The sequence below is a fragment of the Marmoricola sp. URHB0036 genome (genome assembly GCF_000426045.1).
Taxonomy (GTDB): domain Bacteria; phylum Actinomycetota; class Actinomycetes; order Propionibacteriales; family Nocardioidaceae; genus Marmoricola.
Genome location: NZ_AUEP01000009.1, coordinates 1 through 55436, shown reverse-complemented (window position 1 = coordinate 55436; position 55436 = coordinate 1). Strand labels below are relative to the sequence as shown.

Annotated in this window: 58 protein-coding genes (1 of these 58 running past the window's edge); 34 read left to right on the top strand and 24 right to left on the bottom strand. The window is 69.6% G+C overall.

Annotation, left to right across the window (positions count from 1 at the left end; all coding sequences use genetic code 11):
• The 3 genes in view from H976_RS0111135 to H976_RS0111125 are tightly spaced (at most 36 nt apart) and all read left to right on the top strand, a layout consistent with a single transcriptional unit that may run on beyond the window.
• On the top strand, nucleotides 1–1470 hold the 3' portion of the coding sequence (locus H976_RS0111135; RefSeq protein WP_027861612.1) for an alpha/beta hydrolase. 147 nt of this gene lie to the left of the window's left edge; only the last 1470 of its 1617 coding nucleotides appear in the window; its start codon lies off the left edge, out of view; the stop codon is at nucleotides 1468–1470.
• A 36-nt stretch (nucleotides 1471–1506) separates the two neighbouring features.
• The gene (locus tag H976_RS0111130) at nucleotides 1507–1959 is read left to right on the top strand and encodes a helix-turn-helix domain-containing protein (protein ID WP_027861611.1); all 453 of its coding nucleotides are present in this window, start codon (nucleotides 1507–1509) and stop codon (nucleotides 1957–1959) included.
• A 9-nt stretch (nucleotides 1960–1968) separates the two neighbouring features.
• Nucleotides 1969–2400 carry a VOC family protein gene (locus H976_RS0111125; protein ID WP_027861610.1) on the top strand — a complete coding sequence of 144 codons (432 nt, stop codon included), beginning with the start codon at nucleotides 1969–1971 and terminating at the stop codon, nucleotides 2398–2400.
• A 13-nt stretch (nucleotides 2401–2413) separates the two neighbouring features.
• Here H976_RS0111125 and purU read toward each other — a convergent pair whose 3' ends face one another.
• Together purU and H976_RS0111115 are read right to left on the bottom strand one after the other, a co-directional pair.
• A complete protein-coding gene (gene purU, locus H976_RS0111120; RefSeq protein WP_051276701.1) occupies nucleotides 2414–3313 on the bottom strand; it encodes a formyltetrahydrofolate deformylase in 900 nt (299 codons plus the stop codon).
• On the bottom strand, nucleotides 3313–4848 hold the full coding sequence (locus H976_RS0111115) for a trimethylamine methyltransferase family protein (protein ID WP_255337303.1): 1536 nt from the start codon (nucleotides 4846–4848) through the stop codon (nucleotides 3313–3315). Before H976_RS0111115 ends, purU begins: the two co-directional genes overlap by 1 nt.
• Nucleotides 4849–4920: 72 nt before the next feature.
• On the opposite strand from H976_RS0111115, the gene H976_RS25780 reads away from it, so the two are divergent.
• The 5 genes from H976_RS25780 to H976_RS0111090 are packed head-to-tail and all read left to right on the top strand — an operon-like array spanning nucleotide 4921 to nucleotide 9838.
• Nucleotides 4921–5748 (top strand): IclR family transcriptional regulator, encoded by an 828-nt coding sequence (locus H976_RS25780; RefSeq protein WP_051276700.1) that lies wholly within the window; start codon nucleotides 4921–4923, stop codon nucleotides 5746–5748.
• Nucleotides 5745–6413, top strand: coding sequence for a corrinoid protein (locus H976_RS0111105; protein WP_036225939.1), 669 nt, complete (start codon nucleotides 5745–5747; stop codon nucleotides 6411–6413). Before H976_RS25780 ends, H976_RS0111105 begins: the two co-directional genes overlap by 4 nt.
• Nucleotides 6413–7309 carry a methyltetrahydrofolate--corrinoid methyltransferase gene (locus tag H976_RS0111100; protein WP_027861606.1) on the top strand — a complete coding sequence of 299 codons (897 nt, stop codon included), beginning with the start codon at nucleotides 6413–6415 and terminating at the stop codon, nucleotides 7307–7309. The genes H976_RS0111105 and H976_RS0111100 overlap by 1 nt, the downstream gene beginning before the upstream one ends.
• Nucleotides 7306–9258, top strand: a complete 1953-nt coding sequence (locus H976_RS0111095) for an ASKHA domain-containing protein (RefSeq protein WP_081682834.1) — start codon at nucleotides 7306–7308, stop codon at nucleotides 9256–9258. Before H976_RS0111100 ends, H976_RS0111095 begins: the two co-directional genes overlap by 4 nt.
• On the top strand, nucleotides 9194–9838 hold the full coding sequence (locus H976_RS0111090) for a DUF1638 domain-containing protein (RefSeq protein ID WP_081682833.1): 645 nt from the start codon (nucleotides 9194–9196) through the stop codon (nucleotides 9836–9838). Before H976_RS0111095 ends, H976_RS0111090 begins: the two co-directional genes overlap by 65 nt.
• Nucleotides 9839–9943: 105 nt before the next feature.
• Here the strand turns inward: H976_RS0111090 and H976_RS0111085 are convergent, their stop codons facing one another.
• The gene (locus H976_RS0111085; protein WP_051276699.1) at nucleotides 9944–10804 is read right to left on the bottom strand and encodes a methylenetetrahydrofolate reductase; all 861 of its coding nucleotides are present in this window, start codon (nucleotides 10802–10804) and stop codon (nucleotides 9944–9946) included.
• A 386-nt stretch (nucleotides 10805–11190) separates the two neighbouring features.
• Nucleotides 11191–13143 carry a M13 family metallopeptidase gene (locus tag H976_RS0111080; protein ID WP_027861602.1) on the bottom strand — a complete coding sequence of 651 codons (1953 nt, stop codon included), beginning with the start codon at nucleotides 13141–13143 and terminating at the stop codon, nucleotides 11191–11193.
• Nucleotides 13144–13180: 37 nt separating this feature from the next.
• Between H976_RS0111080 and H976_RS25775 the strand changes: the two genes are divergently transcribed.
• Entirely contained in the window at nucleotides 13181–14506 is a 1326-nt protein-coding gene (locus tag H976_RS25775) for an NAD(P)/FAD-dependent oxidoreductase (RefSeq protein ID WP_036225937.1), read from the top strand.
• A gap of 3 nt (nucleotides 14507–14509) precedes the next feature.
• Here the strand turns inward: H976_RS25775 and H976_RS0111070 are convergent, their stop codons facing one another.
• Nucleotides 14510–15052 (bottom strand): PaaI family thioesterase, encoded by a 543-nt coding sequence (locus tag H976_RS0111070; protein WP_027861601.1) that lies wholly within the window; start codon nucleotides 15050–15052, stop codon nucleotides 14510–14512.
• The gene (locus tag H976_RS0111065) at nucleotides 15049–15441 is read right to left on the bottom strand and encodes a helix-turn-helix domain-containing protein (protein WP_027861600.1); all 393 of its coding nucleotides are present in this window, start codon (nucleotides 15439–15441) and stop codon (nucleotides 15049–15051) included. Before H976_RS0111065 ends, H976_RS0111070 begins: the two co-directional genes overlap by 4 nt.
• Before the next feature lie 19 nt (nucleotides 15442–15460).
• On the opposite strand from H976_RS0111065, the gene H976_RS29940 reads away from it, so the two are divergent.
• The 13 genes from H976_RS29940 to H976_RS0111005 all read left to right on the top strand — a co-directional run bounded on the left by H976_RS29940 (nucleotide 15461) and on the right by H976_RS0111005 (nucleotide 29445).
• Nucleotides 15461–15607, top strand: a complete 147-nt coding sequence (locus H976_RS29940) for a hypothetical protein (RefSeq protein ID WP_155918168.1) — start codon at nucleotides 15461–15463, stop codon at nucleotides 15605–15607.
• Nucleotides 15608–15625: 18 nt separating this feature from the next.
• Entirely contained in the window at nucleotides 15626–16885 is a 1260-nt protein-coding gene (locus tag H976_RS25770; protein ID WP_369759027.1) for an MFS transporter, read from the top strand.
• A gap of 150 nt (nucleotides 16886–17035) precedes the next feature.
• A complete protein-coding gene (locus H976_RS31000) occupies nucleotides 17036–17623 on the top strand; it encodes a TasA family protein (protein WP_027861599.1) in 588 nt (195 codons plus the stop codon).
• A gap of 42 nt (nucleotides 17624–17665) precedes the next feature.
• The gene (locus H976_RS0111050; protein WP_027861598.1) at nucleotides 17666–19078 is read left to right on the top strand and encodes a signal peptidase I; all 1413 of its coding nucleotides are present in this window, start codon (nucleotides 17666–17668) and stop codon (nucleotides 19076–19078) included.
• A 57-nt stretch (nucleotides 19079–19135) separates the two neighbouring features.
• Nucleotides 19136–19750 carry a TetR family transcriptional regulator gene (locus tag H976_RS0111045; RefSeq protein WP_027861597.1) on the top strand — a complete coding sequence of 205 codons (615 nt, stop codon included), beginning with the start codon at nucleotides 19136–19138 and terminating at the stop codon, nucleotides 19748–19750.
• Nucleotides 19747–20532 (top strand): TIGR03084 family metal-binding protein, encoded by a 786-nt coding sequence (locus tag H976_RS0111040; RefSeq protein WP_027861596.1) that lies wholly within the window; start codon nucleotides 19747–19749, stop codon nucleotides 20530–20532. Before H976_RS0111045 ends, H976_RS0111040 begins: the two co-directional genes overlap by 4 nt.
• Nucleotides 20529–22247, top strand: coding sequence for an acyclic terpene utilization AtuA family protein (locus H976_RS0111035; RefSeq protein WP_027861595.1), 1719 nt, complete (start codon nucleotides 20529–20531; stop codon nucleotides 22245–22247). Before H976_RS0111040 ends, H976_RS0111035 begins: the two co-directional genes overlap by 4 nt.
• A 97-nt stretch (nucleotides 22248–22344) precedes the next feature.
• Nucleotides 22345–23496 carry an acyl-CoA dehydrogenase family protein gene (locus H976_RS0111030; protein WP_027861594.1) on the top strand — a complete coding sequence of 384 codons (1152 nt, stop codon included), beginning with the start codon at nucleotides 22345–22347 and terminating at the stop codon, nucleotides 23494–23496.
• Nucleotides 23493–23945 carry an SRPBCC family protein gene (locus tag H976_RS0111025; protein WP_027861593.1) on the top strand — a complete coding sequence of 151 codons (453 nt, stop codon included), beginning with the start codon at nucleotides 23493–23495 and terminating at the stop codon, nucleotides 23943–23945. The genes H976_RS0111030 and H976_RS0111025 overlap by 4 nt, the downstream gene beginning before the upstream one ends.
• Nucleotides 23942–25555 carry an acyl-CoA carboxylase subunit beta gene (locus tag H976_RS0111020; RefSeq protein ID WP_027861592.1) on the top strand — a complete coding sequence of 538 codons (1614 nt, stop codon included), beginning with the start codon at nucleotides 23942–23944 and terminating at the stop codon, nucleotides 25553–25555. Before H976_RS0111025 ends, H976_RS0111020 begins: the two co-directional genes overlap by 4 nt.
• Nucleotides 25556–25557: 2 nt before the next feature.
• Nucleotides 25558–27519: a biotin carboxylase N-terminal domain-containing protein gene (locus tag H976_RS0111015; protein ID WP_027861591.1), complete on the top strand. Its 1962-nt coding sequence runs from the start codon at nucleotides 25558–25560 to the stop codon at nucleotides 27517–27519.
• Complete coding sequence (locus H976_RS0111010; protein ID WP_027861590.1) at nucleotides 27516–28676, top strand: acyl-CoA dehydrogenase family protein; 1161 nt, start codon at nucleotides 27516–27518, stop codon at nucleotides 28674–28676. The genes H976_RS0111015 and H976_RS0111010 overlap by 4 nt, the downstream gene beginning before the upstream one ends.
• A gap of 22 nt (nucleotides 28677–28698) precedes the next feature.
• Nucleotides 28699–29445 (top strand): enoyl-CoA hydratase-related protein, encoded by a 747-nt coding sequence (locus H976_RS0111005; protein ID WP_027861589.1) that lies wholly within the window; start codon nucleotides 28699–28701, stop codon nucleotides 29443–29445.
• A 128-nt stretch (nucleotides 29446–29573) separates the two neighbouring features.
• Here the strand turns inward: H976_RS0111005 and H976_RS0111000 are convergent, their stop codons facing one another.
• From H976_RS0111000 to H976_RS25765, 3 genes are all read right to left on the bottom strand, one after another.
• Entirely contained in the window at nucleotides 29574–30461 is an 888-nt protein-coding gene (locus tag H976_RS0111000) for an RNA polymerase sigma-70 factor (RefSeq protein WP_369759021.1), read from the bottom strand.
• Nucleotides 30458–31042, bottom strand: coding sequence for a carboxymuconolactone decarboxylase family protein (locus H976_RS0110995; protein ID WP_027861587.1), 585 nt, complete (start codon nucleotides 31040–31042; stop codon nucleotides 30458–30460). Before H976_RS0110995 ends, H976_RS0111000 begins: the two co-directional genes overlap by 4 nt.
• A 270-nt stretch (nucleotides 31043–31312) precedes the next feature.
• A complete protein-coding gene (locus tag H976_RS25765; RefSeq protein WP_036226000.1) occupies nucleotides 31313–31717 on the bottom strand; it encodes a response regulator transcription factor in 405 nt (134 codons plus the stop codon).
• A gap of 269 nt (nucleotides 31718–31986) precedes the next feature.
• On the opposite strand from H976_RS25765, the gene H976_RS0110980 reads away from it, so the two are divergent.
• Nucleotides 31987–32754 (top strand): class I SAM-dependent methyltransferase, encoded by a 768-nt coding sequence (locus H976_RS0110980; RefSeq protein WP_027861586.1) that lies wholly within the window; start codon nucleotides 31987–31989, stop codon nucleotides 32752–32754.
• Nucleotides 32755–32787: 33 nt separating this feature from the next.
• Here the strand turns inward: H976_RS0110980 and H976_RS0110975 are convergent, their stop codons facing one another.
• Complete coding sequence (locus H976_RS0110975; protein WP_027861585.1) at nucleotides 32788–34038, bottom strand: cytochrome P450; 1251 nt, start codon at nucleotides 34036–34038, stop codon at nucleotides 32788–32790.
• A gap of 52 nt (nucleotides 34039–34090) precedes the next feature.
• Here H976_RS0110975 and H976_RS25760 point away from each other — a divergent pair, with 52 nt between their 5' ends.
• Entirely contained in the window at nucleotides 34091–34714 is a 624-nt protein-coding gene (locus H976_RS25760; protein WP_051276695.1) for a TetR/AcrR family transcriptional regulator, read from the top strand.
• Here H976_RS25760 and H976_RS0110965 read toward each other — a convergent pair.
• A complete protein-coding gene (locus tag H976_RS0110965) occupies nucleotides 34680–35252 on the bottom strand; it encodes a GNAT family N-acetyltransferase (protein WP_036225934.1) in 573 nt (190 codons plus the stop codon). The genes H976_RS25760 and H976_RS0110965 overlap by 35 nt on opposite strands.
• A complete protein-coding gene (locus H976_RS0110960) occupies nucleotides 35252–36412 on the bottom strand; it encodes a pyridoxal phosphate-dependent aminotransferase (RefSeq protein ID WP_027861583.1) in 1161 nt (386 codons plus the stop codon). The genes H976_RS0110965 and H976_RS0110960 overlap by 1 nt, the downstream gene beginning before the upstream one ends.
• A 119-nt stretch (nucleotides 36413–36531) precedes the next feature.
• Between H976_RS0110960 and H976_RS0110955 the strand changes: the two genes are divergently transcribed.
• Complete coding sequence (locus H976_RS0110955; protein WP_027861582.1) at nucleotides 36532–36951, top strand: YciI family protein; 420 nt, start codon at nucleotides 36532–36534, stop codon at nucleotides 36949–36951.
• Between the two features lie 2 nt (nucleotides 36952–36953).
• The gene (locus H976_RS0110950; RefSeq protein ID WP_027861581.1) at nucleotides 36954–38087 is read left to right on the top strand and encodes an RNA polymerase sigma factor; all 1134 of its coding nucleotides are present in this window, start codon (nucleotides 36954–36956) and stop codon (nucleotides 38085–38087) included.
• On the opposite strand, the gene H976_RS0110945 is transcribed toward H976_RS0110950, so the two are convergent.
• The 3 genes from H976_RS0110945 to H976_RS0110935 all read right to left on the bottom strand — a co-directional run bounded on the left by H976_RS0110945 (nucleotide 38084) and on the right by H976_RS0110935 (nucleotide 41790).
• Nucleotides 38084–39319, bottom strand: a complete 1236-nt coding sequence (locus H976_RS0110945) for an alpha/beta fold hydrolase (protein ID WP_027861580.1) — start codon at nucleotides 39317–39319, stop codon at nucleotides 38084–38086. The genes H976_RS0110950 and H976_RS0110945 overlap by 4 nt on opposite strands.
• A complete protein-coding gene (locus tag H976_RS25755; protein ID WP_196804039.1) occupies nucleotides 39316–40113 on the bottom strand; it encodes a hypothetical protein in 798 nt (265 codons plus the stop codon). The genes H976_RS0110945 and H976_RS25755 overlap by 4 nt, the downstream gene beginning before the upstream one ends.
• Before the next feature lie 249 nt (nucleotides 40114–40362).
• Complete coding sequence (locus H976_RS0110935; protein ID WP_027861579.1) at nucleotides 40363–41790, bottom strand: lactate racemase domain-containing protein; 1428 nt, start codon at nucleotides 41788–41790, stop codon at nucleotides 40363–40365.
• A gap of 63 nt (nucleotides 41791–41853) precedes the next feature.
• Here H976_RS0110935 and H976_RS0110930 point away from each other — a divergent pair, with 63 nt between their 5' ends.
• From H976_RS0110930 to H976_RS0110910, 5 genes are read left to right on the top strand one after another with little or no spacing between them, the layout of a single operon-like run.
• Nucleotides 41854–42612 carry an ABC transporter permease gene (locus H976_RS0110930; RefSeq protein ID WP_051276691.1) on the top strand — a complete coding sequence of 253 codons (759 nt, stop codon included), beginning with the start codon at nucleotides 41854–41856 and terminating at the stop codon, nucleotides 42610–42612.
• A complete protein-coding gene (locus H976_RS25750) occupies nucleotides 42609–43409 on the top strand; it encodes an ABC transporter ATP-binding protein (protein WP_036225931.1) in 801 nt (266 codons plus the stop codon). Before H976_RS0110930 ends, H976_RS25750 begins: the two co-directional genes overlap by 4 nt.
• A gap of 14 nt (nucleotides 43410–43423) precedes the next feature.
• On the top strand, nucleotides 43424–44506 hold the full coding sequence (locus tag H976_RS0110920; RefSeq protein ID WP_196804038.1) for an ABC transporter substrate-binding protein: 1083 nt from the start codon (nucleotides 43424–43426) through the stop codon (nucleotides 44504–44506).
• Nucleotides 44503–45402, top strand: a complete 900-nt coding sequence (locus tag H976_RS0110915) for an NAD(P)-dependent oxidoreductase (protein WP_027861576.1) — start codon at nucleotides 44503–44505, stop codon at nucleotides 45400–45402. The genes H976_RS0110920 and H976_RS0110915 overlap by 4 nt, the downstream gene beginning before the upstream one ends.
• A 27-nt stretch (nucleotides 45403–45429) precedes the next feature.
• Complete coding sequence (locus tag H976_RS0110910) at nucleotides 45430–45642, top strand: PLD nuclease N-terminal domain-containing protein (protein WP_027861575.1); 213 nt, start codon at nucleotides 45430–45432, stop codon at nucleotides 45640–45642.
• Here the strand turns inward: H976_RS0110910 and H976_RS30900 are convergent.
• Nucleotides 45639–45767, bottom strand: a complete 129-nt coding sequence (locus H976_RS30900) for a hypothetical protein (protein ID WP_255337302.1) — start codon at nucleotides 45765–45767, stop codon at nucleotides 45639–45641. The two genes, H976_RS0110910 and H976_RS30900, sit on opposite strands and share 4 nt — an antisense overlap.
• A 97-nt stretch (nucleotides 45768–45864) precedes the next feature.
• Entirely contained in the window at nucleotides 45865–46497 is a 633-nt protein-coding gene (locus H976_RS0110900) for a hypothetical protein (protein ID WP_027861574.1), read from the bottom strand.
• Nucleotides 46498–46661: 164 nt separating this feature from the next.
• Between H976_RS0110900 and H976_RS0110895 the strand changes: the two genes are divergently transcribed.
• Nucleotides 46662–47888, top strand: a complete 1227-nt coding sequence (locus tag H976_RS0110895) for a sensor histidine kinase (RefSeq protein WP_196804037.1) — start codon at nucleotides 46662–46664, stop codon at nucleotides 47886–47888.
• Nucleotides 47885–48544 carry a response regulator transcription factor gene (locus tag H976_RS0110890; RefSeq protein WP_027861572.1) on the top strand — a complete coding sequence of 220 codons (660 nt, stop codon included), beginning with the start codon at nucleotides 47885–47887 and terminating at the stop codon, nucleotides 48542–48544. The genes H976_RS0110895 and H976_RS0110890 overlap by 4 nt, the downstream gene beginning before the upstream one ends.
• Nucleotides 48545–49032: 488 nt before the next feature.
• Here the strand turns inward: H976_RS0110890 and H976_RS0110885 are convergent, their stop codons facing one another.
• The 3 genes from H976_RS0110885 to H976_RS25740 are packed head-to-tail and all read right to left on the bottom strand — an operon-like array spanning nucleotide 49033 to nucleotide 51362.
• Nucleotides 49033–49578: a dihydrofolate reductase family protein gene (locus H976_RS0110885; protein WP_027861571.1), complete on the bottom strand. Its 546-nt coding sequence runs from the start codon at nucleotides 49576–49578 to the stop codon at nucleotides 49033–49035.
• Complete coding sequence (locus H976_RS25745) at nucleotides 49578–50150, bottom strand: dihydrofolate reductase family protein (protein ID WP_036225928.1); 573 nt, start codon at nucleotides 50148–50150, stop codon at nucleotides 49578–49580. The genes H976_RS0110885 and H976_RS25745 overlap by 1 nt, the downstream gene beginning before the upstream one ends.
• A 27-nt stretch (nucleotides 50151–50177) precedes the next feature.
• Nucleotides 50178–51362: an MFS transporter gene (locus H976_RS25740; protein WP_051276686.1), complete on the bottom strand. Its 1185-nt coding sequence runs from the start codon at nucleotides 51360–51362 to the stop codon at nucleotides 50178–50180.
• A gap of 47 nt (nucleotides 51363–51409) precedes the next feature.
• On the opposite strand from H976_RS25740, the gene H976_RS0110870 reads away from it, so the two are divergent.
• On the top strand, nucleotides 51410–52858 hold the full coding sequence (locus tag H976_RS0110870; protein ID WP_027861570.1) for a PLP-dependent aminotransferase family protein: 1449 nt from the start codon (nucleotides 51410–51412) through the stop codon (nucleotides 52856–52858).
• An 80-nt stretch (nucleotides 52859–52938) separates the two neighbouring features.
• On the opposite strand, the gene H976_RS30895 is transcribed toward H976_RS0110870, so the two are convergent.
• From H976_RS30895 to H976_RS30630, 4 genes are all read right to left on the bottom strand, one after another.
• Nucleotides 52939–53061, bottom strand: coding sequence for a hypothetical protein (locus tag H976_RS30895; RefSeq protein WP_255337300.1), 123 nt, complete (start codon nucleotides 53059–53061; stop codon nucleotides 52939–52941).
• 85 nt (nucleotides 53062–53146) lie between these two features.
• The gene (locus H976_RS0110860) at nucleotides 53147–53422 is read right to left on the bottom strand and encodes a hypothetical protein (protein WP_027861568.1); all 276 of its coding nucleotides are present in this window, start codon (nucleotides 53420–53422) and stop codon (nucleotides 53147–53149) included.
• 191 nt (nucleotides 53423–53613) lie between these two features.
• The gene (locus tag H976_RS30995; RefSeq protein WP_051276684.1) at nucleotides 53614–54423 is read right to left on the bottom strand and encodes a DUF1524 domain-containing protein; all 810 of its coding nucleotides are present in this window, start codon (nucleotides 54421–54423) and stop codon (nucleotides 53614–53616) included.
• A gap of 614 nt (nucleotides 54424–55037) precedes the next feature.
• Nucleotides 55038–55436, bottom strand: a 399-nt coding sequence (locus H976_RS30630; protein ID WP_231388870.1) for a hypothetical protein, incomplete at its 5' end; no start/stop codon positions are given.

The window sequence follows — 55436 nt, the reverse complement described above, 5'->3', positions numbered from 1 at the left end:
ACCCTCGTGTCACGCGGAGCCCAGTGCGGGTTCCTCGTCGTCCCACGTGACTACGGGCACCCGCGCGGCGCCAAGATCAAGCTGGCCGTCTCGCGCGTGCTGCACAAGACCCCCACGTCGCAGGGCGTGATGCTGGTCAACCCCGGCGGCCCGGGCGGATCCGGCCTGATCTACTCCGTCCTGCAGACCGCGATCCCCAACGGCGCGGGACTCGGCTACGACTGGATCGGGTTCGACCCTCGTGGTGTCGGCTCCAGCAAGCCGGCCGTGAGCTGCAACTCGACGTTCTTCCACGGCGACCGACCGCCGTACCGGCCGACCACGCGCAAGATCCACCGGCAGTGGGTGGCTCGCTCCAAGGCTTACGCCCGTCAGTGCTCCGGACGCGCCCTGCTCCAGCACGTCAAGACGACCGACTCGGTCAAGGACATGGAGAGCCTGCGCATCGCGCTCGGCCAGCAGAAGATCAACTTCTACGGCTTCTCCTACGGCACCTACCTCGGCCAGGTCTACGCCACCCAGCACCCCAACCGGGTGCGGCGGTTCGTCTTCGACGGCACCGTCAACCCGCGACGGGTCTTCTACAAGAGCAACCAGGACCAGGACCGTGCCTTCCAGCGGACGTTCAACATCTACTTCCGCTGGCTGGCGAAGTACCGCTCGACGTACCACGTCGGGGCGACCTTCAACGCCGTCCGCAGCACCTTCCTGCGCACGCAGTCCCGGCTCGACCGCAAGGCGGCCGGTGGGGTGCTCGGCGGTGACGAGCTGCTCGATGTGTTCACCTCGGCCGGCTACTACGTCTACGGGTGGGAGGACATCGCCAAGGCGTACTCCGACTACCTCAACAAGGGCGACGCCTCGGAGCTGATCGGGCTCTACAAGGACGCCAACCCGACCACGCCGGGTGCCGACAACGGCTATGCGATGTACCTCGGCACCCAGTGCACCGACGCTCCGTGGCCGCGCAGCCAGAAGCGTCTCGACCGGGACAACCGTCGTCTGGACCGCACGTACAACTACTTCACGTGGGCCAACGCGTGGTTCAACGGACCGTGCGCCTACTGGAAGTACAGCGCGGCCCACCCGGTCAACGTGCACGGCCAACAGGTGCGCGTGCCGATCCTGATGATCGGTGAGACCTTCGACGCGGCCACGCCGTTCAGCGGCAGCCTCGTCGTACGCAAGCTGTTCCCGAGGGCCCGGTTGATCGAGGGCAAGAACGGCTCGACGCACGCAGGCTCGCTGTCCGGGGTCGCGTGCACCGACAACGCGATCGCGGCGTACCTCCAGAACGGCACCGTGCCGGCTCGCAGGAGCGGCAACCGCGCCGACAAGGTGTGCCCGCCGGTCCCGCAGCCGGACCCGACGGCCACGCCCGCGAACGCCCGCACCATCGCTCCGGGTACCACGGACCGCTTGCCGGCGGCGCTGCGCGCGGGGCTTCAGGCGGCGCAGCTGCACCGCTGACGTGGGAGGACCGGCGCGCTCGGGGAGGATGACTCCATGAGCGCGCCGGTCACCCGAGTCCCCGGCGACGTGCTCGTGCACCTGCGACGGGCGCGCGACCAGATCGACCGCGACTTCGCCGAGCCCCTCGACCTCGACGCGCTCGCGCGGACGGCCGGGATCAGCAAGTACCACTTCCACCGTCTCTTCCGCGCGGCCTACCACCGCACCCCGGCCGTCTACCTCTCCGAACGACGGGTCGAGCGGGCCCAGGACCTGCTGCGCTCGGCCAACCTGACGGTGACCGAGGTGTGCCACGCCGTCGGGTTCAGCAGCCTGGGGTCGTTCAGCAGCCGGTTCAAGGACGTCGTCGGCGAGACGCCGCGGGCGTTCCAGCAGCGGTGGGGTGCGAATGCGCCGCGGATCCCGGGCTGCTTCGTGTTGATGTGGGGCCTCGCCGAGCGGAAGCCCGCAAGCGAGGAGAAGCACGGTGGGACGGCCTCGCCCTAGCGTCGTCCCATGATCACGAACATTTCCCTGGCCAGCGTCTTCGTCAAGGACGTCGATGCATCGAAGAGGTTCTACGTCGACGTGCTCGGCTTCGAGGAGGGTGAGGACATCCTGCTCGGCGACTACCGCTGGTGCACCGTGCGGCACCCGAACCAGCCCGAGCTGCAGGTCCATCTCGCCCAACCCGGCCCGCCGCACACCCCCGAGATGATCGAGTCGATCAACCGCGCGATGGACGAGGGCGGCATGCACGGTCTCGGGCTGGCCACCGACGACTGCCGCAAGACCGCCGAGGAGCTGAAGTCCAAGGGAGTGCAGTTCCTGCAGGACCCGGAGGAGAGGCCGTACGGCGTGGAGGCGGTGCTTCGCGACAACTCGGGCAACTGGATGGTGCTGGTGGAGACCAAGCCCTTCACCGCGGCCGACTTCGACCAGGGCTGATCACCAGCTCTGCCTACCTGAACACCACGGTGCGGTGGCCGTCGAGGAGCACCCTCGACTCGGAGTGCCAGCGGACGGCGCGCGAGAGCACCTGGGCCTCGACGTCGCGGCCGGCGGCGACGAGCTGGTCCTGGTCGTGGTTGTGATCGACGCGGATCACGTCCTGCTCGATGATCGGACCCTCGTCGAGGTCGGCCGTGACGTAGTGCGCGGTCGCCCCGATCAGCTTCACACCGCGGTCGAAGGCCTGGTGGTAGGGCTTGGCGCCCTTGAAGCTCGGCAGGAACGAGTGGTGGATGTTGATCGCCTGGCCTGACAGTGCGCGGCACGCGTCGTCGGAGAGCACCTGCATGTAGCGGGCGAGTACGACGAGGTGGATGCCCAGGTCCTCGTGGAGCTTCAGCAGCTCGGCCTCGGCGTCCGGCTTGGACTCGGCGGTGACCGGGATGTGCCGGAAGTCGATGCCGTAGCTGCGCACCAGCGGCTCCGCGTCGAGGTGGTTGGACACCACGACCGGGATCTCGATCTGCAGGCTGCCGGTGCTGGCCCGGAAGAGCAGGTCGTTGAGGCAGTGCAGCTGCTTGCTGACCATGATCAGGGTGCGGTACGGCGCTGCCGTCTCCCACAGCTCGAAGGACATCTCGAACCGCTGCGCCACCTCGGTGAAGGCGGCTCGCAACGTCTCGACGGTCGCGCTCTCGTCGTCCATCGAGAAGTCGATGCGCATGAAGAACCGACCGTTGAGCCGGTCACCGAACTGCTGGCTCTCCACGATGTTGCCGCCGTGCTCGACCAGGAAGCCGGAGACGGCGTGCACGATCCCGGGCCGGTCGGGGCAGTCGATCACGAGCACGAAGTCGCCGGACGGGTTGCCGGCATTGGCCGTCCCGCGGCTGAGGGTGAGCGGGGCCATCAGTCGCCGAGCTCCTTCCTGCGACGGATCACGTACTCCTCCATCTCCTGGCGGATCGCCTCGTCGAGCGGCGGCTGCTCGTAGGCCTCGAGCTTCTCGGTGTAGATCTTCGTGGCGCGGGCGGCCGCGTCGTTGCCGCCGGTGCGCATCCACTTCTCGTAGTTGTCCGAGGACGACAGCATCGGCCGGTAGAAGCAGGTGCGGAACCTCTCCATCGTGTGCATGGCGCCGAGGAAGTGACCACCCGAGCCGACCTCCTCGTGGGCCCCGAAGGCCAGCGACTCCTCGTCGATCTCCAGCGGGGTGAACTCGACCTGCATCATCTGGAGCAGCTCGATGTCGACGATGAACTTCTCGTATCCAGCCACCAGGCCGCCCTCGAGCCAGCCGGCCGAGTGCATCACCCAGTTGGTGCCGGCCAGGAAGGTCGGCATCAGCGTCATCAGCGCCTCGTAGCCGGCCTGCGCGTCGGGCACCTGCGAGGAGGTGAGGGTGCCGCCCGAACGGAACGGGAGCCCGAAGTGGCGGGCGATCTGGCCGGTGCAGAGCAGCCCGATGCCGGACTCGGGAGTGCCGAACGTGGGCGAGCCCGACTGCATGTCGATGTTGGACAGGAACGAGCCGAAGATGACCGGGCAGCCGGGGTTGATCGTCTGGGCGAGGGCGATGCCGGTCAGCGCCTCGGCGATCTGCTGCACCAACGCGGCCGGGATCGTGACCGGCGACATCGCGCCCATCAGGATGAACGGGGTGAGCACGACGGCCTGGTTGGCCTCGGCGTACTCGAAGAGCGCGTCGAGCATCCGGTCGTCCCAGCGCAGCGGGGAGTTGCAGTTGATCAGGGAGATCGTCGCCGGCGTCTGGGTGATGCTCTCGCGGCCGAACTCACGACCCTTGCCGTTGCCGAACAGGATCGAGGCCAGCTCGATGGTGTCCTTGGCGTTGGGTCCGGAGACCACGTTGCCCATGAAGATCTTGTCGGTCAGCGTGGCCAGCGCGTAGGTCATGTCGAGGTGGCGGCTGTCGAGCGGGGTGTCGTTGGGCTCGCAGATCACTCCGCCGGCCGAGTCGAGGATCGGGAACGACTGGGCGAGCTTGGTGAAGTTCTCGTAGTCGGCCATGGTCGCGTCGCGGCGTACGTCGCCCTGGCGGACGAACGGTGGCCCGTAGACGGCACCGAAGGCCATCGAGTCGCCGCCGATGTGGATGGTGTTGGCGGGGTTGCGGGCCTGTACGTCGAACTCGCGTGGCGCCTTGGCCACCTGCTCGAGGATCCACTCGGGGTCGAAGAACACCTTGTTCTCCTCGACCCGCTGGCCGGCCGCGGCGAGCAGGTCGAGGGCCCGCTGGCTCATGAACTCCACGCCGAGCTCGGTGACGAGTCGACGCCAGCCCTTGTCGAGCGTGGCCATCGCGTCCGCCGAGAGGATCTCGTAGCGCGGCATCTGGTTGCGGAACATCTGACTCCCTGCACTTCCCTGCTCGTTTCGGCTCGGTGCTTGACCCGGGCCCGTCTCCAAACCTAGCCTCACCATGTGGGCATGTCGTTCCACATCGTGGGAGTGTCGTAGTGACACCTTGGACCGGAGAGGGAAGGGTGGTCAAGAGTGACCAGCAGTTCGCTCGCCGAGTCGAGCACCGAGACGACCAGCACCCAGGGCGGGACCCAGGCGGTCGACCGTGCTGCTGCGCTGCTCACCTACGTCGTCGAGGCCGACCACCCGGTCACCTTCGCCGAGGCCACCGAGGCCCTGGGCCTGGCCCGCTCCACCACGTCCCGGCTGCTCGCGGCGCTGGAGAACAACCGGTTGCTCGAGCGCTGCGCCCCGGGGGAGTACGTCGGCGGGCCGCTGTTCGTGCTCTACGCCGCCCGCCACGACCGCAACGCCCAGCTGGCCAGGCTCACCCGGCCGACGCTGGAGCGGATCGGTGACCTCACCGGCGAGGACGTCCACCTCGCGGTCGCCAACGGCAACCAGGTCGCCCACATCGCCAACGTCGACTCCACCTACCTGCTCGGCGCCCGCGACTGGAGCGACATCGAGATCCCGCCACACAGCTCGGCCCTCGGCAAGGTGCTGCTGGCGTGGGGCGCCATGCCCCGGCCCGCCGGTCGACTCGAGACTCCGACCGTGCACACCCTCGGCACCCGCGACGAGCTCGACGCCGATCTCGCGCAGGCCCGCTCCCGCGGCTTCGCCGTCACCCATGACGAGCTCGAGGTCGGCCTGGCCGGCCTCGCCGCACCGGTCTTCGGACCTGACAACGACGTAGTCGCCGCCGTGGGGGTTTCCGGCCCCACGGCGCGGCTCGAGCACCGGCTCGACGAGCTCGGTCGGCTGCTCAAGACCCACACGGAGGAGCTCTCCGAGCTGCTCCGTCGCGGGAGGCACACAGACTTGCAAGCAGGGGGCCCAGAAAGGGACACGGCATGACCACACCAGATGAAATCCTCAAGGGGCTCTACGACGAGACCCTCGTCGGCAACGCGCCCAAAGTGCTCGACCTCACCCACGAGGCGCTCACCATGGACATGGAGCCGCAGAGCCTGCTGTTCGATGCGCTCATCCCCTCCCTCGAAGAGGTGGGTGCCCGCTTCGAGCGCGGCGACTTCTTCGTCCCCGAGATGCTCATCGCCGGGCGGGCGATGGCCGGCGCCATGGAGGTCCTGCGACCCCTGCTGGCCGAGACCGGCGTCGAGACCATCGGCAAGTTCCTGATGGGCACGGTCAAGGGCGACGTCCACGACATCGGCAAGAACCTCGTCAACATCATGCTCGAGGGTGCCGGTTTCGAGGTGATCGACCTCGGCGTGCAGGTGGCGCCGGAGACGTTCGTGGCCAAGATCGAGGAGCACCAGCCCGACATCGTGGGGTTCTCGGCCTTCCTCACCACGACCATGCCGATGTTCAAGGCCAACATCAACGCGCTCCAGAAGGCCGGCATGCGCGACGACGTGATCGTGATGGTCGGCGGCGCCCCCGTCACCCAGGAGTACGCCGACGCGGTCGGTGCCGACGGCTACGCCGCCGACGCGTCGGGCTGCGTGCGCAAGGCCAAGGACCTCCTCCAGACCAAGCGCGCGAAGGTCCTCGCCTGATGAGCGCCCCTCTTCAGGAGACGAAGATCCGGTCGGCCTCCAAGGAGGTTGTGCTCGGCGGCATGCACCGCTTCTGCATCATCGGCGAGCGGATCAACCCCACCGGCCGCCGCATCTTCCAGGACCAGCTCCGCGCCGGCGACCTGTCGGCGATCGAGCGCGACGTCAAGGCACAGGTCGAGGGTGGCGCCGACGTGCTCGACGTCAACATGGGCGTGCCGCTGACCGACGAGGCCGAGCTGCTCGCCAAGGCGGTGACGATGATCCAGTCGCTGACCGACCTGCCCATCTGCATCGACAGCTCGGTGGTCGAGGCGCTGGAGGCCGGCCTCTCGGCGTACGAGGGGCGCGCGCTGGTCAACTCGATCACCGCCGAGGACGAGCGGATGGAGCAGATCCTGCCGCTGGTCAAGAAGTACGACGCCGCGGTGATCGCGCTGCCCAACGACGTCGACGAGATCCCGATGGAGCCCGACAAGCGGCTGATGCTGGTGGAGAAGATCGTGCGCGTCGCGACGCAGGAGTACGGCATCGCGCTCGAGGACATCGTCATCGACCCGCTGGCCATGCCTATCGGGGCCGACACCACCAACGGACTCGCGACCCTGGAGACGATGCGCCGAATCCGCGACACCTACGGTCTGAACATGACCTGTGGCTCCTCCAACGTCTCCTTCGGCATGCCCGGTCGCCACACGCTCAACGGCACCTTCCTGTCGATGGCGATGACCGCCGGGCTCACGAGCGCCATCATGGACGCGCGCACGCCCGAGGTGGTCTCCACCGTCAAGGCGACCGACCTGCTGCTCGGCCACGACGAGTGGGGTTCCGAGTGGATCATGCGGCACCGCCAGGCGCAGAAAGCGGCCCAGGAGGCAGCGGCCGCCGTCACGTGAGCTCCCCCGTCCAGGGCCAGCCGCCCGAGGAGCTCGCCACCTCGCTCGAGCAGGTCGGCCGCGAAGGTCTGCTGGCTCCGCCCGGCGCGGCCGTGGAGGCGCACGACGGCACCGGCCGCGTGCAGCTGTCCTTCACCGTCGCCGAGGGACAGGACCGCGAGGTCCGGGTACCGCCCGGTGTCAGCGTCTTCGACTCGGCGTCGTGGAACGGCATCGCGATCGACTCCACCTGCGGTGGCCACGGCACCTGTCACAAGTGCAAGGTGCGGCTCGACGTACGCACCCCGATCTCGCGGCACGACCGTCGTACCTTCTCCGACACCGAGCTCGGCAACGGCTGGCGGCTGGCCTGCCTCGCCACGGCGACCCAGGACCTCAAGGTCGAGGTGCCGCCGCTGACCACCCGGCCCAAGGCCGCGACCGTCGGTGTGGGCCGGCAGGTCATCCTGCGACCGGCCGTGCAGAAGAGGTACGTCGAGCTCGCCGACCCGAGCCTCCAGGACCAACGCACCGACCTGGTCCGGCTGACCGACGCCATCGACGACCTCGAGCTGACCGTCGACCTGCCGGTGCTGCGCCGGCTGCCGAAGGTGCTGCGCGAGGCCGACTTCAAGGTGACCGCCGTGGTCGTCGACGAGGCGCTCATCGACGTCGAGCCCGGCGACACCAGCGACCGCCGCTACGCGATCGCCTTCGACCTCGGCACGACCACGGTCGTCGCGACGCTGCTCGACCTCGGCCTCGGCACCCCGGTCGCCGTGGCCTCCCGGCTGAACAAGCAGCAGCCCTTCGGCGGCGACGTGATCACGCGGATCAGCGCCACGATGATGGATCCCGAGGCACTCGGCCGGCTCCAGTCGCTGGCCGGGGAGACCCTCGACGAGCTCGCGCTCCAGGTCTGCAAGGAGGGCGGTGTCGATCCGGCCTTCGTCTACGAGGTCGCGATCGCCGGCAACGCCACCATGACCGCGCTGGTGCTGGGCATCGACCCCGAGCCGCTCGGGGTGGCGCCGTTCGTGCAGACCACGTCGCAACCGCCCGTCGTGCTCGCCGACGACATCGGACTGCACCTCCATCCACGGGCTCGCGCGGCCTTCTTCCCGGCACTCGGCGCCTACGTCGGCGGTGACATCGTCGCCGGCATGCTGGCCACCGGCATGGACCGCGACAAGCGCACCCGCCTGTTCATCGACGTCGGCACCAACTGCGAGATCGTGCTCAGCAACGGCGACACCATCGTCTCCACCGCTGCCCCCGCCGGTCCTGCCTTCGAGGGTGGTGCGATCCGGTGCGGCATGCGCGCTGCCGACGGCGCCATCGAGGTGATCAAGCTCGACACGGCCGGCACCGTGGAGCTCTCGGTGATCGGCGACGTCGAGCCGCGCGGACTGTGCGGGTCGGGACTGGTCGACGCCGTGGCGGAGCTGGCCAAGGTCGGCCTCCTCGACCACAGCGGTCGCTTCGTCCCCGACGAGACCGCTGCCGAGATCGCTCCCGGTCTGTCCCACCGGCTCGTGAAGATCGGCGAGGAGCGGGTCTTTGTGCTGCACCAGCCGACGCCGGAGACCGAGGTGGCCGAGACGGTCTACCTCTCCCAGCGCGACGTCCGTGAGCTGCAGTTCGCCAAGGCCGCGATCTCGACCGGCTGGACGTTGCTGCTCGAGCAGCTCGGTCTCGAAGCCGGAGACCTCCAGCAGGTGCTGCTCGCCGGCTCGTTCGGCTCCTACCTGTCGCCCGCCTCCGCGATCCGCATCGGCCTGGTGCCCAAGCTGCCGGTGCTGCGCATCGTCTCCGCCGGCAACGTCGCCGGCGAGGGAGCGAAGATGGCCCTGTTGTCGCTGCGCGAGCGCGCCGGCGCGACCACGCTGCTGGAGGAGGTGGAGTATGTCGAGCTCTCCGACCGTCCTGAGTTCAACGACCGGTTCGTCGACCTCCTCGCCTTCCCCTAGGACGGCGCTGATCGCGTGCGGCGCGATCGCCCAGCCGGCTGGTCGGATCGTCGAGCAGCACGGCTGGCCGGTCGACGTACACCCGCTTCCCCCGCTGCTGCACAACCAGCCGCAGAAGATCGCCGGTGAGGTCGCCAGGCTGGCCGAGTCGCTCGCCTCGTCGTACGACTCCGTCGTGGTGGGGTACGCCGACTGCGGCACCTACGGCGCCCTCGACGACGTCTGCGAGCGGCTGGGACTGCGGCGGCTGGAGGGGCTGCACTGCTACGACGTGTACGCCGGCGCCGGCCGGATCGAGGCGTTCTTCGCCGACCAGCCCGGTACCTACCTGCTCACCGACTTCCTGGTGAAGTCGTTCGCGCGCACCATCGAGACCGAGCTCGGTCTCGACCGGTGGCCCGAGCTGCGCGAGGAGTACTTCCGCCACTACACGCGCGTCGTCTGGCTGGCCCAGGACGAGACCCCCGAGCTGCGTGCCCTGGCCGAGGACGCCGCCGCCCGGCTGGGCCTGCCCCTCACCGTCGTACCCACGGGCAACGGCGGCCTCGAACGAGCCCTGGAGCGGCTCGTCGGGGACTGATGGTTTCCCCGGGCGCCCGGGGAAACTGCACCCGGGCCGGCGATACTTCGGCCCACCGCCTCCAGATTCGCCCGCCCGCCCTGTCCGTTCGGTACGACGAACCAGTCAGTGCAGCTTCTCGAGCATCTCCTGGCGCCAGGCCTCGGTCGCGGCGATCTGGTTGAAGGTGAAGACGTGCAGGCCCTCGATGAGGGACTCCGGCTTCATCGCCGTGATGGCGACCTCCTCGAGGAATCGCTGACCGGTCCAGCCACCGGGTGCCGCGAGCTTGGCGAAGAAGCCGGCGTTCTTGGACAGGAAGCGGGTCGACTCCCCGACGCCGATCTTGGTGGCCATCGAGAGCAGCTTGGCGCGGTCGATCGGGCCGGGCAGCCCGAGCAGGACGGGCTGGGTGATGCCGCGGGCGCGCATCCGGTCGACCCAGGTCCTCACCGCGCCGGCGTCGAAGGTCAGGTTGCTGACGATGTGGGTGGCGTGCCGGCGCTTGTCCCACATCGCCTGGACGGTGAGGTCGTCGTGGATCTTGGGGTGCGACTCCGGGTACCCCGCGATGCCGACGTGCGTGAACGGCTTCTCCAGCCGGTTCAGGTCCTCGAGCAGGCTGAACGAGTCGGGGTAGACCCCCACCGGGTCGGCGTCACCGCCGGGGACGAAGACCGCGGTGATGCCCGCCTCGCCGAGCCGCGCGCGGATCTCCTCGACCTCGTTGAAGTCGTGGATCATGCGGGCGGCGAGGTGGGGCACCGCCATGTACCCGGCCCTGGCCAGCGACTCCGCCAGCGTCAGCGTCGCCTCGAGCCCCTTGGAGGCCGAGGCGGTCACCGTGACGGCGACGTCCTTCGGCACCGAGGCGAGCACCTTCTCCTCGGTCGTGGCCGTGGGCAGCACCTCGTAGCGAGCATGCTCGAGCAGGCGCTGGATGGCCTCGTTCTTGGTCTGTCGACCGCGGTGCAACTTGTTGCGCATGGTGAGACTCGTTTCGTGATACGCACCACTGATGCCTCAGGCTATCCCCGCGCACGGCACCCCCACAAGACATCGACAGGCCAGTTCTAGTCCCGCCGACCGGGCACTTCTGGTTGCCTGAAGCGCGGTGAGAGGGCACCTCTGGTTGCGCGAGGTACGCCGAGCGGGCACTTCTGGTTGCTGTGAGGCCGTCGACCGGGCACCGGATGCACGATGCTCCCACTCGGCGGGCTCGAGCATCGAGTGCCCGCTCGGCGTCGTACGAGCAACCAGAACTGCCCGGTCGGCGTCATAGGAGCAACCAGAACTGCCCGGTCGGCGTCGTAGGAGCAACCAGAAGGGCCCGGTCGGCGTCGTACGAGCAACCAGAAGGGCCCGGTCGGCGGCTACCAGATGCGGACGCGGTCCTCGGGGTCGAGCCAGAGGCCGTCGCCGGGCTGTACGTCGAAGGCCTGGTGGAACTCGACGAGGTTGCGGGCGATGTTGGCGCGGAACTCCGGGGGGCTGTGCGGGTCGGTGGTGAGGTATTGCATCGCCAGCTCCTTGCGGCGCTTGGTGCGCCACACGTAGGCCCAGTTCAGGAACAGCCGCTGCGGGCCGGTCAGGTCGTCGCGCACCGGGACGTCCTGGCCCTCGATCGAGATGAGGTACGCGCGGTGGCCGATCGTCAGGCCACCGAGGTCGCCGATGTTCTCGCCGACGGTCAGGGCGCCGTTGACGTGCTCGCCCGGGAGCTCGCGGGGCTCGAAGCGGTCGTACTGGTCGATCAGCGCCTTCGACTTCACCTCGAAGGCCGCCTTGTCCTCGGCGGTCCACCAGTCGTTGAGGTTGCCCTTGCCGTCGAACTGGGCGCCCTGGTCGTCGAAGCCGTGGCCGATCTCGTGACCGATGACGGCACCGATGCCGCCGTAGTTCTCGGCCGGGTCGGCATCGGCATCGAAGAACGGCCGCTGCAGGATGCCGGCCGGGAAGCAGATCTCGTTGGTGCCCGGGTTGTAGTAGGCATTCACGGTCTGCGGCAGCATGAACCACTCGTCGCGGTCGACGGGGGCGCCGATCTTGCGCAGTTCGCGGTCGGTCTCGAACGCAGTGGCGGCCAGCACGTTGCCGAGCAGGTCGTCGGCGCTGATCTCGAGGTCGGAGTAGTCGCGGAACTTCTTCGGGTAGCCGATCTTCGGCACGAAGGTGTCCAGCTTCTCGAAGGCCCGCTGCTTGGTCTCCTCGGTCATCCAGTCGAGGTCGGTGATCGAGCGACGGTAGGCCTCGAGCAGGTTGGCGACCAGCTCGTCCATCATCTCCTTCGACCGCGGCGGGAAGTGCCGGGCGACGTACTCGCGTCCGACCGCCTCGCCGAGCGCACCCTCGACCAGGCCGACGCCCCGCTTCCACCGCGCCCGCAGCTCGGGCGTGCCGGACAGGGTGCGGCCGTAGAAGTCGAAGTTGGCCTCGACGAACGCGCCCGAGAGGTACGCCGCAGCAGTGCGGATCGCTCGCACCGTGAGGAACGCTCGCCAGTCCTCGATCGGGGTGCCGGCGAGCACCGTCTCGAGGTGGGCGAGGTACGACGGCTGCCGTACGACGGTCTCGGCGATCGTCGCCTCGCTGCCACCCAGCGCGGTGATCCAGGCGTCGAAGTCGAAGCTCGGCAGGGTCGCCCTCAGCTCGTGGAGGGGGGTGAGGTTGTAGGTCTTGATGACGTCGCGCGTCTCGGCCCGCTCCCAGTGGCCCTTGGCCAGCCGGGTCTCCAGTGCGACGACCAGGGCGGCCGTGCCCTCGGGATCGGGACGCTCGGCCAAGGTGAGGATGCGGGTGAGGTAGGCGAGGTACTTCTCGCGGATCTCCGCGAACTTCTCCTCGCGGTAGTAGCTCTCGTCGGGCAGCCCGATGCCGCCCTGCAGGACGTTGACGATGTAGCGGTCGGAGTTGCGGTCGTCGGAGTCGACGTACGACCCGAAGAAGCCGCTGCCGCCGCGGCGCTCGAAGGCACCGAGGAAGGTCGCCAGCTCGGCGAGGTCGGTGATGCCCTCGATCTGCTCGAGCAGCGGCAGGATCGGCGTGTGGCCGAGCGCCTCGACACGCTCCTCGTCCATGAAGCTGCCGAACAGGTCACCGATCTTCTTGGCCTCGGGGCCGTGGACCTCACCGGCGGCCGCGCCCTCGATGATCTCGCGGACGTGCTCCTCGGCGGTGTCGGCGAGCATCACGAACGGGCCCCACGACGAGCGGTCGCCAGGGATCTCCGCGGTGTCCAGCCAGGCACCGTTGACGTGGCCGAAGAGGTCGTCCTGGATGCGGATGTCGGGGTTCATGCCCTCGCGGGCGTCGTCGAGAATCGTCACTCCGGCAATCTACCCGCGGGGCATAGGATCGGGCGCCATGCACCAACCCCAGGTCTGCATCATCGGAGCGGGGTCGTCGGGGATCACCGTCGCCCAGGTCCTCGCGTCCCGCGGCGTCGCGTTCGACTGCTTCGAGGCCGGCAGCGGCATCGGCGGCAACTGGCGCTACGGCAACGACAACGAGATGTCCTCGGCCTACGAGTCGCTGCACATCAACACCTCGCGGCAGATGATGGAGTACGCCGCCTACCCGATGCCCGAGTCGCTCCCGGACTACCCCGACCACCGCCAGATCGCGCAGTACTTCGACGACTACGTCGACCACTTCGGCCTCCGCGACACGATCACCTTCCGCACCGAGGTCACTCGCGTCGCCCCGGTCGGCAACGGCTACGAGGTGACCGTGCGCTCGCGCGACGGCGGCGAGCCCGAGACCCGTCGCTACCGGGAGGTCGTGGTCGCCAACGGCCACCACTGGGACCCGCGCTGGCCCGAGCCGTCCTTCCCCGGTGCCGATTCCTTCCCCGGGACGCAGCTGCACGCGCACTACTACCGCACGCCCGAGCCGCTGGTGGACAAGCGCGTGCTCGTCCTCGGCATCGGCAACTCGGCCTGCGACATCGCCGTGGAGTCGTCGCGTGTGGCCCGCTCGACCGACCTGGCCATGCGACGCGGCGCGCACATCCTGCCCAAGTACATGTTCGGCATCCCGACCGACCGGCTCACCGACTCACCGCTCGTGAAGGCACCGCTCAAGGTGCAGCAGACGGTGATGGCCGGGCTGCTCCGGCTCTCGCTCGGCAAGGTCACCGACTACGGGCTTCCCGAGCCCGACCACGCCGTGCTGCACGCGCACCCGACGGTCAGCCAGGACCTGCTCAGCCGCCTGGGTCACGGCGACATCACCGTGCGACCGACGATCGACCGCTTCGAGGGGTCCAAGGTCTTCTTCGCCGACGGCAGCTCGGGGGAGTACGACGTGGTCGTCTACTGCACCGGCTACAAGGTCACCTTCCCGTTCCTCGGTGACGAGGTCGTGCGCGCCGAGGACAACCACGTCGAGCTCTATCGGCGCGTGGTGCACCCGGACCATCCCGGGCTCTACTTCGTCGGGCTGATCCAGCCGCTCGGGGCGATCATGCCGCTGGCCGAGGCGCAGGCCGAGTGGATCGGCGACCTGGTCACCGCAGCCGGCAGGCTCCCTTCGGTCCGGGAGATGCGCGCCCAGATCGCGTCGTACGACCAGGCGTTGCGCAAGCGGTTCGTCGCCTCCAAGCGGCACACCATGGAGGTCGACTTCCACGCCTACCGCTCCGAGATCGCGCGCGAGCGCAAGGAGTCCCGCAAGCGGGCCAGGCGCTGAGCGTCAGGGCAGGTCGAAGACGAGCAGCGTGCTGGTCGCCGTGGCCACCACCGCGCCCGACGCGTCGGTCACCACGCCCTCGGTGAAGCCGACGCGCGAGCCGGCCTTCACCACCGTCCCCACAGCGGTGAGCTGACCGCTGCTGGCCCGCACCGCCTTGAGGTAGTTCACCTTGATCTCGACCGAGGTGTAGCCCTTCCCCTGCGGCAGCGTGGTGTGCAGCGCGCAGCCGGCGACCGAGTCGAGCAACGTGCAGACGAGGCCGCCGTGCACCGCTCCGATCGGGTTGTACGCCGACTCGTCCGGCGTGCAGGTGAACACCACCCGACCCGGCTCGGCCTCGGCGAGGTCCATCTGGATCAGCTGCGAGCTGGGCGGCGGCGGGATGGTGCCCGCGACGATGGCCCGGATGTAGTCGATCCCCGCCATGCCCAGCCCGACCTCTGCGGCCCGGGTCGGGTCCTGCCAGGTCACGGTGCGCGAGCGCTCCGGACCCCAGTCGGCGTCCTCCAGGGCGGCGTGGGCGTCGGTCAGCTGGTCGGTCATCGGGCCTCCTGGCGGCTTCGGACGGTGCGGTGTCGCGGCAGGTCGGGATCGTCGGGCGCGACCGCCCACTCCCGACCCCAGTCGAGCAGCGCGTCGAGCACGGGCACCAGCGCCCGACCCGACTCGGTGAGGTGGTAGTCGAAACGGTCCGGCCCGCTCTGGTACTGCCGTCGCTCGACGACACCGGCTTCGGTGAGGGCCTTCAGCCGGGCCGTCACCCGGTCACGAGGAGCGCCGGTGCCGGCCACGATGTCGGTGAAGCGGTGCGCGCCCAGCCCGAGCTCGCGCACCACGAGCAGTGCCCACCTTTCGCCGACCACCTCGAGACCGGCGGCGATCGGGCAGGGCCGACCGGGGAGGTCGGCAAGCGGGATCTGCGTGGTGGACACGCCTGCTAGGTTCTCCCTCATGAGTTTGAAAGTCAAACCGACTCCCCGCGACGGAGTCACCCACCATCCGTTGACCCTGGTCTCGCTGGGGACGGCCCTGGTGCTGGTCACCTACGTCACGCCGATGGCCACCGTGCCGCAGACCGCCCTCGACCTCGGTGCCTGATCGGGAGCGCGGGCCTGGATCCTGAGCTCGATGAGCGTCGGCCTGGCCGCAGCCCTGCTGGCGTCGGGCGCGCTCGGCGACGCGATCGGTCGTCGACGGGCGTACGCCGCTGGGCTGCTCCTGCTCGGCGTCGGCTCCCTCGGCTGCGCGGTGGCGCCGAGCACCACCGTGTTCGTGGGCGCCCGGGTCCTCGAGGGAATCGGCGGGGCAGCCGTGCTCGCCTGCGGACTGGCGCTGCTGGCCCACGCCTTCAGCGCGCCGGCTGACCGGGCGCACGCGACCGGCGTCTGGGGCGCGAGCGTCGGACTCGGCATCACCGCAGGTGCGCTCCTGGCCGCCGGCCTCGACGTCGGAACCGGATGGCGGGAGACCTATGTCGTCGTGGGCCTGGTGGCGCTCGCGCTGGTGCTGCCCAGCGGCAGGTGGCTGCCCGACTCGAGGGCGGAGCACCCGCGGCGCCTCGACGTGGCCGGCCTGGTCCTGCTCGCGCTGGCCCTGACCCTGCTGGTCAGTGCCCTGACCGAGTCGCGGTCGGGGCTACATCCGACGACCGTGCTGCTCTTCGCGGCGAGCCTGGTCTCGCTGGCGGCGTACGCCGTGGTCGAGTCGCGTGTGGCCGAGCCGATGCTCGACCTGGCGCTGCTGCGCACACCGGGTTTCGTGGCCGCCACCTTCGGTGCGCTGGTGCTCGGTGCCGGCGTCATCGCGATGACCTCCCACGTGCCCACGCTCGTGCAGGTCGGCCTGCATGGCTCCCTGTGGACGGCGACGTGGCTGATCACGGCGTGGTCGGCCGCCAGCGTGCTCACCTCCCTGCTCGTACGCCGCGTCCGGACCCGGATGTCCGGGCCGACCCTGATCGCGTCCGCGTTGGTCGTGGTCGGAGCCGGCCAGCTGCTGGCCCTGGGACTCGGGCCGACCTCGAACCCGTGGCAGCTGCTCCCGGCCATGGTGGTCGCCGGACTGGCGACGGGGGTGCTGAACGCCGTGCTCGGCCGGGAGGCAGTGGCCTCGGTGCCGGGCGACCGAGCCGCCATGGGCAGCGGCTCGAACAACACCGCTCGCTACCTCGGAGCGGCCTGCGGGATCACGGTGTTCTCGGTGCTGCTGAGCCATGCCGGCACCGGTGCCGGAGCGGCCGGGCTGGTCGACGGCTGGTCGGTCGCGGTGCTCGTGGCGGGTCTCGCGTCACTGGCGGGGGCTGCCGTGATCGGAGTGATTGCCGCATATACCACAACTCCGGCACAAATGGATAGGGGTGTGATGGAGAAAGCATGACAAACGTGGACACTTGCGCTCCGGTCTAGCCCGATTTAGGAGTTTAAGTACGTTTGAGTCCGTTTTGTTGGCATCTGTCAGCAACTTGGTGGAACCTTCAATCACCGGCCCGACAGTGAGGTCGGAACTGAATCTGCGAAGGAAGACACCATGTCCGTTCTCAACATCTCCTCCAAGAAGCTCATCGTCGGCGCGGCCATCCCGATGGCCGTCGTGGCCTCCGGCGCGATGGTCTGGCAGTCGTCGTACTCGGCGTTCTCCGCGACCACCGCCAGCCCCACGAACAACTGGTCGGCCGGCACCGTGGCCCTGTCCGACGACGACAGCAACACCGCGATGTTCACCGCCAGCAACCTCAAGCCCGGCGCCACCGGCACCAAGTGCATCGCGGTCACCTCGACCGGTTCGCTCGCCTCGACGGTGAAGCTCTACGGCACCAACTACGACACCACCAACGGCCTCGCCGGCAACCTCAACCTCAAGATCGAAGAGGGCACCGGCGCCACCACCGCGAGCTGCACCGGCTTCACCGGCGCCTCGACCCTGTACGACGGCGCGATGAGCGCCTTCGGCACCACCAAGACCAGCTTCGCCACCGGCGTGAGCAGCTGGGCCCCGACCGGCGGCACGGCCACCAAGGCCTACCGGATCACCTACTCCCTCAGCTCGAGCACCCCGGACTCCGCCCAGGGCGGCACCGCGGCCCTCGGCTTCACCTGGGAGTCCCAGAACAGCTGATCGCTGTCCTGACCGCTACACACGAGAGACGTCATTTCGCAGATGAACATCCACGTCCCAGCCCAGCGCCCGGCGCCGGACCAGGCCGCAGCACCCGCTGCTCCTGCTCCGGAGGCCGTGGCGCCGGGCTGGGGCCGGGTGCTGCGAGTCACCGTGGCCCGCGCCTCGCTGGCGATGGTCGTCGCGCTCGTGATCTGGTCCGTGCTGCCACTACTGGCCGGCTGGACCCCCCGCGTCATCCTCTCCGGCTCGATGGAGCCGAGGATCCACGTGGGCGACATCGTCGTCACCCGTACCGTTCCCGGTGCGAGCGTGACCAAGGGGCAGGTCATCACCGTCAAGGACCCCGACCACCCCGCCAAGACGCGCACCCACCGGGTGCTGCGCCGTGCCTCCGACGGCACGATCGTCACCAAGGGTGACGCCAACCCGCAGGCCGACTCGAGCCACATCTCCAACGAGAACGTGCTGGGCCTCGGCGTCGTCCGGGTCCCCTACGTGGGTCGACCGGCGTACTGGATGGCCGAGCAGAACTGGCTCGCCCTGGGCGCCACCACACTCTTCCTCGGCTGGTGCATGGTCACCGTCCTGCCCGGCTCCCGCAAGCCCGAGGACACCGACGGCGACGACCAGAACGGTCCCTCCGGCGTGACCCGCCGCTACGCGCGTTCGCGCCGCGCCGCCGCGACCGTCGCCGTCGCCGCCATGGTCGTCGGAGCCGCCACCGGCCCGGCCGAGGCCGCGTTCAAGCGGGTCGCCGCCAACCCCGCCAGCGTCTGGTCGGCGGCCGCCTCGTTCGGCGGCTACTCCGACTCGGTGCTTGCCGACTCCCCCCAGTTCTACTGGCGCCTGGGCGAGAGCAGTGGAACATCTGCGGCCGACGCCAAGAACGGCCGGACCGGTCAGGTGACCGGCACCTACACGTGGGGCAAGAGCGGAGCGATCGCCCGGCAGAGCTCCGAGACCGCGCTGGGCGTGGACGGCGGCTACGTCAACCAGCCGACCTCCCTCTCCAGCGGCACTGCCTTCTCGGTCGAGACGTGGTTGAAGACCACCAGGAGCACCGGCGGTGGACTGGTCTCCTTGATCACCGGCACCGGCCCGGAGCGCTCGCTCTACATGGGCGCCGACGGCAAGGTGCGCTTCGGCCGCAACGGCACCGCCCTGGTGACCAGCACGACGGCGCTCAACGACGGCTCGTGGCACCACGTCGTGTACACCAACGCCGGCTCGGGATCGGTCCGCGCGAAGCTCTACGTCGACGGCGCCCTGGTCGCCCAGTCAGCGACCGGCGTGACGGCGACGACCTCGGGCAACTGGCGCGCCGGCCAGGCGCAGTGGAGCGGCAACTGGCCCGGCACCCCGGACCAGTACTTCCGCGGCGACCTCGACGAGGTGGCGGTCTACGGCACCACGCTGACCGCCCAGCGCGTGACCGCTCACTACGCCAGCTGACCACCCAGAATAAAAGTCAGGCTTGACTGTTTGTTGCTGACCGGTAACGATGCAGGGGTGACCAGCGCCAAGGTCTCCCCGGCCCGGGTGCCGCAGGAGGAACGCACCCGCGTGATGCGGCAGCGGCTCCTCGAGGCCACGGTCGAGTGCCTGGTGGAGCACGGCTGGAGCGGTACGTCGACCACGCTCGTCTCCCAGCGGGCCGGCGTCAGCCGCGGCGCCCAGCTGCACCACTTCCCGACCAAGGACGACCTCGTCCTCGCCGCGGTCGAGCACCTCACCGAGCGACGGGGGGAGGAGCTGCGCGAGGCGGCTCGCCATCTGCCCCAGGGCAGGCGCCGCACGCGTGCTGTGCTCGAGATGTTCGCCGACCACTTCACCAGCCCGGTGTTCACCGCTGCCCTCGAGCTCTGGGTCGCCGCGCGCACCGACGAGGCGCTGCACGCGGCCGTCGTACCCCTGGAGCAGCGGGTGGGCCGCGAGGCGCACCGGATCGCGATCGAGGCGCTGGGTGTGGACGAGAGCCGGCCGCGGGTGCGCGAGCTCGTGCAGGCCACGCTCGACCTCGTCCGCGGGCTCGGCCTGGCCAACACGATCACCGACGACACCGCCCGCCGCGACCGCATCCTCTCGGCCTGGGCGCACACCCTGGACAGGGAGCTGCAGGCATGACCGACCTTCTCGACCAGGTGCTCCGCGACCTCGACGCCGAGGGCGCCGCACTCGAGACCATGGTGGCGCCGCTCGACGACGCGGCCTGGCGTACGCCGACCCCGGCAGCCGGCTGGACGATTGCCACCCAGGTCGCGCACCTCGCCTGGACCGACGAGGTGGCCGTCGTCGCGGCCACCGACAAGCAGGCCTGGGACGAGCTCGTCCTCGCCGCGATCGGGGACCCCGACGGCTTCGTCGACCAGCAGGCGCTCGAGGGCGCGAAGGCCGACCCGGCCGACCTGCTCGCACGCTGGCGCCGCGCGCGCCCCGCGTTGCAGGAGGCGCTGCGCGGCTTTCCCACCGGCCAGAAGATGCCGTGGTTCGGACCGCCGATGAGCCCGACCTCGATGGGCACGGCCCGGTTCATGGAGACCTGGGCGCACTCGCTCGACGTGGCCGAGGCGCTGGGGATCGAGCCCGAGCCGACCGACCGGATCCGGCACGTCGCCCATCTCGGCGTGCGCACCCGCAACTTCGCGTTCGGGGTGCACGCGTTGCCGCCGCCGACCGAGGAGTTCCGGATCGAGCTCACCGCGCCGTCGGGAGAGCTGTGGGAGTGGGGTCCGGTCGACGCAGCACAGTCGGTGCGCGGGTCGGCGTACGACTTCTGTCTGCGGGTCACCCAGCGCCGCCACCGCGACGACCTCGACCTCGTCGCCACCGGTCCCGACGCGAACCAGTGGCTGGACATCGCGCAGGCCTTCGCCGGTCCTCCCGGCCAGGGACGTGGACCGGCATGAGCGACACGCTCAGGATCGGCAACTGCAGCGGCTTCTACGGCGACCGCCTCTCCGCCATGCGGGAGATGGTCGAGGGTGGGGTCGACGTCGTGACCGGCGACTACCTCGCCGAGCTGACCATGCTGATCCTCGGCAAGGACCAGCTCAAGGACCCCTCGCTCGGCTACGCCCGCACCTTCGTCACCCAGGTCGGCGAGTGCCTCGGCACGGCGCTGGAGAAGGGGGTGCGCATCGTCGCCAACGCCGGCGGGCTCAACCCCGCCGGGCTGGTGGACAAGCTGCAGGAAGTGGCCGAGGAGCAGGGCCTCTCCCCGAGGATCGCCTGGGTCGACGGCGACAACCTCGCGCCGCGCGCCGCCGAGCTCGGCTTCGGCGGGGCGTTGACCGCCAACGCCTACCTCGGCGCGTTCGGCATCGCCCGCGCGCTCGAGGCCGGCGCCGACATCGTGGTGACCGGTCGGGTCACCGACGCCTCGGTCGTCGTCGGACCGGCGATCTGGAAGTTCGGCTGGGCACCGGAGCAGTACGACGAGCTGGCCGGCGCCGTGGTGGCCGGCCACGTCATCGAGTGCGGCACCCAGGCCACCGGTGGCAACTTCTCCGGCTTCCTGGACCTGCCACGTGATGCGCACCCACTGGGCTTCCCGATCGCCGAGATCTCCGCCGACGGCAGCAGCGTCATCACCAAGCACGACGGCACGGGGGGTCTGGTCTCGGTCGACACGGTCACCGCGCAGCTGATGTACGAGGTGCAGTCGACCCACTACCTCGGCCCGGACGTCACCGTCGACCTCTCCACCATCGAGCTCGCTCCCGACGGTCCTGACCGGGTGCGTGTCTCCGGCACCCGCGGCCTGGCTCCGCCCCACCAGCTCAAGGTCTGCGTCAACGAGCTCGGCGGTTTCCGCAACCAGCTGGAGTTCGTGCTCACCGGCCTCGACCTCGAGGAGAAGGCCGCCTGGCTGCGCGCCCAGCTCGGCGGCCGCATCCAGGCTGCGTCGGTGACGTGGTCGATGGGCCAGCCGCCGGCGCCCGACTCCGAGAGCGAGGAGGGGGCATCCGTGCTGCTGCGCTGCGTCGTCAAGGACGACAACGCCGCTGCGGTCGGCAAGCCGTTCACTGCTGCTGCGATCGAGCTCGCCCTCGCGTCGTACCCCGGGTTCACGTTGACGGCTCCTCCCGGAGCCCCGTCGCCGTACGGCATCTACCGGCCGGCGTACGTCGACCGCGACGTCGTCGAGCACACCGTGCACCTGCCCGACGGGAGCAGCGAGGTGGTGCAGGACCCGCAGGTGGCACGGCAACCCGAGCCGGAGACGAAGCACGACCCCGCCAGCACCGACTCGATCCCCGGCATCGCCGACGACGCCATCACCCGGCGCGTCCCGCTCGGCACCTTCGTGCACGCGCGCTCGGGTGACAAGGGTGGTGACGCCAACGTCGGCCTCTGGGTGCGGGCCGGCGAGAGGCAGACCGAGCGCTCGCAGTGGCTGCGTCAGTTCGTCACCGTCGACCATCTCCGCACCCTGCTGCCGGAGGCCAAGGACCTCGACATCGAGGTCTTCGAGCTGACCAACCTGCACGGTGTGAACGTGCTGGTCCACGGACTGCTCGGCGACGGCGTGGCAGCCAGCACCCGGTTCGACCCGCAGGCCAAGGGTCTCGGCGAGTGGTTGCGCTCGCGGCTCGTGAACATCCCGGAGGAGCTGCTGTGAGGCTGCAGGAATCCCCGGCTAACCGGGTACTCATGGTCGATTGGGGCGTTGCAACACCCCAAAGGAGCATGCACTGCCCGAAGAGTGGGGTCCACCGATGACCTGGACGCCGGAGCAGCTGGCTCTGCAGGACTCCACCCGCGCGTTCGTACGCCGGGAGGTGGAGCCGCACCTCCAGGAGTGGGAGGACGACTGCGAGGTCCCGCGCTCGCTCCACCTTGCCGCCGCCAAAGCCGGGCTGCTCGGGGTGTCCTTCCCCGAGGAGGTCGGCGGGCAGGGCGGGACGCTGCTCGACTCGGTGGCGCTGCAGGAGGCGTTCTTCGAGGCGGGCGGGTCCTCCGGTCTGGCGGCCGCACTGTTCACCGGCGGGATCGCGCTACCCCACATGGCGGCGCACGGCACGCCCGACCAGATCGACGCGTTCGTGCGGCCGACGTTGGCCGGGGAGAAGATCGGCTCGCTCGCGATCACCGAGCCCGGGGGTGGGTCCGACGTCGCCGGCATCACCACGACCGCCGTACGCGACGGGGACTGCTACGTCGTCAACGGCGCCAAGACCTTCATCACCAGCGGTGTCCGCGCGGACTTCGTCACCACGGCCGTGCGCACCGGCGACTCCGCCACTCAAGGGGGCCATCGCGGGGTCAGCCTCCTCGTCGTGGAGAAGGGCACGTCCGGCTTCACCGTCGACCGGTCGCTGGCCAAGATGGGCTGGCACTGCTCCGACACCGCCGAGCTGTCCTACGTCGATGCGCGCGTCCCGGTGGCCAACCTGGTCGGCGAGGAGAACAGCGGCTTCTACCTGATCGCCGAGCAGTTCGTGGTCGAGCGGATCGCCCTGGCCGTGCACGCCTACGGCATCGCCGCCCGGTCGCTTGCGCTGACCGCCGCCTATTGCCGGGAGCGCGAGACGTTCGGCAAACCGCTGATCGCCAACCAGGTGGTGCAGCACAAGCTCGTCGACATGCACAGGCGGGTCGAGGCGGCGCGGGTCTACACGCGCGAGATCGCCGCTCGCCATGTCCAGGGAGAGAACGTGATTGCCGAAGCCTGCCTGGCCAAGCAGACCGCAGTCGAGGCGTGCGACCACGTCGTCGACCAGGCCGTGCAGCTGCACGGCGGCACCGGCTACATGCACGGGACCGAGGTGGAGCGGCACTACCGCGACGCCCGCATCCTCGGCATCGGAGGAGGAGCGACCGAAGTGCTCACCGACCTGTCCGCACGACTGTTGGGATACACGCCGTGAAGGGCCACGTCTCGGTCTGGATGGAGGCTCCGCCCGCGAAGGTGTGGGACCTCGTCAGCGACGTCACCCGCATCGGCGAGTTCTCGCCGGAGACCTTCGAGGCCCGCTGGCGCCGTGGGTACGACGGGCCGGCCGTCGGCGCGAAGTTCAAGGGCCACGTGAAGCGCAACGGAGTCGGTCCGACGTACTGGTCGGCCTGCACCGTCACGGCCTGTGAGCCCGAGCGGCTCTTCGAGTTCGCGGTCGGCACCGACGACGTCAAGGTCAACAACTGGGGCTACCGGCTCGAGCCGCAGGACGGAGGCACCCTCGTCACGGAGTACTTCCGCCTCGAGCCCTCGCTGCCCATGCGGCTCTACTGGATGCTGCTCGGCCCGTTGCGCGGACGCACCAACGCCAAGGGCATGCGCACCACCCTCGAACGGATGAAGGAGGTGGTCGAGCGATGAGCAACCGCGAAGCGATGCTGGAGAAGCTGGCCGACCTCGAGACCGAGCACGCCAAGGCGGTCGCGGGCGGCGGGGAGAAGTACGTCGAACGCCACCACGCGCGCGGCAAGCTGATGCCGCGCGAGCGGATCGAGCTGCTCATCGACCCCGGCAGCGCCTTCCTCGAGCTGTCGCCACTGGCGGGATGGGGCTCCGACTTCACCGTCGGTGCGAGCGTGGTCACCGGCATCGGCGTGATCGAGGGCGTCGAGTGCATGATCACCGCCAACGACCCGTCAGTGAAGGGTGGCGCCAGCAACCCGTGGACGGTGAAGAAGATCTTCCGCGCCTCCCAGATCGCCGAGGAGAACCGGCTGCCGACGGTCGCGCTCGTCGAGTCCGGGGGAGCGGACCTGCCGACGCAGAAGGAGATCTTCATCCCCGGCGGCAAGCTGTTCCGTGACATCACCCGCTCCTCGGCGGCCAAGGTCCCGACGATCGCGCTGGTCTTCGGCAACTCCACGGCCGGCGGCGCCTACGTCCCGGGCATGAGCGACTACACCGTGATGGTGAAGGAGCAGGCCAAGGTGTTCCTCGGTGGCCCGCCGCTGGTGAAGATGGCCACTGGTGAGGAGTCCGACGACGAGTCGCTCGGTGGCGCGGAGATGCACGCGCGCACCTCGGGTCTCGCCGACTACCTCGCCGTGGACGAGTACGACGCCCTGCGGATCGGTCGCCGGATCGTGGCCCGACTCAACCGCCAGAAGCCCCGTGCGTCATACGAATTGAGGCCTAGAGGCCACGATTCGTATGACGCAAGCGCGCCCCTCTTCGCCGAGCCGGCGGGCGACGTCGAGACCCTGCTCGACCTGATCCCCACCGACCTCAAGGAGCCGTTCGACCCGCGCGAGGTGATCGCGCTGATCTGCGACGGGGTCTCGGAGGACAACGGCGCGGTGTTCGACGAGTTCAAGCCGCTCTACGGTCCCTCGCTGGTCACCGGTTGGGCGAAGCTGCACGGCCACCAGGTCGGCATCCTCGCCAACGCCCAGGGCGTGCTGTTCTCCGAGGAGGCGCAGAAGGCGACCCAGTTCATCCAGCTGGCCAACCAGATCGACGTACCCCTCCTCTTCCTGCACAACACCACCGGCTACATGGTCGGCAAGGAGTACGAGCAGGGCGGGATCATCAAGCACGGCGCCCAGATGATCAACGCCGTCAGCAACAGCACCGTCCCGCACCTCTCGATCATCATGGGGGCGTCGTACGGCGCCGGTAACTACGGCATGAACGGCCGCGCCTTCGACCCGCGCTTCCTGTTCACCTGGCCGAGCGCCAAGTCGGCCGTGATGGGTCCAGCACAGCTGGCCGGGGTGCTCAGCATCGTGGCAAGGGCGGCGGCCGAGGCCAAGGGCAAGGAGTACGACGACGAGGCCGACAAGGGCATGCGTGAGTTCGTCGAGGCCAGTGTCGAGGAGCAGAGCCTGCCGTTCTTCCTCTCCGGGATGCTGTACGACGACGGCGTGATCGACCCGCGCGACACCCGGACCATCCTCGCCATCTGCCTCTCGGTGATCACCGCCAATCGCCAGGTCGAGGGCACCAGCCGCTTCGGGGTGTTCAGGACATGACGATGATCAAGAGACTCCTCGTTGCCAACCGTGGCGAGATCGCCCGGCGCGTGTTCGCGACCTGCCGTCGGCTCGGCATCGAGACGGTCGCGATCCACTCCGACGCCGATGCCGGTCTGCCGTTCGTGCGCGAGGCCGACGCGGCGTACGCACTCTCCGGCAGCACACCGGCCGAGACCTACCTCCGTGCCGACCTGGTGCTCGAGGCCGCCCGCAGGACCGGCGCCGACGCGATCCATCCCGGCTACGGCTTCCTCTCCGAGAACGCCGACTTCGCGCGCGCCGTCATCGCCGCCGGCATCACCTGGGTCGGACCGGCGCCCGAGTCGATCGAGCAGATGGGCTCGAAGATCGCGTCGAAGAAGCTGATGGAGGCCGCCGGCGTACCGGTGCTGACCAACCACAGCGTCGAGACCGCGAGAGAGAAAGACCTGCCACTGCTGGTGAAGGCATCGGCGGGCGGAGGCGGACGCGGCATGCGCGTCGTACGCACCCTCGCCGACCTGCCCGGCGAGGTGGCCAAGGCAGAGTCCGAGGCCCAGTCGGCGTTCGGTGACGGCACCGTCTTCATCGAGCCGTACGTCGAGCACGGCCGCCATGTCGAGGTACAGGTGCTGGGCCACCGCGACGGCGTCCTCGTCCTCGGTGAGCGCGACTGCTCGATCCAGCGCCGTCACCAGAAGGTGGTCGAGGAGGCGCCGGCGCCCAACCTCGCCGACCAGACCCGTGCGGCCCTGCACGAGGCGGCACGAGCCGCGGCTGCCGCCATCGACTACCGCGGCGCGGGAACGGTCGAGTTCCTCTACGACGCCGAGACCGAGCGCTTCTTCTTCCTGGAGATGAACACCCGGCTCCAGGTCGAGCACCCCGTCACCGAGCTGGTGCACGGCGTCGACCTGGTCGAGGCGCAGCTCACCGTGGCCGAGGGACGGCCGCTCGACCTGCGCGTGATCGGCGAGACCTACGGGCACGCGGTCGAGGTGCGGCTGTACGCCGAGGACCCGGCCCACGACTGGCAGCCGCAGAGCGGCGTGCTGACGCGGTTCGAGGTCCCGGGTGTCTCCGGAGAGTTCGACCTGCTCAACCGCCCCGGCCTGCGCGTCGACTCCGGCTTCGAGTCGGGCAGCGAGGTCTCGACGCACTACGACGCGATGCTGGCCAAGGTGATCGCCTGGGCCCCGTCGCGCCAGGAGGCGGCTCGCAAGCTGGCCGACGCCCTTGCCAAGGCACAGCTGCACGGCCTGGTCACCAACCGCGACCTGCTGGTCGAGATCCTCCGGCACGACACCTTCCTGTCGGGCGAGGTGAGCACCGACTTCTTCGACCGGACAGCGGTCATCGAGTCGAGCGCACCGGGAGATCCGGACCCGCACCTGTTGTTCGCCGCGGCCATCGCGCTCGCCGAGCGAGACCGGTTGCGTCGACGGGTGCAGCAGGGGGTTCCTGTCGGGTGGCGCAACGTGGTCTCCCAGCCACAGCGCACCGTGCTCGCCGCCGGGGACACCGAGCACGTCGTCGAGTGGCACGGCGGTCGCGACGGCTATGCCTCCACGTCGGACGACGTGCGGGTGCTGTCAGCCTCGCCGAGCGAGGTCGTGCTCGAGGTCGACTCCATCAGGGTCCGGTTCCACGTCGCCATCGGCCCCGGCGACGCGGTCGCGGTCGACGCTCCGGTCGGCTCCGCGCAGCTGCGCGTCGTACCCCGCTTCGTCGACCCCGCCGACGTCGTCGCGCAGGGATCCCTGCTCGCGCCGATGCCGGGCACCGTGATCGGCGTACCCGTCGAGGACGGAGCCGAGGTCACCGCCGGGCAGCCGGTGCTGGTGCTCGAGGCGATGAAGATGCAGCACACGATCAACGCGCCCACTGGCGGAGTCGTCACCGACCTCGTCGCCGTGGGCCAGCAGGTGGCGGCGGGAGATGTCCTGGCCGTGGTGAGCGACAACGAAGGAGAAGAGTCATGAGCAGCTTCACCGAGTCCGAGGAGCGCCAGACCCTGCGCCGCGAGGTGGCCAAGCTGGCCTCGACGTACGGTCGCGAGTACTTCACGCGCCAGGCCCGAGCCGGCGAGAAGACCACGGACCTGTGGCTGGCGATCGGCAAGGCGGGCTACCTCGGCATCAACATCCCCGAGGAGTACGGCGGCGGTGGCGGCGGTATCGGTGACGTCGCGGCCGTCTGCGAGGAGCTGGCCGCGCAGGGCTGCCCGCTGCTGATGATGGTCGTCTCGCCCGCGATCTGCGGGACCGTGATCAGCCGCTACGGCACCGAGGAGCAGAAGCGTCGCTGGTTGCCGGGCATCTGCGACGGCACCGAGACGATGGCGTTCGCGATCACCGAGCCCGACGCCGGCACCAACTCGCACAACATCACCACCACCGCGCGACGTGACGGCGACGGGTGGCTGCTCAAGGGGCAGAAGATCTACATCTCCGGTGTCGACGAGAGCAAGAACGTGCTGGTCGTCTCGCGCACCGAGGACGCCAGGACCGGCAAGCTCAAGCCGTGCCTGTTCGTCGTACCCACCGACGCCCCGGGCCTCTCCTTCACCCCGATCCCGATGGAGATCGTCAGCCCCGAGCTGCAGTTCCAGGTGTTCATCGACGACGTGCGCCTGCCCGCCGACGCGCTGGTCGGTGACGAGGACGGCGGCCTCGTGCAGCTCTTCGCCGGCCTCAACCCGGAGCGGATCATGGCCGCGTCGTTCTCGACCGGGCTCGCCCGCTACGCGCTCGACCGGGCCACGGACTACGTCAAGGGCCGCGAGGTCTGGGGCGCCCCGATCGGCTCCCACCAGGGCATCGCACACCCGCTGGCGCAGTCGAAGATCGAGATCGAGCTGGCCCGGCTGATGACCCAGAAGGCAGCGGCCCTCTACGAGGAGGGCGACGACATGGGCGCCGGCGAGGCGGCCAACATGGCCAAGTACGCCGCTGCCGAGGCCGCCTGCGACGCGGCCGACCGCGCCGTACAGAGCCACGGCGGCAACGGCATCACCCAGGAGTACGGCGTGGCCGGACTCCTCGTCGCCGCCCGCGCCGGCCGGATCGCCCCGGTCAGCCGGGAGATGATCCTCAACTTCGTCGGCATGCACTCCCTGGGTCTGCCGAAGTCATACTGATCACTCGTCTGGAAGGAACCGCATGACCGAGCTGGTGCACTTCGGCCTCACCGACGGGGTCGCCTCGATCACTCTCGACTCCCCGCACAACCGCAACGCGCTCTCGCGACGCTTGGTGACCGAGCTGTTCGACGCGCTCGACCGGACCGAGGCGGAGCAGGATGCGCGCGTCGTACTCATCCGCTCGGCCGACCGGGTGTTCTGCTCGGGTGCCGACCTCAGCGAAGCAGCCGACGGCGGCATGGACGAGGGCACCAGGGCTCTGGTCGAGCTGCAGCGTCGGCTGGTCACCCACTCCCGGCCGGTGGTCACCCGACTGGCCGGACCGGTCCGCGCCGGCGGCCTCGGCATCGTCGCCGCCAGCGACATCGTGGTGTGCAGCGACGACGTCACCTTCGCCTTCACCGAGAGCCGGCTCGCCCTCGCGCCCGCAGTCATCTCCCTGACGGTCGTGCCACGGCTGACCAGCCGGGCGGCCGCCGAGACCTTCCTGACCGGCCGTACCTTCGACGCCGCGGAAGCCGCCACGATGGGGCTGGTCACCCGCGCGGTCCCCGCCGAGGAGCTCGACGATGTCGTCATCGAGGTCTGCACGGAGCTGAAGAAGGCCCACCCCCAGGGCCTGCGCGAGACCAAGGCACTCCTGGCCCGCGAGCTTGTCGCCCGGATCGACTCCCAGGCCGACGACATGGCCGCACTCAGCGCCCGCCTGTTCGGCTCCGACGAGGCCCGCGAGGCGATGACGGCCTTCCTGAACAGGAAGAAGTAGGAAGAGGTTCGAGCGCTCTGTAGACCTGCCAGGTGGAAGGTCTACGTAGCGCGGCAGGACGCGGCTTCGGACGACTCACCGGCGAAGAGCTGAGCAGGCCCATCCGCACCTACCGGTGTGCGGTCCCCCTAGCGGCTGAGCGTCGCCTCGCTGTCGATCCCGCCGAGCTTGGCCGGGTTACGGACGGCGTAGATCCGGGTGATCCGTCCGTCCTCGACCACGAAGCTCAGGGCGGTGTCGTACCCGTCGTCGACCCCGATGACCCGGGCGCCGACCGCGCCGTTGAGCAGCATCGGCAGGATCTCGGCGGCTGGGGCGAACCGGGGGAACGGCCGGAGCAGGTTGGCGACCTTCTTGGCGCCGACGACCGGTCTGACGACAGCCTGGGCGACCCCGCCGCCGTCGGCGACGAGCACGACGTCCGGAGCGAGCACCTCCATCAGTGCCTGCAGGTCCCCACCGTTGACGGCGGCGAGAAAGCGGTCCACGACGGCCTGCTGCTCCGTGGCGCTGACCTCCATCCGCGGACGCCGCGCGGCCACGTGCTCCCGCGCCCGGTGCCCGATTTGGCGTACGGCGGCCGTTGACTTCTCGATGGCCTCGGCGATCTCGGCGTACGGCATGTCGAACACCTCACGCAGCACGAACACCGCACGTTCTGTGGGCGTGAGCGTCTCGAGCACGGTCAGCATCGCGAACGACACACTCTCGGCGAGCTCGACGTCGTCGGCCACGTCCGGGGTGGTCAGCACCGGCTCGGGCAGCCACTCGCCGACGTACTCCTCGCGACGGCGCGCGTTGGCCCGCAGCCGATCGAGCGCTTTGCGCGTCACCATCCGCACCACGAAGGCGCGTGGGTCGCGGACCTCGTCGCGTGCCGCCTCGCCCATCGAGTCCCACCGCAGCCAGGCCTCCTGCAGGACGTCCTCGGCATCAGCCGCTGAGCCGAGCATCTCGTAGGCGACGGTGAACAGCAGGCCGCGGTGAGCGACGAACGGAGCGTCCGACACGCTCACGACCCTACGGCGGACGGTTGCGCGAGCGGCTTGAGGCCGCACGCGGCGGCGAACCCGTCGGACTCGATGCCCATCGCGATGTTGGGACGGGTGGTGAAGTTGGCGAACGCGACCACCGCCGAGAGCTCGACGAGCGCCGCGTCGCCCAGCTGGTGGCGCAGCCCCGCCACCATCTCGTCGGTCACCGTCGGGGGTGTGACCGTCATCGCCTCGGCGTACTCGAGGACGTCCCTCTCGAGGGAGGAGAAGGCAGCCGACTCGCGCCACCGCGGAACCTCGCGGGCCTTGTCCATGTCGAGGTTCTTGTTGTGCGCCTCGAAGTAGTTGAAGTCCAGGCACCAGCTGCAGCCCACCTGCGAGGCGACCGCCATGTGCGCGAACGACTTGAGCTGCTCGTCGCAGGCGTCCCACTTCTGGACCTTGCTGCCCGCAGTGGCCATGCTCATCAGCACCTTCTGGTTGTGCCAATAGACACCGAGCGAGCTCGGCACCTGACCGAGGGTCTTCTTCGCGAACCGCTTGAGCAGCGCGCCCTTGAAGCCAGTGATCTCGGCGGCGGGGATCCTCGTGATACCGGTCATGTCATCCTCCTCTGAGAGCGTGATACGACATACAGACGCCGACCACGACCGATCTGTGACATCAAGCTGTGGCGAGGGGACGCCCAGGGTCAACGGCCGGTGAGTCCCTGCGCCGGCAGCGACACCCAGCCACGCACGAACGCCGACTCATGACGTACGCCGGCCGCAGCGCGCGCTTGTTCGGCTCCGACGAGGCCCGCGGGGCGATGACTGCCTTCCTGAACAGGAAGAAGTAACTTCCTTGCCTTCAAGAGCGATGCGCCTTGCCGCTCAGTGCGAGCGATGGGCGGCGTGCAGGATCGCGCGCAGCTCGTCGGGTACCTCGTGGAGGTACTCGTCCTTGCGTAGATATCCGTGAGCGCCCAGGGCCGTGCACGTCCTGGCCTCGCGGCTCGATGTGTCCCAGGACGACAGCATCACCACCACCGCTGAAGGCACCTGGCTACGGATGAGTTTCAGGGCTCGGAGCCCGTCCATGACCGGCATCGTGACGTCGAGCAACACGAGATCGGGACGGTGGGCAAGGACTGCCGTCACGCCGGACTGGCCGTTGTCGGCCTCGGCCACGACGGTGAAGTGGCCGTCCCGCTCCAGGAGCAGACGCAAGAGCTGGCGCATGTCGTCGACGTCGTCGACGACGACTGCGCGGACGGGCGTGGGCGTCTTGCGGTTCACGGGGGGGGCCTCTGGGCAACGCTGCGGGGACACGTCAACCTGGGCAGCGGCGTGTGCGGACATGAGTGAGAGCCAGCGGATCGGGTCTCGGGTCACGACCAGCTGGCTCTCGACAGAACCGTAGCCACCGGGACTGAACACGAACTGGGAAGGGGCCAAGAAGCCTCTGTGCCGGGAGCGTCGGGTGCTCGTCATGAGGTGCGCCGTGCGCCTCGGGCTCGTTCGGCTGGTCGAGACGGCCCCGCCGCCGGCAGCCCTAGCATGGTCAGATGGCCGAGGTCCAAGGTTCCGACAAGGCGCGGAACAGGGCGCTCTGGGCGGTGGTGAACGAGCGGTTCACCGACGCGGCAGCCGAGGACATGTGGTCCCGGCCGGATCCGGTCTGGGGGATCTTCGCGGTCCCCGAACCGGACATCGGAGTCCTGGGCCGGGTCCATGGTCTTGACGTCGTGGAGCTGGCGTGCGGCACTGCCTACTTCTCGGCGTGGTTGGCCCGCGCCGGTGCCAACCCGGTGGCCGTGGACTTCTCGCACGAACAGCTGATGACGGCACGCAGGATGCAGACCCAGGTCGGGCCGACCTTTCCGTTGATCCAGGGGGACGGGGAGCAGGTTCCGCTTGCCAGCGGTCGCTACGACCTGGTGGTGAGCGAGCACGGAGCCGCCGCGTGGTGCGATCCAGAGCGATGGCTACCCGAAGCCGCACGGATGCTGCGGCCCGGGGGACGTCTGGTCTTTCTGACCAACAGTCACCTGTCCGCGCTGTGCGTCCCTGCCGACGAGGGCCTCGCCGGTGACCGGCTGCTGCGCGGCCAGCGCGAGGCCTACCGGGTGAGCTGGTCCGGCGGTGGGGTGGAGTTCCATCCCTCGCACGGGGACTGGGTGCGGTTGCTTCGCACGGCCGGCTTCGAGGTCGTGGCCATGCACGAGCTCTATGCGCCAGCGGACAGCAACGACCACTCCTTCTACGAGATCGTGTCGAAGGACTGGGCCAGCCGCTGGCCAGCCGAGGAGCTCTGGGTGGCTGAGCGTTCGTGACGACGCGACACCTGCCCGGTTGAGGCGTCTGGCTCAGCTGCCGGTGAGTCCCTGCGCCGGCAGCGACACCCAGCCACGCACGAACGCCGACTCATGACGTACGCCGGCCGCCGGATCGACCGTGACGTGGGGGTGTGCGGCGAACAGCTCCTCGACGGCCACCCTGGCCTGCAACCGGGCGAGGTGGTTGCCGATGCAGAAGTGCGGACCGCTGCTGAAGGCCAGGTGTCGGCCCACCTCGCGGCGTACGTCGAGCCGGTCGGCCGTCTCGCCGTACTCCCGCGGGTCCCGGTTGGCCGAGCCGTAGAGCATCAGCACCTTCTCCCCGGACGGGATCTCGACACCGCCGACCTCGACGTCCGACAGCGTCGTCCGCGCGAGGGCCTGCACCGACGACTCGTAGCGCAGGCACTCGACCAGGGCGCCCGGGAGCAGGTCGGGCTCGGCCAGGATCAACTCTCGCTGGTTCATCTGCTCGCCGGTGAGCAGCACGGTGTGCGAGATCAGTCCGGCAGTGGTGTCGGCGCCCCCGGCGACGACGACGAAGCAGAAGCCGAGGATGTCCCAGTCGTCCAGCGTCTCGCCGTCGATCTCGGCCGTGACCAGGCGACCGAGCAGGTCGTCGCCCGGGTCGGCACGGGCGGCGGCGATGGCGGCGGTGAAGTACTCGAACATCTCCCCGATCACCTGCACCCCGGCCGTTGCGTCGGAGTTCGTGTCGGCGTCGCCGACGAGCGCGTTGGCGTCGAAGCCGCCGTTCTGCAGCCTCGTGAGCGTCTGCACCCAGGGACCAAACCGCTCGCGGTCCGACACCGGGAGGCCGAACAGCTCGGCCAGCACCCACGTCGGTAGGGCGGCGGAGTACTCCGCGTGCAGGTCCACCACCTCCCCGTCCGAGGCACGCTGAGTCATCTCGTCGATCCGGCTCCGCACGAACGCCCGGATGCCGTCCTCGAGCCGCGTCACGTGCCTAGGCGTGAAGGCCCGGCCGATCAGCGCACGCAACCGCGTCTGCACCGGCGGGTCGAGCATCACGATCGTCGGCGGCAGCCCGAGCTGGCCGATCTCGTCGCGGAAGAAGGTCAGTCCCGAGGCGGAGGAGAAGACCTCGGGGCGCCGTACGGCGTCCCACACGTGCTCGAAACGGGACAGTGCCCAGAAGGCAGGAGCACGATGGTCAGCCGGGTGGTGGTGCACCGGGTCGTGGTCGCGCAGCTCCGCGTAGCCGGGATAGGGGTCGGCGACGAAGGCGGGGTCCAGCGGATCGAACATCGAAGGCGACATGGGCTCACTTAACAAGGTCCGTTATTAACAGTGCACGTTAGTCTGCGTTGTCATGGCCCGTGATGCAACCGTCACCCGCGCCCGGTTGCTGCGCGCGGGTGAGCAACGGTTCGCCCGGCACGGCGTGACCGGGGCGCGGATGAGCGACGTGGTGCGCGACGCGGGACAGGCCAACGACTCGGCGGTCGGCTACCACTTCGGGTCGCGGCAGGGCCTGCTCGACGCCATCGTGGCCAAGCACGTGGCAGCGATGGACGCGCGCCGGGTGCTGCCCGCGAGGGACGAGGGCCTGCGCGCACTGGTCGACGCCATCGTCGCCCCCACTGCTGCCTTGCTGAGTGAGGAGGACGGCCGCGACTTCCTGCGGATCACCGAGCAGCTCGCCGACTGGTCCGGTGTCGGCTCCGGGCACCAGGCGGCGCCCATCCGCGGCACCGTCATCGGCACCCAGCTCGAGGCCCTGACGAGGAGACTGGGGGAGCGGGTCGGCATGCCGCTGGCCCGCGAGCGCGTTGCGCTGATGGTCACGTTCCTGACCGGTGCCCTGGCTGCGCGGGCACGCTCGGTCGAGTCGGGCGAGCGTCAGCGGATGGCGCACGACCGCTACGTCGACCACCTCGTCGACGTGCTCGCCGGTGCCCTCACGGCGCGGTCGAGCCGAGCCACAGGCGCATGATCGGCCGCTCCGGCGAACGACGCTCCACTTCGGTGAACCCCGCGCGCTCGAAAGTGGACGCATAGCCCGTGCTGGTCGCGCTCGGCGAGAGCTCGCCGTCGAGCGGGTAGGCCTCGACCGCGGGCGCTCCAGCCTTGCGAGCGGCGGCGACCGCGGCGTCGATCAGTGCCTCGGTCACGCCGCTGCGACGGTGGCTGCGCCGGACGTAGAAGCAGCTGATCGACCACACCGGGATCTGGTCCACGGGCTTGAGGCGCCACGGTCGGTCGAGGGCAGGCACGTCGGCGCGTGGGGTGATCTGGCACCACCCGACTGCTTCGGCGCCCTCCATCGCGAGCAGTCCCGGCGAGCTCCCGTGCTCCACGATCCGATGAAGGTCTGCCCGGTTCTCGTCGGCCGGCCGGCGGCGGTAGTCGGATCCGATCCGCCAGTACATGCACCAGCACCGTGCGCCCGCGCCACTCTCCGAGAGCAGCGCCTCGAACGCCGGCCAGCTCTCCGCCGTCAGCGGCTCGACCACCCAGGGAGCGGACGGCATCAGCCCAGCCAGTCGCCGAGCCGGTCGAGCCCGGCGGTGATCTCGTCGGTGCTCCCGGCGAAGGAGAGCCGGACGAACTCATTGCCCCGGCGGGTGTCGAAGTCGATCCCGGGCGCGGTGGCGACGCCGGTCTCGTCGAGCAGGTGCAGGCACCAGGCGTGGGAGTCGTCGGTGAGGTGGCCGATGTCGGCGTACACGTAGAACGCACCGTCCGCAGGGGCCAGCCGGTCGATGCCGAGGCGGGGGAGACCGTCGAGCAGCAGCGCGCGGTTGGTGGCGTAGCGCTCGACGTGACCGTCGAGCTCGGCGTACGACTCCGGGGTGAAGGCGGCGATGGCGGCGTACTGGCTGAGCACCGGTGGGCAGATGGTGAAGTTGCCGGTCAACACATCGACCGGTCGGCGGAGGTCCTCCGGCACCAGCATCCAGCCGAGCCGCCAGCCGGTCATCGAGAAGTACTTCGAGAACGACCCGAACACCACCCCCGTCCGGGAGGTCTCCCAGGCGCTGGAGGTCTCCACGCCGTAGCTGATCCCGTGGTAGATCTCGTCGCTGACCAGCCGGACCAGGTTGTCCTCGCACCACCGGGCGATCGACGCCAGCTCCTCGGGCGGCACCATCGTCCCGGTGGGGTTGGCCGGCGAGGCGAGCACCAGGCCGTGCACCATCCCCTCGATCTGCGAGAGCTGCTCGACGGTCGGCTGGAAGCGCGTCTCCGGACCGCAGTCGATCTCGACGACCTCGCAGCCCAGGGCGGTGAGCACGTTGCGGTAGCAGGCATAGCCGGGTCGGGCCATCACCACGCGGTCGCCGGCCTCGAAGGCGGCGAGGAAGGCGAGGAGGAACCCGCCCGACGAGCCCGTCGTGATCACCACGTCGTCGAGGGAGACGTCGATGCCCGACGTACGACGGTGGTGGGCGGCCACCGACTCGCGCAGCCCGGGCACGCCGGTCGCGACGGTGTAGCCGAGCACCTCCTCGTCGAGCAGCCGCTTGGCCTCGGCCCGGACCGCCTTCGGCGCACCGGTCGAGGGCTGCCCGGCGACGAAGTTCACCAGATCGCCGTGCGAGAGCTGTCGCCGCTGCGCGGCCGCCAGCAGGTCCATCACGTGGAAGGGAGGCACGTTGGCCCGCTGCGCCACCTGCATCCGGTCGTTCATCCCAGCAGGCTAGGCGCTGCTCGGAAAAGATTTCCGGGCCGGGTGTCGAGAATGGGCACCCGGCTCCGTCCCAGGGGTGATGGTGCCGAGAATGGCTCCACGAACCCAAGGAGACGACGATGGCGAAGTACCTGCTTCTCAAGCACTACCGCGGTGGCCCGGAGTTCGCGGGCCTCGACTTCTGCGAGACCCCGATGGACCAGTGGAAGCCGGAGGAGGTGTCCGACCACATCGCGTTCATGGGTGACGTCGCCCGGCAGCTGCGCGAGCGTGGCGAGTTCGTCGACGCCCAGGCGGTCTCGCCCGAGGGCACCTTCGTCCGCTTCGACGGCGAGGGCAAGCCTCCGGTCACCGACGGGCCGTTCGCCGAGACCAAGGACCTGATCGCCGGCTGGATGGTCATCGACGTGGAGTCGGTCGAGCGCGCGCACGAGGCTGCCGCCCTGCTGTCCTCGGCGCCCGGCCCCGGTGGTGTGCCGATCAAGGAGTGGATCGAGGTCCGGCCGTTCCTCGAGAACCCTCCGAACATGTCCGAGTGACGATGGACCAGCTGGTCCGGGAGCTCGTCCCGCAGGTGCTCGGCATCCTCGTCCGTCGCGGAGCAGATTTCGCGGCGGCCGAGGACGCCGTGCAGGAGGCGCTCACCGAGGCCGTACGCCGCTGGCCCGACGACCCGCCCGACGACCCCAAGGCGTGGTTGGTGACGGTGTCGTGGCGCAAGTTCATCGACGCCGGGCGATCCGAGTCGGCTCGTCGTACGCGTGAGGAACGCACCCTCGAGGAGCCGGCGCCCGGACCGGCCGAGGAGCAGGACGACACCCTGTTGCTGCTGTTCCTCTCCTGCCACCCGTCGCTCTCGCCGCACGCGGCGGTGGCGCTGACGCTCCGCGCGGTCGGGGGTCTCACCACCCGCCAGATCGCCGAGGCCTACCTGGTGCCCGAGTCGACGATGGCGCAGCGGATCAGCCGGGCCAAGCGCACGATCGCCCAGGAGGGGGTGGGTACGCCGGGGGACCTGCGTCGGGTGCTGACCGTGCTCTACCTGATCTTCAACGAGGGCTACTCCGGCGACGTCGACCTGGCCGCCGAGGCCATCCGACTGACCCGCGCCATGACCCGCGCCAGCGACGAGCCCGAGGTGGCCGGCCTGCTGGCGCTGATGCTGCTGCACCACGCCCGGCGGGACGCGAGGTGGGCCGGCGACGGTGGGCTGGTGCCGCTCGCCGAGCAGGACCGCTCTCGCTGGGACACCGCCTTGATCTCCGAAGGTGTCGCCATCCTGCAGTCGGCGCTGGCCCGCGACCGGCTGGGCGAGTACCAGGCCCAGGCCGCGATCGCGGCGCTGCACTGCGACGCGGCGTCGGCCGACGAGACCGACTGGCCCCAGATCCTCGAGTGGTACGACGAGCTGGCGGTCCTGACCGACTCCCCGGTGGTGGCCCTCAACCGGGTCGTCGCCCTGGCCGAGGTCGACGGTCCGCTGATCGGCCTCCAGGAGCTGAAGAGCGTGCCGGACGCGATCCCGCGCCGCACCGCCGTCGCCGCCTGGCTGCACGAGCGCGCCGGCGACCTCGACCAGGCGGCCGACCTCTACGCCGAGGCAGCAGCCGCCGCCAGCAACGTCGCCGAGCGCACCCACCTCACCCGGCAGTCGGCGCGACTGCACTCGCGCTAGGCCGTGCCCCGCGCCAGGCCGATGAGCCGGTCGAGCACCCGGCCACCGTCGCTGCGCAGCCCGTTGTGGAGGTAGTCGTCGGTCAGCCACCGGCGCGTCCCCGGCAACAGGTCGGCTGTCTCCTCGGAGAAGCGACGGTCCACGAACGGGTCGTCGGCGTAGATCGCCGCAGCGCACGGGACGTCGACCTGGCTGAGCACGTCGGCGTCGTACAGCTGGGGCCAGGGGTGGTCGGCCAGGATCGAGGCCACCTCGCGGTAGGGCCGCAGGTCGGCGCAGTCCTCGAAGTGCCACGGGAACAGGTGCTCGCCGGTGAGCAGCAGCGAGTCGCCCTTGAAGTCCTCGGGCTGGACCCGCTCGGAGGACCAGCCGGTGACCACGCCGTCGGCATAGCTCGACTCGTGGATCACGGCGTACAGCGGGTTGCGGGCGTTGAACGGCACCATGGCGGAGAAGTCGTGGGCGAAGGCGGGGGAGCGTGGGTCGCGCTCGAGCATGTAGTGGACCGCCTCCGCGCCGCCGTCCATGCCGAGCTGGTTGCCGATCGTGCGCATCGAGCGCCTGGTGACCGGCGAGCCGTCGCGGCCGAGGACCTCGCCGGCGTCGCACAGCTCGAGGATGCGCTGCAGCCGTTCGCTGTCCATCGGGAACTGCCGGTGGTAGCGAGCGTTGAGCATCCGCATCGTCTCGAACGTCGTCGAGTAGATGTCGTCCACCGGTCGCCCGACGGGCGGGAGACCACCGGTGAAGTACGCCGCGTCGAGGCTGTCGGGGAAGGCACTGAGGTAGTGCAGCGAGCAGAACCCGCCGAAGGACTGGCCGAGCACGCTCCACCGGTCGACGCCGAGGTGCTCGCGGAAGGCCTCGGCGTCCCGCACGATCGCGTCGGCCCGGAAGTGCGTCAGCCTCTCGGCGTCCGCGGCGGGATCGGTCCCCGGGGCGCCGTACGGCGTGGAGCGGCCGGTGCCGCGCTGGTCGAGCATCAGCACGCGGTAGTCGCGCAGGGCACGTGCCAGCCAGGCCGGCGAGGAGGGTCGGCCGACCGGTCGGGACGCCTCCTGCCCGGGACCGCCCTGGAGGAACACCAGGAACGGACGGTCACGACCGTCGGGAGCGGCGACCTCGCGGGCGAAGACCTCGATGGTCTCGCCGTCGCTGCTCTCGTGGTCGAGGGGCAGGGACAGCAGGTGGTCGGTCAGCACCGACCCCGAGATGGAGTACGAGAGGGTCACCCGGCGAGGCTAGCGCCGACCGGTGACTCGTCGTCATGCGATGCGGCGTGCGCGCCCTCGACGTCGCCGTGGGTGACCGTCAGGTAGGCCACGAGGGCTGCGAACAGCAGCAGCCCCAGCCCCGTGACGGTGCCGTCGCCCCAACCGAGGCCGCCCGACGAGGGTGGCTTGCCGAGCCAGTCGGCGACCGAGGCTCCGAGCGGCCGGGTCAGCACGTACGACGCCCAGAAGGCGATCGTGGCGTTCAACCCGAGCCGCCACAGGCCCAGCGGCACCAGGATGAGTACGCCGAACAGCACGATCGACAGGCCGAACCCGAGGCCGAGGTTGATCGCGGTGGTGTCGCCGAGCGCCGTACCCAGCCCGAAGGTGAGCAGCACCGTCCCCCAGTAGAACCGCTCGCGACGGGCGGTGACGATCGAGTGCACCGACAACGTGCCCTCGCTCCGCTTCCACCAGGTCAGCAACCCGCACAGCAGCACGAAGTAGATCGCCGAGTCGACGTAGTACGGCGTGCCCAGCGCGACGTGCGGCCCGTCCGCGATCATCGTGCCGAACAGCGCGACGCTCAGCACCGTCACCCAGTAACGGACCGGGTGGTACGTCGCGGACCGCAGCTGCAGCCACAGTGCGACGAAGAAGCCCCCGATCCCGACCAGCGCCGCCAGCGGGATGCTGACCGTCCCCAGGAAGTCGGCACCGGACTCGCCGATACCGGTGGTGAGCAGCTTGACCACCCAGAACAGGAGGAAGACCTCGGGGACCTTGGGGGCGCGAAAGACACGTGTGGGCACGAGTCGGGACACTAGGAGCGCCGACCTGACCGAAGCCTGACTACGTCGCCGACAAGGTGGTCTCGACTGATCGCTCGCTGGCGCTCGCTGCTCGACCGGCTCTTGGGTCGCGGTACGGCGGACTCCGGCCTTCCCACACAAGGTGGTCGAGCAGTGAGCGGAGCGAACGGATAGTCGAGACCACTCGCCGTACGCCGGACTCCGTGGTCTCGACTGATCGCTCGCTGCTCGACCAGCTTCGAGTCGATGTCAGACGGTGTGGCTGGCTGGGGTGGCGAGGTGGAAGGCCGGCTTCGAGAGGGCGGGTACAGCGAGCACCCGTGGCGTCCGACCGATCGAGGCGGTCGCCTCGCGCAGCGCCTCCTCGACGCTGGCCGTGGTGCGCGCACCCATGGCTCGTGCGAGATCTGGGCGCTTGGCGCCGGCGACGTACACCGCGCTCGAGTGGTCGCGGGCGATGCCGCCGACGTAGATCATCGAGAAGGCGTGGAACGGGTGGTAGCCGTAGTGGTGCCGGTAGCGGTCGACCCAGACCGGGTCGGTCGCCAGCAGCTCCTGGTGCTGCACCATGTCGGCCGGGTGCTGACACGACTGGAGCAGCTCGAAGGCCGCTTCGTACGGCGGGAAGTCGGTCGCGTTGAAGTCGCCGTCGCAGATGGCGGCCGCGATCACGATCGGCCGCTTCACCAGGGCTCGTTTCGCACGCACCAGCGACGACCCGATCGCCTGCATCATCAGGATCGGGTTGGAGCCCATGCCGGGGCCGTAGTGGAAGTTGCGGGGTACGCCGATGAGCAGCACGTCGGCCGGTTCGCCGTCGAGCTCGAGGTCGGTACGCCGGCCTGCCAGCGGCCAGGTCGCCTGCTCGACGTCGGCGATGCGACCGGCCCGCACCCCGAGCTGTCGTGACTGCGAGTCGAGCACCGCGTCGACGCTGAAGAACGGCTGCGGCATCCGCGCCTCCATCGCCTGCCCGATGGAGGTGAGCTGGTCGCGGAACCGGCTGCGCGCGGAGACCGGCACGAAGTCGTCGCGGTAGAGCGACCGTGGCGCGTGGTGGGACGCGATGGAGCGCCACGAGGTGAGCCCGGTGGCCGGCATCTTGTAGCCGCCGCTGAAGCCGCCGTAGGGATTGCCCGCCGCGTGACCGACCAGCACGGTCAGGTCGGACTCGACGACGGCGCTGTTCACCTGCATCGGGTCGCCGAGCTCCGAGAGCCCCAGGTCGGCCATGCCGTCGGGGTCCTCGGCGTCGTGGTTGACGAGGTTGTCGGCCGGCACCCGGTCGAGCACCTCGCGACCGAGGTAGTCCTCGAACTCGTGGCGGTGGTTCTTGCGGTGCAGGCCGATCGCGCAGACCAGCCGCGTGTCCTGAGGTCGTACGCCGGCAGCGGCGAGCTGGTCGAGCAGCAGCGGCAGCACCACCTTGCGATGGGCGGTGTCGTGGGCGCCGCCCTTCACGCGGTCGGGGAAGGCGATCGTCACCGTGTCGCCCGGGCCGATGAGGTCGCCGATCGGACCGCTGCCGAGCGGGTCGGCCAGCGCCTCCCGGGTCGCGGCCACCGGGTCGGCTAGCGGAGGCGGCTCGTGGTCGGCGTGATCGGGTGAGATCACCGTCGTGTCGTCGGGTACGTCGACCTCGACCAGTCCGTCGCCGTACTCGATGGCGAGTCGCATGCAGGTCCTCTCGCGGGTGGCCCTATTGTGTACCGACCTAGTTGTATATCAGGGAGCTCTCGGGTGACGGTCACGGTACGACGCGTGCTGCTGCCGCTGTGCGGCATCGCGCTCGCCATCGGCGGGTGGTGGCTGGCCAGCTCGCTGGACGACCGTACGCCGCCACCCAGCCGCGTCTTCCACGTGCTGGTCGACGGCCTGGGCAGCAGCGACGGGCTGCTGCTCGACACCCGGCTGAGCGTCCTGCGCGTGCTGATCGGGGTCGCGATCGGCTGCACCGCCGCCGTGCCCGTCGGCTTCGCGCTGGCGTGGTTCTCGGTGGTCCGCGACATGTTCAACCCGCTGGTCAGCTTCTTCCGCGCCCTGCCGCCGCTGGCCCTGATCCCGCTGGTGATCATCGAGCTCGGCATCGGCGAGACCGCCCGACTCTCGCTGCTCGTCTACGCAGCGTTCTTCTCGGCCGTGATCGTGATCTACGAGAGCGTGGCGGCGATCGACGACCTCTACGTCCGCGCGGCTCGCGCACTCGGTGCCAGCGAGCTCGAGCTGTTCCGCCGGGTCGTCGTACCCCTCACGGTGCCGCAGATCTTCGTCGCCGTCCGAGTCGCCCTCGGCGTCTGCTGGGCCACCCTCGTGGCGGCCGAGTTCGTCGCGGCACAGCGGGGCCTGGGCGCGATGATGGCCAAAGCCCAGAGCTTCTTCCGGATGGACGACGTCTGGGCCGGCATCCTGCTGATCGGGATCTCCGCCGTGATCATGGACCGGCTCGTGCAGCTGTTGATGGCGCGGGCCGTGCGCTGGCAGGAACGGGTCGTGCGATGACAGACCCGACCGTGGAGCGGATCAGCTTCACCGACGTACGCCTCGGCTTCGGTCGTGGACGCCACCGGCTCGAGGTGCTCGACGGCGTCGACTTCGGCGTACGTTCCGGGGAGTTCGTCAGCGTGCTCGGCCCCAGCGGCTGCGGCAAGTCCACGCTCCTCAACCTCGCCGCCGGCTTCCTGAAGCCCGACTCCGGCCTGGTCGAGGTCGACGGCGCCAAGGTCACCGGCCCCGACCCACGGCGAGGCGTGGTCTTCCAGCAGTACGCGATCTTCCCGTGGCTCACGGTGGAGAAGAACATCGCCTTCGGACTCACCCTGAAGGGCAACCGACGGCCGAAGGCGGAGATCCGCGAGGCTGTGGCTCGTTACGTCGACCTGATGGGGCTCAACGGGTTCGAGAAGGCGCTGCCCAAGACGCTGTCGGGTGGCATGCGCCAGCGGGTCGCCCTCGCCCGTGCCTACGCGACCGAGCCAGACGTGATGCTGCTCGACGAGCCGTTCGCCGCCCTCGACGCGCAGACCCGCGAGTTCATGCAGGAGCTGCTGCACGGGACGAGCCAGCGCGACCAGCGCGCCTCGATGCTGATCACGCACTCCATCGAGGAGGCGATCTTCCTCTCGCGACGGATCGTCGTACTCACCAACCGGCCGACGCACGTCCACGAGGTCATCGACGTCGACGTCGAGTGGCCGCGTACGCCGGAGTCCCGGACCGCGCCCGCCTTCATCGAGCTGCGCCGGCACCTCGAACAGGTCATGCGCTCGATGACCACCCTCCCCACAGTGAACCGATGAGAGAAGGAACCACGATGAGGTCTCGACTGAACACTCGCTGGCGCTCGTTGCTCGACCAACGAAAGGGGAGAGTTCTCGGGACGGTCCTGCTGACCGTGCTCGCCCTGGCGATGGCCGCCTGCGGCGCCCTCGACGAAGGCGACGGCGACAGCAAGGGCGTGGCCAAGGCCAAGGAAGGCGCGAAGGTCGTCAAGGTCGGCTACCTGCACACCATCGCGGTCGACGACAAGCTGTGGCTCGGCCAGGCCGAGGGTCAGTGGGCCGACGCCGGGCTGGACATCAAGACCACCCAGTTCGACACCGGCATCGACCTCAGCCAGGCGCTGGCCGGCGGCAGCATCGACGTCGCCATCATGGGCGGCGTCACCTCGAACTTCCCGGCCCAGGGCCAGGGCAAGATCTTCATGCTCAACTCGCGCGAGACCGCGACCGCGCGGCTGTTCGTGCAGAAGGACAGCGGCATCTCCTCGGTCGCCGACCTCAAGGGCAAGAAGGTCATCACCACCGAGGGCACCACCGCCGACATCTACCTGCACCGCGCGCTGCAGAAGGCCGGACTCGACCGCAAGCAGGTCACCGTCGTCAACGCCAAGATGCCCGACGCCGTGAACGCCTTCATCGGCGGTCAGGTGCCGGCGGTGGCGCTGTGGGTGCCCTTCGACCTGCGCGTCAACGAGGCCGGCAAGGGCGCCAAGGAGATCGACAACGCCGGCAACTACCCCGACGCCGGTGTCGGTGACGGCTGGATCGCCAACAACGCGTGGTACGACGCCAACAAGCCGACGATCAAGAAGATCATCGGCGCCTGGCTGAAGATCAACGACGCCTACCGCAAGGACCCCGAGGGCTCGCTGCAGAAGGTGCACGACGTGGCCTACAAGGACGACGCCAAGCTCTCCGACCTGCAGCACCAGGTGAAGTACCAGCAGGACTACTCCAACGCCGACTGGTTGAAGGCCTACGAGGACGGCGACGTCCTGAAGTGGGTGGGCGACGCGGAGAAGGCGTACGTCGAGCTGGGCGGTGTCCCGAAGTACGTCGACCCCAAGGAGTTCTTCGACACCAGCCTGTTCATCGAGGCGGCGAAGGGTTCGTGACCGAAGCGGCAGGAGCACGGACCCGGACCGTCGGCGTCGTCGGGCTGGGCGCGATGGGGCTGCCCATCGCCAACGCGCTGACGACCCGTCGGCCGGTCCTGGTGTACGACGCCGTGCCGGCGGCCAGCTCGCGCGCAGCCGCGGTCGGCCTGCCGGTCGCCGGCTCGCTGACCGAGCTTGCCCAGTCGTGCAACACCGTGCTCCTGTCGCTCCCCTCGGCGGCTGCGGTCGAGGAGGTGGTCGCCGAGATCGCCCCCAACGCGCCGGGGCTGCTCATCCTCGACACCAGCACGATCGGACCCGAGGACTCCCGACGCATCGGTGCCCTCGCGCTGGCCGACGGCTCGACGTACCTCGACACCCCGATCCTCGGCCGCCCGGACATGGTGGGCTCCTGGACGATCCCGGTCGGTGGTCCGGTCGCGGCTCACGCAGCCGTGGCCGACGTACTCGCCCCGATCGCGCAGCGCGTCGTACACGTCGGCGACCTGGGTGCCGCCGCCACCCTCAAGGTGGCCAACAACCTGATGTTCAGCGTGATCAACGCCGTCACGGCCGAGGCCCTGCTGCTCGCCCAGGCGGCGGGCCTCGACCCCGGCGTCTTCGTGGACACCGTGATGGACTCCGGCGCCGCGACCGTCAGCGGCCTGTTCCGCTCGATCGCCCCCCGCGCCGTGGACGGCGAGTTCGCCCCGACGTTCTCCATCGAGCTGGTCCGGAAGGACAACGACCTCGCCGTCCAGCTCGCCACCTCGCTCGGTCTCGAGCTCGCCGTCGGCTCGGCCGCCCGTGACCTCCACGACCGCGCCGTCCTGGCCGGCCACGGCGCGGAGGACTCGGTCGCCGTACTGCGCCTGCTCGAGGAGGAGTACGGCCAGGAGGCGCGCCGACATTGATGCCCGGCCGGTGAGTAGATTCGAACAATGGCCAAGAAGAAGTGGTCCGACCTGACGGAGAGCCAGCAGCGCGCCGTCTACGTCGGCGGTGCGATCGAGACAGTGATGACCCTCGCAGCCCTCCGAGATCTCGCGAGACGCCCGTCCGACCAGGTCCGCGGCTCCAAGATCGGCTGGGCACTGTCGTTCGTCGTACAACCCTTCGGCCCGATGACGTACTTCGCCTTCGGCCGCCGCTAGCTGCCAGGCAGCTCGTCGAGGTTGAAGTCCCCGGACCCCCAGATGATCTGGATGGTCAGGGCCACCGCCGCGATCAGGATGAGGAGCCCGAGGACGACGAGCGAGGCCTTCTGACTACGTGTCATGCGCACCCCGCTCTCCTCGGTTCCTCGTACCCCTCCCGCTCGGGGCCGACACCTGATTGCGGATGGTGGTCCAGGTCCTACCTGGCCGAACGGTTTCTCAGTGGACGGCCACGGGCGTCGGGACGTCGCTGTGCTCAGCTCGGGTCATGGCCAGGCTGATGCCGGTGACGAAGAGCCAGAGTCCGAAGACCATCAACGGCGCCACGAAGGCCGAGATCAGCATCAAGGCGGCCAGGCCCAGACCGACGTAGCCGAGCCATCGTGGCGCGGTGCCTCGACGTAGGCCCAGGACCGCCGCCGTGGCTGCGAACGCTGCCGCTGGGACCGACACGAAGATCACCAGGATGCTGGCCGAAGCGGCCATCAGGTAGCGGTAGGCCGACGGATCGGGGTCCGGGGAGTGCTCGAAGACGCGACCGATCGGGATGGCCGCGAAGAGACCGGCGCCGACCACCACCATCGAGGCGACCAAGGTGCCAAGCGCCCCGAGGGTGCGCGTGAGGGTGTCGTCGCCGCCACCGAGGCGGGCGCGCAACACCTGGGCGTACACCAGGAGCAGGCAGCCGGCGACGACCTCGGCGAGAGCGTGGATGATCCAGCTGCCGTCGCCGTGGTGCGCGAGCCAGTCTGCGATCACCCTGTCCGAGCTGTGGGTTGCGACGTTGGTCTCGAACAGGCCTGCGAGCAGCAGGACGGCCGAGAGTGGCGCGAGCAGTGTGGCCTTGTTCATGGTTCCTCCAGTGTTCGAGACCCCGATGTCGGGTTTTCGAAACCATGACAAGCGTGAGCCCCGGTTCGCGCCCATCCTGGGATGGAACTGTCCCTCGGTGTGGACCCATCGGGTCCACCTCCAGGTTGATGCCAACCGGGCGCGGTCCGGTCTACGGTGCGGGAGTGTCCCGGCTCTCAGCAGGTCGTCTGGTGGACGTGCTTCTCGTCCTGCTGGTCTGCATGCAACTGGCCGAGCTCGTGCTCACTCGAGCCGACGACCTCAGCGTCGCGATCGTCGTGCTCGTGGTCGCGGCCACCGGCGTACTGCTGCTGCGGAGGCGTGCGCCGGTAGCCGCAGCTCTGCTCAGCCTGGGTGGCTTCGCCGCGCTGCTGCAGCTGATGCCGTCGACTCCCGCCAGCACGTTCCTGGCGCTCCTTGTCTCCGTGGGCCTGCTCGGATCGCTTCCCGGCGTGGCCCGACTCGTCGGTCTGATCGGCGCCTGGGCGGTCGCCCTCGAGGGTGCCTGGGTCGACCCGTACGGCGGGGGTGCTGGTGACTTCGCGCTCTCAGCCGCGATCATGACCGGCGCATGGACCTGTGGGTTCCTGGTGGCGCGCGGTGTCCGAGCGACAACAGCTGCGGCAGCACAGGTGGCGGCGGCCGAGCAGGCGCGGCACGAGGCAGCGGCTGAGGCGGTGCGCGACGAGCGCGCACGGATGACCCGGGAGCTGCACGACGTGCTGGCGCACGCACTGACCGTGCTGGTGGTCCAGAGCGTCGCGGCTCAGGAGGACCTGGCTCATGGAGTCGTCGACTCGCGTCTCGCGGCGCGCCTCCGCGCGTCGGAAGAGCTGGCCCGTGAGTCGCTTCACGAGCTGCGTGCGCTGCTCGGCATTCTCGGCACCACGACTGATGCAGCCCCGCCCGCACGGGGCTTCGACGGTGTGCGCCTGATGGTCGAACGTCTCTCGCAAGCAGGCATGGCGGTCGAGCTCGACATCCAGGGGACGCCGACCCAGCTGAGCGCTGGCCTCGAGCTCGCGGTACACCGGGTCGTCCAGGAGGCCGTCACGAACGCACTGCGTCACGGCTCTGGTGACCGGGCGCGCGTCGTCATCACGTCTGGACCCGATGCCGTGGAGATCGTGGTCGAGAACCCGCTCGGCGATCCGAGGACGGACGTCGCGGGCGCAGGCCGGGGGCTGGCCGGGCTGCGTGAGCGCGTGCACCTCCATCACGGCACGCTCGTGACAAGCAGCGAGGGTGAGCAGTACCGGATGCGGTGCGTCCTTCCCCTGCCAAAGGATGATTGGGAGCACCCGGCGGGCCAACGCCCGGGTCGGCAGTCGGAGTCAATGTCGGGGTCGGAGTCGGAGTCGGAGTCGGAGTCGCCCGAGGTCAGCGCATGATCCGGGTGCTCCTCGTCGACGACCAGGCCCTGCTGCGTGACGGCTTCCGTTCGATCCTGGACCGCGAAGAAGACATCGACGTCGTCGCGGAAGCCGGAGACGGGGCCGAGGCTCTCGACGCGGCTGCGCGGACCTCGCCTGACGTCGTACTGATGGACATCCGGATGCCGCGCATGGACGGCCTGACAGCGACCAGGCGCCTCCTCGACACCCCTCGCCCGCCACGGATCCTGGTGCTCACCACCTACGACACCGACCAGCACCTCTACGAAGCCTTGCGGGCTGGAGCGTCTGGATTCCTTCTCAAGGACGTGCGCGCAGCCCAGCTCTTGTCCGCCGTACGCACGGTTGCCGCCGGCGAGGAGCTCTACGCACCCACGGTGCTCAGGCGCATCGTTGCGTCGTACGTCGAGACCCAGCGGCCCCGGCCTCCGTCGCCCCACAACCAGCTAGCCGTCCTGTCCCAGCGCGAACGAGAAGTGAGCCTGTTGATCGCTCGGGGGATGAGCAACGCAGAGATCGCCAGCCATCTGGTGCTCAGTGAGGCAACCGTGAAGACGCACGTGAACCGGATCCTCGCCAAGCTGGAAGTGCGCGATCGCGTCCAGGTCGTCGTGCTCGCCTACGAATCCGGTTTGGTCACGCCTGCTGGCTGATAGTCGCGACCACGTCGCTCGCACGAGCACCCTGCGCGCCGGTGTTCGCACCCGGACCGGCGGTCTCGTCGTACGGACGAAACCGCAGGTCGGAAGCCCCTTTCTGTCAGCCGGTCGACCAGCTGCACCCGGTGGTCGAGTTCACTCAACGGCTCGTCTCCCGGCTCGACTCATTGGGCTGCACGACGCTGATGTCGTGACGCCGGAGCAGAAGCGCGACGTGCTGGTCTCGCTCACGCAGGGAGCAGCGCAACTGGCGATGTTGCGAGTGGTCTGGGGTACGCCAAAGGCGGCGGCGTGGCCTGAGCATTCGCGGCGGAAAGACGCGGGTCCTCGAGCATTCGGATCGCGGCATGAGCGGTCGTCCCGGAGGAGGCGCTGGGTCCGCTGCTCCGCATGCTCTACGGGAGTCCGTGGTTTGCAGCGCTTCGAACCTGGGCGCTGACCTAACGGAATTCTCGAGCAATCATCGTGATGTAAAGCTCCCTTCAGGACCGTGCTCGGTAGTGGAGCAACAGGCAGCCGCCGGAACGCTGGGCATCCAGCAGCTCGAAGTGGTGCAAGGCGGCGTCCTCGGCGAAAAGGCGCGTGCCGTGCCCGGCCAGGTTCGGAGCGACTACGAGGCGCAGCTCGTCCACGAGGTCTTCGGCAAGGAGGCTACGTGCCAGGGTCAGGCTGCCGTGGATGCCGATGTCACCGCCGGATGTTCGCCTGAGGTCGGAGACGAAGTCCGGTACCGCCGCCTCCAAGTGCACGGTGTTCGCCCAGGCAACCGTCGGCGGGGTCGCGGAGAAGAGGTACTTCTGGGTCGAGTTGATGAAGTCGGCGAAGGGCTGCATGGTTGAGGTGGGCCAATGCGGCGCCCACTTCTCGTAGGTACGCCGGCCGAGCAGCACCGCATCCTGGGTGGCGATTGTCTCGCCAAGGAAGTCGATGAGCCGCTCGTCCGCATCGCCGAACCAGTCCCCCTCACCGGGGTCGTCCGCGCAGCCGTCGAGCGACATCAGCTCGTAGAGCACCACGTTGCGGGTCATCACGCGACCAGCTCTCGCGCGTAGCGGGAGCCCACGACCGACCCGTCGAAGACCCGCGCCTCGACGAGCGTCAGCTGTGCTCGAGCCTGACGTGGCGCGAAGAACGGGCGTCCCGCGCCGAGGAGCACGGGGTGCACGAAGAGCTGGTACTCGTCGACGAGCCCGGCGGCCTCGAGCGCCGCGACGGTCCGAGAGCCACCGAAGACATAGGTGTCGCCCTCGGCCGCGCCGGCGAGCTCGCGGATATGCCCGGGGTCGGCGACGACAGTGCTGTTCCACTCGGCGTCGGTGAGCATGCGGGAGAGGACGGCCTTGGGCATCGGCCGCCAGATCCTGGCGTACGCCGACTGGTTCGGTGTGCTGTCCGGCAACGTGTCCGCGATCGGCCAGAAGCCGGCCATCATCTCGAACACGGTGCGGCCGTAGACGAACAGTCCCGCGGAGCGCAGCGTGGTCACGAAGTGGGTGTGCAGATCGTCGCCGATCCATGGCCAGTCGAACTCACCGTCGGGGCCGGAGCTGTAGCCGTCGAGCGAGGACTGCATCCACACGATGATCTTGTTAGTCGTCATGATTCTTCTCCTTTGTGTAGGGGTGGGTCAGACGGCGACGGGAACGTCGACCAGGTCGAGGCCGATGTTCGGTCGAGGGGCGGGGCGCGCTTCACGACGGGCCAGTGCGATGGCGGGGAGCATCGTGGCGGCGACGACGAGGAAGGCGGCGCTGAACCCGGTGGCGGTCACCAGGGCACCGACAGCCAGGGCGCCGGCTCCCATGCCGAGGTCGTAGGCGCCGTTCCAGATCGCGCTGACGGTGCCGTACTCGTGCTCGCTGACACGCGCGTACATCAGGGTGAGGGTGGCGTTCTGCAGCAGCCCGAACCCGGTCCCGAAGACTGCGGCGCCGGCGGCGACCAGACATCCCGAGCCCGTCGCAGCCATCGCGACCATGCCGACCACCGACAAGGAGACGCCGGGCACGAGCAGCCGCGTCTGGCCGCGGCGGTCACCGAGGCGTCCGGCAACCCAGCGCGCCAGGGTCGAGGTCGTGGGCTGCAGCAGCAGCGCGGCGGGGGCCACCCAGGCGGCGTGGCTGCCGACGGCCAGCGGCACGAAAGTGACCACGACACCGGCAGCCGACGCCGAGGCAGCGAAGACGACAGCGGGTCGGACCAGCGCCGCACGCCGCAGCCCGTGCAGCACGCCGAGTGACCCTTCGGAGGCGGCATCGCGCGCGGGCAGTCCGGGCACGGTCATGATCGCGACGAGCGGCACGAGCGCGGTGAGGGCGAACACCACGCCGTAGCCCCAGTGCGCGGAGGCCCAGGTACCCAGCGGGAGGGCCAACAGGGCGGGCACACCGCCGACCAGGCCGACCAGCGCCAGGCCTTCGCCGCGGCGCTCGGCCGGGATCAACGCCGCCGTCAACGCGCCACCGGCCACGACCGAGACCGCGAAGCCCACCCCCCGCACGGCGTTGACCGCGACCACGACGGCGACCGTGGCCCCGGCCGGGGTCAGCAGGACGAGCACCGGCGTGCCGAGCAGGATCAGGCCGGCAGCCAGGGCCCAGCGGTAGCCGAAGAGAGTGACCAGGCGCGGGGTGACCAGCTCGGTCGAGACCGTGGCGAAGAGCAGGGCCGCATTCGCCATCCCGGCGGCGGTCCCGGTCCCGACCGAGTCGGCGTACAGGGGGACCGCGGCCAGCGGCAGGTAGAAACCGACGGCGCCGGCGACGACGCTGACCAGTCGGAGGAGCAGCGGGCGGGTGATCAAGGGGCTCATGACAGGAACGCTAGGCGCGATGTGGGCCTCTGCTAAGGTCCACTTTCGTGGCTGTCGAATGGTCCACTTCTGCTCCGGACCTGTTGGTGTCCCTCGACCGGGCGGCTCCCACCTCGCTGCGCACCCAGCTCGAGGGACGGCTGCGCGACGCCGTCCGCACCGGACGCCTGGCGCCCGGCGAGCGACTGCCGAGCAGCCGAGCGCTCGCGCAGCACCTGGCCATCTCACGCGGCCTGGTCCAGGAGTGCTTCGAACAACTGGTCGCCGAGGGCTACCTGGTCTCCCGCGCCGGATCCGGCACCCGGGTCGCCGACCTCGCTGCAGAACAGGCCCCCAGCCGACCGCCATCGCCAAACTCCAGGCAGTCTTCTGCCGCGGCCCCGACGCCCCCGACGCCCGCCGAGACATCGGCGCTGGTGGCTGACTTCCAGTCCGGGGTCCCCGACCTCGGGCTCGCCCCCCGCGAAGACTGGGCTTGGGCGATGCGGGAGGCGTGCCGGACCGCGCCGAACACCGCCTTCGACTACGGCGACCCGCGTGGTGACCCGCACCTGCGCGACGTGCTTGCGGCCTACCTCCGCAGGGTGCGGGCGGCCGATGCGCACTCGTCCCAGATCCTCGTCTGCGCCGGCTTCCAGCAAGGCCTCGCGCTCGTGCTCCGCAGCTTGGCCCTCCAGGGCCGTACCCGGATCGCGGTCGAGGACCCGGGCTCGATCGGGACCATCACCGCGCTCGCCCATACGGCCGGCGGCGACTGCGTGCCCGTGGGTGTCGACGACGACGGCCTCGACGTCGCGGCCCTCGAGGCCAGCGGCGCACAGGTCGTGGTCGTGACGCCGGCCCACCAGTGGCCCACCGGTGTGGTGCTCTCCGCCGACCGGCGCCACGAGCTGGTCGCCTGGGCACGCGCGCGCGACGGGATGATCATCGAGGACGACTACGACGCCGAGTTCCGCTACGACCGCGAGCCGGTCGGCTCCCTGCAAGGGCTCGCCCCGGAGCGGGTCGTCTCCCTGGGTACGGTGAGCAAGTCGCTCGCCCCCACCCTCCGGCTCGGCTGGGCGGTGCTGCCGACCCGGCTGATCGAGCCGGTGGGCGCGGCCAAGCAGACCGCCGACCGCGGGGCCCCCGGACTCGACCAGCTCGCCCTCGCCGGGCTGCTCGAGTCCGGACGCTACGACCGGCACCTGCGCCGCATGCGCGCGGTGTACTCCCGGCGCCGGGACACCCTGGTCGCAGCCCTGGCAGAGCACGCGCCACAGGTGGCGCTCACCGGACTGGCCGCCGGGTTCCACGCGATCGTCCACCTGCCTGCTGGAGCCGACGAGGACATCGTCGTGACCCGGGCGCGCCGGGTCGGCGTCGGTCTCTACGGCATCAGCGCCTACCGTTCGGCGCCGCAGCCGGGACGGCCGCAGCTCGTCCTCGGCTTCGGCAACACCGCCGACCGCGCCATCGAGGAAGGCATCAGGATCGTGGCTCCCGTGCTGCGGTGACCCGCACGACGGGACGCGCGCGCACAGCGGCATCGTTCTCTTGGCCGCCACCGCGCGCGCCTCGGCTCGCTGGGTATGCATCACGCCCGGCGCGGGTACTGGCCGGCTTCCTTGACCAGCCGGTCGCCGACCTCGATCTGCTTCCACAGGCCACGGTCGACCCGGATCTTCTGCTCGTTCCCGTCGTCATGCTTGATCGTCACGCGCCGGTACACGCGAGTTAGCGCGGTGGATTCCAGATAGCCGGTCACCGAGGGCGAGGAGCCAATGGCGGAGTTGGCCTCTGGGTCAGGGGTTCTTCCAGTTGGACGTGGACGAGCCGGTCTTCTTGCACTTCCACTTCTTGCCCTGGGCGTCCCAGCCGAACTTGCCTCGCTTGGCCTTCGGACAGAACTGACCGCCCTTGATGCACTTGCCGCTGGAGGTCTTCGTGCACGCGTGCTTCGCCGCGATCACGCTGTGGCTGGAGTCCACGGATCGAACCGGGGCTGCCGTGGCGGCTGACGGAGCGAGGAGGCCGGCGGCGATGAGCGCGAACGCGGCCAGGATGGTGCGGAAGTACATGTGAGTTCCCCGAGACTGTGAGTGCCACGTCAGAGTGATCGCGGCGCCACAACCATCGGCTACCGAGGCACTCCGGGGAGGCGTTTCGCGAAAATTGAGGGTATTTGTCTGCACTCCACCGCTTGGTGATCACTCGGTGCGGAGCTCGCCCAAACCCACCAGGTAGTTCAGCGCCGAGGCACGAGAAGGGCTCACTCGCAGGCGGTTCCGTCGCCGTCCCTGTCCAGTCGCGGGGTCTCGTAGCCTGGGTCGCCGCGATGCAGCGGCGACTTCCCCGCGGCGCGGACCGCGTCGCAGTTGGCGTAGTAGACCTCCCCGGCAGAACCACGGCCCGGTTCTTGTCCGCTGCCGTTCGGTGACCCTGTGTTCTGGGCGGGCTGCTCGCTGTCCTGCTCTCCGGGGCCCGGGTCGGTGAGGTGCTGGTCGACGCGGGTTGGTGCGTGCGTCGGGTCCGGCGTGGCCTGCTGGCCGGGGCAGGTGGACAGGACTCGGGCGATCGCGTCGTGCTCGGCAGGGGTGACTGAGAGGGCGTACTTGGCTTTCACGGTGACCTGCCGGGCGACGTAGGCGCACCGGTAGCTCTTGTTGGGCGGCAGCCAGGTGGCGGCGTCTCCGTCGCGCTTGGACCGGTTCGCGCCAGCGTCGACCGGCAGCAGGTTCAGAGGGTCGTTGGCGATCGCCGCACGCTGGTTGATGTCCCACTTCCATGCCCCGGAGACCCATGCATTGCCGAGCGCCACCACATGGTCGATGTCGATGGAGTAGGTGTCGCCGCGGACATAGGAGATTGTGGTCGCGGTGTAGGGGTCATCCAGGATCCCCGAGGCGACGACACAACCGTTCGTCCCGGAGCGCAGCGCGATCTGGCGCAGGTAGCGACGCAGCAGGTCAGAACGGGTGTCGCATCCGTTGCGATCTGCGTCCAGCCATGCCTGGCCGAACCGGTCCCGGTCATAACCGGTCATCGGCGCCCGGCCACGAACCCTCAGGGCCGCGAGCAACCCAACCGCTGTCCCTCGTCCCGGGTGAGCCGGCGGGGGGCTTGCTTGGTGGTGCGGCGTCGGCTTCTTAGGTGGCTGAGATGCCTTAGCTGATGTCGCGTGACCACCGGTGCCCGGTGCGGTGGAGGACCCGGTCCCGGGCTCGGCCGGAGACGCGGCGACGTTCGGGCCGGTGCTCACACAGCCCACCAATGCCAGCGTTGCGGCCACGACCAGCATTGCGAAGCGTCCGGTGGGATACGGGCGACCCGAAGCGCGGGCACCGTGAGGGCAGGCGGTTGCCGCGGTACGGCCCGAGATCGGTGTCACGGCCGACACCTTGCCTGACCGGACCCAAAGGCGCAGCGCTATTGCGGAATCCGGTGCCTGGTCGTAGCACAAGGCGAGCGTCGATAATCCCCGTCCGCCTGCGAGTGCCTGGGCTGAGTGCCGAGCACGACGCGGCAAGTGAGTGCGTTCCTCCGCGGCCCAGTGCACTCAGCAGCGTGACCACTCATGGGCGGACCACTAGCCCATCCGATAGGCGACGAAAGGACGCGCCTTCTACCGCTGCGGCCCGGTCCGTCGACCCGAGTGGAGCTCGCGCAGGAACGCTGCGTTACTGAGACGGCACCTCAACGGTAGGCGGACTTAACTCCAGCGGCCAGGGCGGCGACTTCGATCTGAACGGCGGACACGACGGGGTCAGCCTCCTCGCGGGAGACAGACCTCAACGAGGACAGGGCGGCGGAATGGATGCCGGCGGCGGCTGCCTCGATCCGTTCGCAGTCCGCGCGGTCCTCCTCGCGCAGCGATCCGGAACGGGCACTCACACAGAGAACCGCGTCGGCTCTACTGGCCGCCGTCCTTAGCTGGGTTGCCAGCGCAGGCAGGTCACCTACCGCGACATCGGAGCGACGTGCGACGGCGACCGAGTGCTCCGCCGAGCAGACTGCACGCCACATCCGGTGGCGGCGATTCTGGACTGCCCACCAGCCAGGCGCGCCAACAGTGGAAAGCGCCACCGAGCCCCG

Coding starts and splice junctions, on each gene's coding strand:
- H976_RS0111130 (WP_027861611.1), top strand. CDS start 1,507: ATGAGCGCGCCGGTCACCCGAGTCCCCGGCGACGTGCTCGTGCACCTG.
- H976_RS0111125 (WP_027861610.1), top strand. CDS start 1,969: ATGATCACGAACATTTCCCTGGCCAGCGTCTTCGTCAAGGACGTCGAT.
- purU (WP_051276701.1), bottom strand. CDS start 3,313: ATGGCCCCGCTCACCCTCAGCCGCGGGACGGCCAATGCCGGCAACCCG.
- H976_RS0111115 (WP_255337303.1), bottom strand. CDS start 4,848: ATGGTGAGGCTAGGTTTGGAGACGGGCCCGGGTCAAGCACCGAGCCGA.
- H976_RS0111105 (WP_036225939.1), top strand. CDS start 5,745: ATGACCACACCAGATGAAATCCTCAAGGGGCTCTACGACGAGACCCTC.
- H976_RS0111100 (WP_027861606.1), top strand. CDS start 6,413: ATGAGCGCCCCTCTTCAGGAGACGAAGATCCGGTCGGCCTCCAAGGAG.
- H976_RS0111090 (WP_081682833.1), top strand. CDS start 9,194: ATGTCGAGCTCTCCGACCGTCCTGAGTTCAACGACCGGTTCGTCGACC.
- H976_RS0111085 (WP_051276699.1), bottom strand. CDS start 10,804: ATGCGCAACAAGTTGCACCGCGGTCGACAGACCAAGAACGAGGCCATC.
- H976_RS25775 (WP_036225937.1), top strand. CDS start 13,181: ATGCACCAACCCCAGGTCTGCATCATCGGAGCGGGGTCGTCGGGGATC.
- H976_RS0111070 (WP_027861601.1), bottom strand. CDS start 15,052: ATGACCGACCAGCTGACCGACGCCCACGCCGCCCTGGAGGACGCCGAC.
- H976_RS29940 (WP_155918168.1), top strand. CDS start 15,461: ATGAGTTTGAAAGTCAAACCGACTCCCCGCGACGGAGTCACCCACCAT.
- H976_RS31000 (WP_027861599.1), top strand. CDS start 17,036: ATGTCCGTTCTCAACATCTCCTCCAAGAAGCTCATCGTCGGCGCGGCC.
- H976_RS0111050 (WP_027861598.1), top strand. CDS start 17,666: ATGAACATCCACGTCCCAGCCCAGCGCCCGGCGCCGGACCAGGCCGCA.
- H976_RS0111040 (WP_027861596.1), top strand. CDS start 19,747: ATGACCGACCTTCTCGACCAGGTGCTCCGCGACCTCGACGCCGAGGGC.
- H976_RS0111035 (WP_027861595.1), top strand. CDS start 20,529: ATGAGCGACACGCTCAGGATCGGCAACTGCAGCGGCTTCTACGGCGAC.
- H976_RS0111030 (WP_027861594.1), top strand. CDS start 22,345: ATGACCTGGACGCCGGAGCAGCTGGCTCTGCAGGACTCCACCCGCGCG.
- H976_RS0111020 (WP_027861592.1), top strand. CDS start 23,942: ATGAGCAACCGCGAAGCGATGCTGGAGAAGCTGGCCGACCTCGAGACC.
- H976_RS0111015 (WP_027861591.1), top strand. CDS start 25,558: ATGATCAAGAGACTCCTCGTTGCCAACCGTGGCGAGATCGCCCGGCGC.
- H976_RS0111010 (WP_027861590.1), top strand. CDS start 27,516: ATGAGCAGCTTCACCGAGTCCGAGGAGCGCCAGACCCTGCGCCGCGAG.
- H976_RS0111005 (WP_027861589.1), top strand. CDS start 28,699: ATGACCGAGCTGGTGCACTTCGGCCTCACCGACGGGGTCGCCTCGATC.
- H976_RS0110995 (WP_027861587.1), bottom strand. CDS start 31,042: ATGACCGGTATCACGAGGATCCCCGCCGCCGAGATCACTGGCTTCAAG.
- H976_RS0110980 (WP_027861586.1), top strand. CDS start 31,987: ATGGCCGAGGTCCAAGGTTCCGACAAGGCGCGGAACAGGGCGCTCTGG.
- H976_RS0110975 (WP_027861585.1), bottom strand. CDS start 34,038: ATGTCGCCTTCGATGTTCGATCCGCTGGACCCCGCCTTCGTCGCCGAC.
- H976_RS25760 (WP_051276695.1), top strand. CDS start 34,091: ATGGCCCGTGATGCAACCGTCACCCGCGCCCGGTTGCTGCGCGCGGGT.
- H976_RS0110965 (WP_036225934.1), bottom strand. CDS start 35,252: ATGCCGTCCGCTCCCTGGGTGGTCGAGCCGCTGACGGCGGAGAGCTGG.
- H976_RS0110960 (WP_027861583.1), bottom strand. CDS start 36,412: ATGAACGACCGGATGCAGGTGGCGCAGCGGGCCAACGTGCCTCCCTTC.
- H976_RS0110955 (WP_027861582.1), top strand. CDS start 36,532: ATGGCGAAGTACCTGCTTCTCAAGCACTACCGCGGTGGCCCGGAGTTC.
- H976_RS0110950 (WP_027861581.1), top strand. CDS start 36,954: ATGGACCAGCTGGTCCGGGAGCTCGTCCCGCAGGTGCTCGGCATCCTC.
- H976_RS0110935 (WP_027861579.1), bottom strand. CDS start 41,790: ATGCGACTCGCCATCGAGTACGGCGACGGACTGGTCGAGGTCGACGTA.
- H976_RS25750 (WP_036225931.1), top strand. CDS start 42,609: ATGACAGACCCGACCGTGGAGCGGATCAGCTTCACCGACGTACGCCTC.
- H976_RS0110920 (WP_196804038.1), top strand. CDS start 43,424: ATGAGGTCTCGACTGAACACTCGCTGGCGCTCGTTGCTCGACCAACGA.
- H976_RS0110910 (WP_027861575.1), top strand. CDS start 45,430: ATGGCCAAGAAGAAGTGGTCCGACCTGACGGAGAGCCAGCAGCGCGCC.
- H976_RS30900 (WP_255337302.1), bottom strand. CDS start 45,767: ATGACACGTAGTCAGAAGGCCTCGCTCGTCGTCCTCGGGCTCCTCATC.
- H976_RS0110900 (WP_027861574.1), bottom strand. CDS start 46,497: ATGAACAAGGCCACACTGCTCGCGCCACTCTCGGCCGTCCTGCTGCTC.
- H976_RS0110890 (WP_027861572.1), top strand. CDS start 47,885: ATGATCCGGGTGCTCCTCGTCGACGACCAGGCCCTGCTGCGTGACGGC.
- H976_RS0110885 (WP_027861571.1), bottom strand. CDS start 49,578: ATGACCCGCAACGTGGTGCTCTACGAGCTGATGTCGCTCGACGGCTGC.
- H976_RS25745 (WP_036225928.1), bottom strand. CDS start 50,150: ATGACGACTAACAAGATCATCGTGTGGATGCAGTCCTCGCTCGACGGC.
- H976_RS25740 (WP_051276686.1), bottom strand. CDS start 51,362: ATGAGCCCCTTGATCACCCGCCCGCTGCTCCTCCGACTGGTCAGCGTC.
- H976_RS0110860 (WP_027861568.1), bottom strand. CDS start 53,422: ATGTACTTCCGCACCATCCTGGCCGCGTTCGCGCTCATCGCCGCCGGC.